The organism is Vagococcus fluvialis bH819, from assembly GCF_900163795.1.
In the GTDB taxonomy this organism is placed as follows: Bacteria; Bacillota; Bacilli; order Lactobacillales; family Vagococcaceae; genus Vagococcus; species Vagococcus fluvialis_A.
This window is the reverse complement of record NZ_FWFD01000020.1, coordinates 1-44,731: the sequence shown is the minus strand read 5'-3', so window position 1 is coordinate 44,731 and position 44,731 is coordinate 1. Positions and strand designations below refer to the sequence as shown.

The 44,731-nt window shown below is 33.3% G+C and carries 39 protein-coding genes and 1 other RNA gene; 31 read left to right on the top strand and 9 right to left on the bottom strand.

Annotated features, from left to right (window positions below):
• Positions 1-177 precede the first annotated feature (177 nt).
• Positions 178-2,370 carry a GH92 family glycosyl hydrolase gene (locus tag FM121_RS13860; protein WP_218778642.1) on the bottom strand — a complete coding sequence of 731 codons (2,193 nt, stop codon included), beginning with the start codon at positions 2,368-2,370 and terminating at the stop codon, positions 178-180.
• 218 nt (positions 2,371-2,588) lie between these two features.
• Between FM121_RS13860 and FM121_RS13855 the strand changes: the two genes are divergently transcribed.
• The 5 genes from FM121_RS13855 to FM121_RS13835 are packed head-to-tail and all read left to right on the top strand — an operon-like array spanning position 2,589 to position 6,634.
• Complete coding sequence (locus tag FM121_RS13855; protein ID WP_086952783.1) at positions 2,589-3,500, top strand: phosphate/phosphite/phosphonate ABC transporter substrate-binding protein; 912 nt, start codon at positions 2,589-2,591, stop codon at positions 3,498-3,500.
• Between the two features lie 3 nt (positions 3,501-3,503).
• On the top strand, positions 3,504-4,322 hold the full coding sequence (gene phnC / locus FM121_RS13850; RefSeq protein WP_086952782.1) for a phosphonate ABC transporter ATP-binding protein: 819 nt from the start codon (positions 3,504-3,506) through the stop codon (positions 4,320-4,322).
• On the top strand, positions 4,315-5,115 hold the full coding sequence (gene phnE, locus FM121_RS13845) for a phosphonate ABC transporter, permease protein PhnE (protein ID WP_086952781.1): 801 nt from the start codon (positions 4,315-4,317) through the stop codon (positions 5,113-5,115). Before phnC ends, phnE begins: the two co-directional genes overlap by 8 nt.
• A 9-nt stretch (positions 5,116-5,124) precedes the next feature.
• Positions 5,125-5,916, top strand: a complete 792-nt coding sequence (locus tag FM121_RS13840) for a PhnE/PtxC family ABC transporter permease (protein ID WP_086952780.1) — start codon at positions 5,125-5,127, stop codon at positions 5,914-5,916.
• Between the two features lie 10 nt (positions 5,917-5,926).
• Positions 5,927-6,634, top strand: a complete 708-nt coding sequence (locus FM121_RS13835) for a tyrosine-protein phosphatase (protein ID WP_086952779.1) — start codon at positions 5,927-5,929, stop codon at positions 6,632-6,634.
• A 45-nt stretch (positions 6,635-6,679) separates the two neighbouring features.
• Here the strand turns inward: FM121_RS13835 and FM121_RS13830 are convergent, their stop codons facing one another.
• Positions 6,680-8,053, bottom strand: a complete 1,374-nt coding sequence (locus FM121_RS13830) for an APC family permease (RefSeq protein ID WP_256958481.1) — start codon at positions 8,051-8,053, stop codon at positions 6,680-6,682.
• A gap of 379 nt (positions 8,054-8,432) precedes the next feature.
• Between FM121_RS13830 and lepB the strand changes: the two genes are divergently transcribed.
• The 5 genes from lepB (at position 8,433) to dinB (ending at position 18,672) form a co-directional block, all read left to right on the top strand.
• Positions 8,433-8,990, top strand: coding sequence for a signal peptidase I (lepB, locus tag FM121_RS13825; RefSeq protein ID WP_086952777.1), 558 nt, complete (start codon positions 8,433-8,435; stop codon positions 8,988-8,990).
• An 80-nt stretch (positions 8,991-9,070) separates the two neighbouring features.
• Complete coding sequence (locus FM121_RS13820; RefSeq protein ID WP_086952776.1) at positions 9,071-12,625, top strand: PD-(D/E)XK nuclease family protein; 3,555 nt, start codon at positions 9,071-9,073, stop codon at positions 12,623-12,625.
• Entirely contained in the window at positions 12,618-16,373 is a 3,756-nt protein-coding gene (gene addA / locus FM121_RS13815; protein ID WP_086952775.1) for a helicase-exonuclease AddAB subunit AddA, read from the top strand. The genes FM121_RS13820 and addA overlap by 8 nt, the downstream gene beginning before the upstream one ends.
• 70 nt (positions 16,374-16,443) lie before the next feature.
• A complete protein-coding gene (locus FM121_RS13810; RefSeq protein ID WP_086952774.1) occupies positions 16,444-17,316 on the top strand; it encodes a DUF975 family protein in 873 nt (290 codons plus the stop codon).
• 234 nt (positions 17,317-17,550) lie between these two features.
• Positions 17,551-18,672 carry a DNA polymerase IV gene (gene dinB, locus FM121_RS13805; protein ID WP_086952773.1) on the top strand — a complete coding sequence of 374 codons (1,122 nt, stop codon included), beginning with the start codon at positions 17,551-17,553 and terminating at the stop codon, positions 18,670-18,672.
• Between the two features lie 134 nt (positions 18,673-18,806).
• Here the strand turns inward: dinB and FM121_RS13800 are convergent, their stop codons facing one another.
• Entirely contained in the window at positions 18,807-20,009 is a 1,203-nt protein-coding gene (locus FM121_RS13800) for a toxic anion resistance protein (RefSeq protein WP_086952772.1), read from the bottom strand.
• 3 nt (positions 20,010-20,012) lie between these two features.
• On the bottom strand, positions 20,013-20,720 hold the full coding sequence (locus tag FM121_RS13795) for a 5-bromo-4-chloroindolyl phosphate hydrolysis family protein (protein ID WP_086952771.1): 708 nt from the start codon (positions 20,718-20,720) through the stop codon (positions 20,013-20,015).
• 209 nt (positions 20,721-20,929) lie between these two features.
• Here FM121_RS13795 and FM121_RS13790 point away from each other — a divergent pair, with 209 nt between their 5' ends.
• The 4 genes from FM121_RS13790 to FM121_RS13775 are packed head-to-tail and all read left to right on the top strand — an operon-like array spanning position 20,930 to position 22,952.
• Positions 20,930-21,478 carry an NUDIX hydrolase gene (locus tag FM121_RS13790; protein WP_086952770.1) on the top strand — a complete coding sequence of 183 codons (549 nt, stop codon included), beginning with the start codon at positions 20,930-20,932 and terminating at the stop codon, positions 21,476-21,478.
• A gap of 10 nt (positions 21,479-21,488) precedes the next feature.
• A complete protein-coding gene (locus FM121_RS13785) occupies positions 21,489-21,677 on the top strand; it encodes a hypothetical protein (RefSeq protein WP_086952769.1) in 189 nt (62 codons plus the stop codon).
• 21 nt (positions 21,678-21,698) lie between these two features.
• The gene (locus tag FM121_RS13780) at positions 21,699-22,391 is read left to right on the top strand and encodes a 5'-methylthioadenosine/adenosylhomocysteine nucleosidase (protein ID WP_086952768.1); all 693 of its coding nucleotides are present in this window, start codon (positions 21,699-21,701) and stop codon (positions 22,389-22,391) included.
• Positions 22,392-22,406: 15 nt separating this feature from the next.
• Entirely contained in the window at positions 22,407-22,952 is a 546-nt protein-coding gene (locus FM121_RS13775) for a cysteine hydrolase family protein (protein ID WP_086952767.1), read from the top strand.
• A 52-nt stretch (positions 22,953-23,004) separates the two neighbouring features.
• On the opposite strand, the gene FM121_RS13770 is transcribed toward FM121_RS13775, so the two are convergent.
• Positions 23,005-24,012 carry a YeiH family protein gene (locus FM121_RS13770; RefSeq protein WP_086952766.1) on the bottom strand — a complete coding sequence of 336 codons (1,008 nt, stop codon included), beginning with the start codon at positions 24,010-24,012 and terminating at the stop codon, positions 23,005-23,007.
• 116 nt (positions 24,013-24,128) lie between these two features.
• On the opposite strand from FM121_RS13770, the gene FM121_RS13765 reads away from it, so the two are divergent.
• Both FM121_RS13765 and FM121_RS13760 read left to right on the top strand, forming a co-directional pair.
• Positions 24,129-24,953, top strand: a complete 825-nt coding sequence (locus FM121_RS13765) for a LysR family transcriptional regulator (RefSeq protein ID WP_086952765.1) — start codon at positions 24,129-24,131, stop codon at positions 24,951-24,953.
• A gap of 63 nt (positions 24,954-25,016) precedes the next feature.
• Positions 25,017-25,955, top strand: coding sequence for an NAD(P)-dependent oxidoreductase (locus FM121_RS13760; RefSeq protein ID WP_086952764.1), 939 nt, complete (start codon positions 25,017-25,019; stop codon positions 25,953-25,955).
• Positions 25,956-26,055: 100 nt separating this feature from the next.
• Here the strand turns inward: FM121_RS13760 and FM121_RS13755 are convergent, their stop codons facing one another.
• Positions 26,056-27,081 (bottom strand): lactonase family protein, encoded by a 1,026-nt coding sequence (locus FM121_RS13755; RefSeq protein ID WP_086952763.1) that lies wholly within the window; start codon positions 27,079-27,081, stop codon positions 26,056-26,058.
• Positions 27,082-27,235: 154 nt separating this feature from the next.
• On the opposite strand from FM121_RS13755, the gene FM121_RS13750 reads away from it, so the two are divergent.
• A complete protein-coding gene (locus FM121_RS13750) occupies positions 27,236-27,595 on the top strand; it encodes a PTS glucitol/sorbitol transporter subunit IIA (protein ID WP_086952762.1) in 360 nt (119 codons plus the stop codon).
• 15 nt (positions 27,596-27,610) lie between these two features.
• The gene (locus FM121_RS13745) at positions 27,611-28,765 is read left to right on the top strand and encodes an AI-2E family transporter (protein ID WP_086952761.1); all 1,155 of its coding nucleotides are present in this window, start codon (positions 27,611-27,613) and stop codon (positions 28,763-28,765) included.
• Positions 28,766-28,824: 59 nt separating this feature from the next.
• Here the strand turns inward: FM121_RS13745 and FM121_RS13740 are convergent, their stop codons facing one another.
• A complete protein-coding gene (locus FM121_RS13740) occupies positions 28,825-29,436 on the bottom strand; it encodes an FMN-dependent NADH-azoreductase (RefSeq protein ID WP_086952760.1) in 612 nt (203 codons plus the stop codon).
• Positions 29,437-29,600: 164 nt separating this feature from the next.
• On the opposite strand from FM121_RS13740, the gene FM121_RS13735 reads away from it, so the two are divergent.
• The 9 genes from FM121_RS13735 to nth all read left to right on the top strand — a co-directional run bounded on the left by FM121_RS13735 (position 29,601) and on the right by nth (position 37,809).
• Positions 29,601-30,179 (top strand): thymidine kinase, encoded by a 579-nt coding sequence (locus FM121_RS13735; RefSeq protein WP_086952759.1) that lies wholly within the window; start codon positions 29,601-29,603, stop codon positions 30,177-30,179.
• A gap of 41 nt (positions 30,180-30,220) precedes the next feature.
• The gene (gene prfA, locus FM121_RS13730; RefSeq protein WP_086952758.1) at positions 30,221-31,291 is read left to right on the top strand and encodes a peptide chain release factor 1; all 1,071 of its coding nucleotides are present in this window, start codon (positions 30,221-30,223) and stop codon (positions 31,289-31,291) included.
• The gene (gene prmC / locus FM121_RS13725) at positions 31,284-32,129 is read left to right on the top strand and encodes a peptide chain release factor N(5)-glutamine methyltransferase (protein WP_306298138.1); all 846 of its coding nucleotides are present in this window, start codon (positions 31,284-31,286) and stop codon (positions 32,127-32,129) included. Before prfA ends, prmC begins: the two co-directional genes overlap by 8 nt.
• Positions 32,130-32,144: 15 nt before the next feature.
• Positions 32,145-33,176 carry an L-threonylcarbamoyladenylate synthase gene (locus FM121_RS13720; RefSeq protein ID WP_086952757.1) on the top strand — a complete coding sequence of 344 codons (1,032 nt, stop codon included), beginning with the start codon at positions 32,145-32,147 and terminating at the stop codon, positions 33,174-33,176.
• A 52-nt stretch (positions 33,177-33,228) separates the two neighbouring features.
• On the top strand, positions 33,229-34,467 hold the full coding sequence (gene glyA, locus FM121_RS13715; RefSeq protein WP_086952756.1) for a serine hydroxymethyltransferase: 1,239 nt from the start codon (positions 33,229-33,231) through the stop codon (positions 34,465-34,467).
• 79 nt (positions 34,468-34,546) lie between these two features.
• Positions 34,547-35,176 carry a uracil phosphoribosyltransferase gene (gene upp / locus FM121_RS13710; RefSeq protein WP_086952755.1) on the top strand — a complete coding sequence of 210 codons (630 nt, stop codon included), beginning with the start codon at positions 34,547-34,549 and terminating at the stop codon, positions 35,174-35,176.
• A gap of 59 nt (positions 35,177-35,235) precedes the next feature.
• Positions 35,236-36,411, top strand: a complete 1,176-nt coding sequence (locus FM121_RS13705) for a glycoside hydrolase family 3 N-terminal domain-containing protein (RefSeq protein ID WP_086952754.1) — start codon at positions 35,236-35,238, stop codon at positions 36,409-36,411.
• Positions 36,412-36,450: 39 nt separating this feature from the next.
• Positions 36,451-37,158, top strand: coding sequence for a DnaD domain-containing protein (locus FM121_RS13700; protein WP_086952753.1), 708 nt, complete (start codon positions 36,451-36,453; stop codon positions 37,156-37,158).
• A 12-nt stretch (positions 37,159-37,170) separates the two neighbouring features.
• Positions 37,171-37,809, top strand: a complete 639-nt coding sequence (nth, locus tag FM121_RS13695) for an endonuclease III (RefSeq protein WP_086952752.1) — start codon at positions 37,171-37,173, stop codon at positions 37,807-37,809.
• A 99-nt stretch (positions 37,810-37,908) separates the two neighbouring features.
• Here nth and FM121_RS13690 read toward each other — a convergent pair whose 3' ends face one another.
• Entirely contained in the window at positions 37,909-40,149 is a 2,241-nt protein-coding gene (locus tag FM121_RS13690) for a PBP1A family penicillin-binding protein (RefSeq protein WP_086952751.1), read from the bottom strand.
• The gene (recU, locus tag FM121_RS13685; protein ID WP_086952785.1) at positions 40,139-40,762 is read right to left on the bottom strand and encodes a Holliday junction resolvase RecU; all 624 of its coding nucleotides are present in this window, start codon (positions 40,760-40,762) and stop codon (positions 40,139-40,141) included. The genes FM121_RS13690 and recU overlap by 11 nt, the downstream gene beginning before the upstream one ends.
• Positions 40,763-41,026: 264 nt before the next feature.
• Between recU and gpsB the strand changes: the two genes are divergently transcribed.
• From gpsB to FM121_RS13665, 4 genes are all read left to right on the top strand, one after another.
• A complete protein-coding gene (gpsB, locus tag FM121_RS13680; protein ID WP_086952750.1) occupies positions 41,027-41,449 on the top strand; it encodes a cell division regulator GpsB in 423 nt (140 codons plus the stop codon).
• Between the two features lie 31 nt (positions 41,450-41,480).
• Positions 41,481-41,847: RNase P RNA component class B (gene rnpB, locus FM121_RS13675), an RNA gene on the top strand.
• Positions 41,848-41,934: 87 nt separating this feature from the next.
• A complete protein-coding gene (locus FM121_RS13670) occupies positions 41,935-43,089 on the top strand; it encodes a THUMP domain-containing class I SAM-dependent RNA methyltransferase (protein ID WP_086952749.1) in 1,155 nt (384 codons plus the stop codon).
• Position 43,090: 1 nt separating this feature from the next.
• Positions 43,091-44,590 (top strand): carboxypeptidase M32, encoded by a 1,500-nt coding sequence (locus FM121_RS13665; RefSeq protein ID WP_086952748.1) that lies wholly within the window; start codon positions 43,091-43,093, stop codon positions 44,588-44,590.
• Positions 44,591-44,731 lie beyond the last annotated feature (141 nt).

Here is a 44,731-nt window from a genome sequence, read left to right as displayed (position 1 = left end):
GATTGTTTAGTATTCACTCCAGTTGCTTGGAGCTAAACGCCTTTTTCATCACTCTGTTGTAGTCCGGGTTCAAAAGGCAGCTCCTACGGCAACTTCGCAAATACTAATCAATCCGAAAATCATGGATTGTTTAGTATTCACTCCAGTTGCTTGGAGCAAAACGCCTTTTGAATCACTCTATTTCGTCAATGAATAGGGCAAATCTTCTTCCCCATACTTCACAACAGGTGGGACTAGGCATAGGTCAAATTCAACTTCAGCGCCTTTCATTAAATCAGCGTGTTTGAAGAAGAGTGGGTTATGTTTTTCACCGTTCACACGGATTTCTTTTGAGTAATGATATTGTGGCACATTGTTATTTCCACGAATGGTTAAGTCTTTTCCATTGGCTAGATGAACGGTTACTTTATCAAATAAAGGGACACCGATTGAATACTCACCGCTACCAGGAGTGACAGGATACATGCCTAAGCTATTGAAAATAAACCAAGCACTCATACTGCCGTTATCTTCATCTCCAGGGTATCCTCTAAAGCCAAGTTCAAAGGCACGTGTCATTAATTCTTTCAAAATATGTTGCGTGGTACTTAATTGTCCCACGTAATTGAAAAGGTGAGGCAGATGGAAACTTGGTTGATTTGAGATGGCAATTTGACCAAAATCAATGGCTGCCATTTCGCTCATTTCATGAATTTCAAAACCATAACCGTCCACATCAAAAATCGGATAGCTATTACATAGTTCTGTCATTATTTCTGTGAATTTCTCTTTCCCACCGTGAGCTTTAATTAATCCTTGATAGTCATGGAAAGCGGCAAAACTATTTTGATAGGCGCTTCCTTCAGCATAATCACATCCCCATGCGTAAGGATTGAAAGGTGTTTTTGGTGTGCCATCTGCGTCTTTAGCACGTAAAACACCAAACTCTGTATCAACTAAATTACGATAATTTAATGATTGTTTTTCGTATTCTACTTTGGTAGGTGTGTCATTTAAGACATCTGCCACACGAGAAATACAGAAATCACTGTAAGCATAATCTTGTGTGTGATTCACACTCTCATGGTAGTGACTAGGTACATAACCATATTTAAGATAGTCTTTTGTTCCTTGACGACCATAATTATCCTTACCACTATTTGTTGTCGCTGCTTTAATCATCGCTTCTAAAAAGTTTGGCATTTTTTCACTGGCAATTCCTTTAACCGCAGCGTCTGCGATTACCGCATCAATTAATGTGCCCGGCATTAAACCACGTTCATCAGGTGATAACCATTTAGGCAGATAGCCACTGTTTTGATAAGCATTATAAAATCCTTCTAACATGTCTTCATATTCATCTGTTGCGATGAGTGAATATAATGGATAAATCGTGCGACACGTATCCCAGAAACCATTATTTGTGTAGTAAGGACCTGATTTCACTGTTTTACTCAAGGTATCATAGTGAACTTTCTCATTGTTTTCATCAATTTCGTGCCATGTTTGTGGGAACAAGAAACTGCGATACATCATTTGGTAGAATAAATCCACATTTTTTTGATTTTTATCTTCTACTTCAATTCGATTAAGGTAGTTTAGCCACTTGTCCGCTGCTTCATCTTTATGTTCTTTAAAGGTTTTATTAACTTCTCTAGATAAATTCAGCTCAGCTTGTTCTGGGCTGATGAAAGAAGTCGCTAGTATCATTTCAACTTCTTTAATTTTATTTTCAGTTTTAAAGGTTAGATATAAGGAAGGATCAGTTAAACTCACGTCATTTTCAGATAAAGTTTTCATCTCATCCTTTTCGCTAATTTGCCAAGATGTTACGTCTTCAGAAATAGATAGAGCGATGTACATCTTCAAATCTTTATCTTCGGAACCCGCAAAGTTAGAGATGTAACCGGTAATTAAATTGCCTTCTTTTTTAAAAGAACTAGGTCCAACTGAACGAATGAAAAATCCAGGTGTTTCGTTTTTGCGTTCGTAAGTAAATTTAAAATGCCCACCGTAAGTAAAGCCAGTCAACTCATTTAAAATACGGTGTCTTTCTGTATAGGCTTTCAAATAATGAGGCTGGAAAGTTGCTTCTTCTGGTCGGTAAGAACTTTGATTAAAGTAGCTTTCAGTTTTTGTCACATTCCCAGAAATAGGAGCAATGACTAAATGACTAAAATCTCCCATCCATGGACTAGGTTGATGTGTTAGGCGGAAACCTTGGAAAACACGGTCTTCAGGATGGAACCACCAACTCCCGTTATCTCCATTTGTTTGGACGCAAAAGTAATTACTAGCAAAAGGAACGCCAGTAAAGGGTAAGGTATTACCGTTTGAATAACTATGTTGGTTAGCTGTTCCGTGACGAGTATCAATTGTATGTAACATGATTTTTCTCCTTCATGATATATCTTTTTGTTTTATTTTTGATATGATATATCATATCATTTTATTAATATAATAGAAATATTTATTTTAATGTAAAATCTATGTGATTTAGTTAGTTAAAATAATGAATGTTTACATAAGTTTTACATGAAAAAATGACTGATTTTTACAATCAACAGATATAGTGTGAGTAGATTAAAACAAGGGAGTGTATCAACGTAATGAAAAAAATCATTTTTACGAGTGTCGCAATACTTTTAGGTGTTGGATTATTAGCAGGATGTCAAAAAGCAGATAAAAAGAGTGAAAGTGGCAATAAATGGCCAGAAAAATTAACAATTGTCACCATGCCAGATGAAAATAATCCCGAAGCTGGTGGTAAAAATGAGGCTTTTCAAAAGGATATGAGTAAATACTTAGGAATTCCAGTTGAAGTTATGGAAGGTGGCGATTATGCCGTTGGAATTGAAGCGATGAAAAATAAAAAATTAGATGTTCTACTTGTTTCGCCTATGAGCTACTTTCAAGCAAAGCAACGTGTTGAGATTGATCCTCTTGTGACAACGAGTAGTAATGGAGCTGAAGCTTATAAGACGGTTTTTGTGACACGAAAAGACAATGATAAGATTAATGAATTAAAAGATTTAAAAGGAACGAATTTTGCTTTTGTAGACCCAGCTTCATCATCAGGTTATATGTTTCCTAAATACACTTTAGTTAAGGATTTAAAATTAGAGCCAAGTAAAATTGAGGAACCTAATTATTTCTTTAAAACAGTTGCTTATTCAGGTAAGCATGATTCTAGTTTGATGGGGGTTGTGAAGGGTGATTATGAAGCAGCTGCTGTGGCAGGGCAAGTAATTAATATGATGAGTGGCGCGGGCTTAGTAGATAAAGATGAGTTAAAAATTATCGGTGAAACAGAAGAAATACCCAATCCAGCTTATGTCATGCGTTCAGATTTACCGGATGATTTGAAGAAAAAAATCAAAGAATTTTATATTCAATATGAAGATGAAAAATATTTTGAAACTTTTTATAAAGATAAATCAGTCCGTTTTGTTGAGGCAAAGGATTCAGATTATGAGACAGTCAAAGACATGATGAAGACATTAGGTATAAAAGGAGAGTAATTCATGAAAACTATCTTAGAATTGAAACATGTCAAAAAAGAATATAAAAACCAACATGTAGCATTAAAAGGAATTGATTTAAAAATAAAGGAAGGTGAGTTTGTTGTTATTATTGGTCCGTCAGGTGCTGGTAAATCAACATTGATTCGAACAATTAATCAATTAGTTGCGCCATCATCAGGTGAGGTTATCTTCCAAGGCGTGTCACTAACTCAAACAAATAAAAAAGAGCTGAGAGCATCACGAGCAAAAATTGGGATGATTTTTCAACATTATAATTTAATCAACCGAACGAATGTCTTGAAAAATGTTCTTCATGGTAGATTGGGACAAGTTTCACTATTAACAAGTACATTTGGTTTGTATAGTCAAGAAGACCGACAGCAAGCAGTCGAATTATTAAAAACAGTTGGACTGGAAGAGCATATGTATAAAAAAGCTCAGAATTTATCAGGTGGTCAAATGCAACGTGTCGGAATTTGTCGCGCCATTATGCAGAATCCTGACTTAATTTTAGCCGATGAACCCATAGCTTCACTAGATCCAAAATCATCAAAAAAAGTCATGAAACATTTGAAAAATATTACAGAACAAAAGGGCTTAACCTGTATCGTTAATCTTCATCAAGTGGATATTGCTAAAGAATATGCGACTCGAATCATTGGTGTTCGAGCTGGTGAAATTGTATTTGATGGTCTTCCTAGTCAATTAACAACAGATGCGATTGCTCATATCTATGATGTACAAGAAGAGGAAATCGAGCCAAGAGAAGATCGATTATCGATTCCTGTAATGTCGATGGAGGAAAGTGTTTATGGATAATTTTCAACTGGTAGGTCCTATTGAATTAACCAATAAAAAACAATTAAAAAAAAGAATGACTTTTGTATTGAGTGCATTTGTTATAGGTTATTCTTTTGTCTTTTTAGAAGTTAATCCAATAGATGTAATGGCAGCTTTTCCGAGTATATTCGCATTTTTAGCGACAGAGTTTTTACCACCAAATTTTGATAATATTGCTGGATACTTACCTTTAATTTTAGAAACTGTGTTATTCGCAGTTGTAGGAACCTATATTTCAGCTATCTTAGCTTTTATTTTTGGCTTATTAATGGCTGAAGAAATTAACCCCATTGTTCCTGTTAGAATCGTGACACGTGTGGTTGTTTCCTTTATTCGTAATATTCCCGTCTTAGTTTGGGCCTCATTGTTGGTTTATATTTTTGGCATTGGTAATATGGTTGGGTTACTGGCCCTAATTATAGCAACTTTTGGCTTTTTAACTCGGTCTTATGCAGAAGAAATGAATCATATTGCGGGAAGTAAGCTAGAGGCATTGGAAGCGACAGGTGCTTCTAAAATACAGATTATTATTCACGGTTTATTGCCAGAGTTTTACCCTTCTTGGATCAACTGGACCCTTTTTTCATTTGAAATTAATATTCGTGCTTCGGCGATTTTAGGGATGGTTGGCGCTGGGGGAATTGGGATCATGATTCAAACGAATATTAGATTGTTTAATTACCAAGAAGCCAGTGCCTTAATTTTAATATTGGTTGTGATGATATTGTTAATAGAGTTTGCAGTAAATCGTTTAAGACGTCATATTTTATAGGAGGAAACCATGAATCAATCTATCCGTTTAAGTCCAATTAAAAATCAAATGAAGCTTGTTGTTTCAATGATTTTTTTGACTGGATTATTTATTGTTAGTACCATGTCATTAAAATTAGATTTTGTATCATTTTTTGAGAGATGGGCCCAAGCAGGGGAAGTTATCAGAAATTTTTTGGTACTAGATATGGCAGCTTTACCAGAAATTATTGAGCAATTACTAGTATCAGTTGCAATCGCAATTGCTTCACTTTTAATTGGGGCGATTCTTTCCTTTATCTTTGCTATTTTGGGTGCTAGTAATATTGCTCCGTTTAAAAGTGTTTCATTCATCATAAAAAGTTGTGTGTCGGTCATTCGAGCGATTCCCTCACTTGTGTGGGTATTAATGATTGTTGCTAGTTTAGGCTTTGGGTCGATAGCTGGCGTGGTAGCCTTAGTGTTTTCAACGGTTGGTTATCTAACGAAATCTTTTATTAGTAGTATTGAAGAAGTGTCAGAAGAGATGATTGAGACAATGAAAGCCACAGGAGCTAGCTATCTACAAATTGTGTTTGAAAGTGTGTTACCTAATGTATTGAATTCTTTTACTTCTTGGATTGCAATTCGTTTAGAAGCTAATGTGGCTGAATCAATTTCATTAGGAATGCTGGGAGCTGGAGGGATTGGAACAGTTCTTTCACGGGCAATCAGTAGTTACAATTACGGTAAAATATCAATGACCATTATTAGTATTTTTTTAACTATGGTACTTTTCGAATTTAGTGTGAATTATTTAAAGAAAAAACAATTAATAGGATAGGGGCATATCAATGAATTTAAGTCATCGTTTGGTATTGGATACGACATTTAATACAAGAGAATTAGGTGGTATTCCACTGAATAATCAACAAGTAGTAAAATGGCAACAGCTACTTCGAAGTGATGATGTATCTTTTTTAAGTGAGGTAGATATCGCTTCAATAAAAAAGTACGGGATTAACACAGTGATTGATTTAAGGACCGAACAAGAAAGAAGAGAAACAGGTTATACATTAACTGAGGACAAAGAAATAGTTAAACATTATATTTCCTTAATGATCTCTGATAATGTGATGGATATTACTCAGGCGGAAACAGAAATGACTTTAGGTAGCTTTTACTGCAAGTTGTTAGATGAGAGCAAAGAGCAATTTAAAGAAATTTTTGAAGTCTTTGCTAGTGATGAAAGTAAAGGTGTTCTTTTTCATTGTGCGGCTGGTAAAGATCGAACAGGTGTAGTTGCAGCGTTAATGCTAAATTTATTGGGAGCAAATGAAGCGGATATTATTGCTAATTATGAAGTTACTTACTCATATCTTTCTGCTAACCCCAAATTTGAAGCACCTGACATGTACCGTCACTTAATTAATTCAGACCGTGAACATATGATCATTTTTTTAGATAAATTAAATAAAGAGTATGGTAACGCAGAAGAGTATTTAAAAAATTGTGGTGTATCAGTAGAAAAAATAAATAACCTCAAAGAAAAATATCGTTAATTAAAAAATAAGACCGTGACGTACTTATACGTCACAGTCTCATTTTTATTTATTTTTACAATATGAGTAACCAGAAAAACAAAATAGGAAACAAATAAAGAAAAAGATGGTCATTGAAGTTGGATTAGAAGAAAAGCCACCAAAGACAATAATCAAGCCACCAATCATAGCAAATATTGGGGCGATAAAACCTGTAAAGACATTTGTAATGACTTTTTGTTTAAAGAGTATTAAAACTTTAATGTACAACATCATGTAAAAGATATAACCAAAAACAATGGCTATTTCGCTAATATCTCCTGTTGTAATTAAATGAAATTTTTGAGTGATATAGTGAATGATAAACCAAAAAATCCCACAGAATAAACTGATCATAGCAGAGCGGTTTTTAAAAATACCACGTGTATTTTTTAAAATTTTATCTGAGTTAGGTATCATATTTTTACTCGCTAAAACATAAGGCATTCTCAAATGACTTAAAATGATCCCATTCACAACACCTAACATGGAAATTAAGATAAAAATTAATAGAATAACTTCACCGCTTTTACCAAGTATTAACTGTCCAATCGTTGTTACAGCACCATCTCCAACAGATAAAATATACTCAGGTCCTAGCACTTTATTCATGCCTAAAAAGTAAGCCAGATAGACGAATAAGACGATAATTGGTGCAATGGTTAAAGCTAAAGGCATTGTTTTCTTAGGATTTTTGACCTCTCCTGAAATACTTAAAGCAATCGTCCAACCGTCATAAGCAAAAGCTGTCGGAGCAAGAGCGGCAAGCCATCCCATTCCAACGTTAGTTAAGGGAACAGCCTCGACAGCTGCTGGAATATTAGGCTGTCCTTGATTGAAGAAGATAGCGAATATGCCAACACCGATAAGTGGAACTAGTTTAGCTAGAGATGAAATAACTTGAAATCGTCCACCAAGTTCTTTAGAGACGATATTAATAAAATAAAATGATAGCAAATAAAAGAAACCAATTCCCATTTGTAAATCTAAGTTACTCGGTAGACTAAATAAAAGACAAGTATAGATACCAGAAGCCCAAGCAACGACGACTGTTACAGTTGGATAATATAAGAAAGTTTGAAACCAACCAACCGCACTTCCTAAATTTTTCGAATAGAACTCTTCAAAGTAGCTTACGACACCACCTGTTCCATTTGTTCGTGATGCAAGATTCGATAATGTGATACTACCAAAAATGATACTAAATGCGCCAATAATAAAAACTAAAGCACCTAGAAAAATATTACCACCTGTAAATGTTAAAATATCATCCACTTTAAAAAAGATACCAGACCCAACGCATATCCCTACAATCATCGCAGTTGCAGTCCATAATCCATATGATTTATTTTCGTTGATAAAAAAACCTCCTAAAAAAATTCTATTAAAAAAATATACCATAAAATAAACCGATAATAAATGAAAATTAATAATTATTCGTCTAAATAAAAACGAGACAGACATCTGAGTCAGCAAATTAAAAATAGGAGTCAATATTCAACCTCATCAGCTAAAAGAATCACTTAGCAATCAAAATGTGACTAGTATAGAAATAATAGATTCACCGACACGAGAAGTTGTGATTATTTATTTAAAAGATCGATATTTAGCAGGTGCAATGTTAGCTTTTATAGATAAATTAAGTTATCTATTTTAGTAGTAGCAAGTTATCATTTATCATTAATTCGTCTAAAATAACAAATATCTGTCTTTAACTATTCACAAAAACTTCAATGTGTTAAAATACAATAGTGATGAATGAAATTAAGGAAGTGACTTAATGAGTAAAAAAGAAATAATCAGTAATATTGCTTGGTTTGGTGGATTAATTATTATTTTACTTAGTTTAAGAGCATTTGTATTTTCACCAACAAATGTCTCAGGAAATTCAATGAACCCAACGATGGTTGACCGAGAACGAGTGATCGCGATGAAACAATCCAAAGTGGAACGCTTTGATATTGTAACGTTTCCAGCTCCAGATAATCCGAGTAAAAATTATATTAAGCGAGTGATTGGCTTACCAGGAGATACGATTGAATTCAAAGATGACCAATTACTAATTAATGGTAAAAAATACGATGAACCTTATTTAGAAGAATACAAAAAAGCTCCAAATGATATAAAAACACCTTATGGCTTACCGTTAACTCAAGATTTTAATATGACGGATATTTTGGGCGAGAAAAAAGTGCCTGAAGGAAATTTTTTCGTAATGGGTGATAACCGTCAAAATTCTAAAGATAGTCGCATGATTGGTTTTATAGATGAAGATAATATTTTAGGAAATGTTAAATTTGTTTTTTGGCCACCAGCTAAATGGGGAACAATTAATTAAACATGGCAAGTGCCATGTTTTTTTTTATACTCAAAAATATGATAAACTAGAAAGACTAATTGATAAGAGAGGTACAAATTGTGAGTGTTCAGTTTATTATTGGTCCAGCAAGTGCAGACCACACAAAAGAATTAGTTAATCAAGCCAATGCCTGGTTAGAGTCAGCGACAGACCATGAAGTTTTTTATTTAGTACCTAACCACGTAAAGTTTGAAACAGAAATTAATGTTTTAACAGAGTTATCTCAATTACCTTACTACAAAGAATGGGGTAACATGGCAAGCATGCGCCTTCAAGTATTTAGTTTTTCACGGCTTGCATGGTACTTTATGCAAAATACTGAGGCTTACCAGAAACAAAAATTATCTCAATCAGGAAAATATATGATATTGAGACGAGTTCTAATCGAAATTGAAGAAGAACTTGTTTTATTTAAACAAGAAGTCAATAAACCAGGATTTGTGGATCAATTAATTGCTATTTTTGATGAATTACAAGAAGGTTTTGTGACAGCAGAAGATTTAGAAGAAACGTTAAGTCAATTAACGACCGATAACAAAGACGATGATCGTCAAATAAAATTAAGAGATATTCAGCTAATTTATCAAGTCTACACAGATAAATTAATAGCAGAAGATTTAAATGGCCATGATTTATTAGTATCTTTAGCAGAACATTTACAGCATAAAAAGTTAAAAAATATAATGTTCATTGTTTCTGGATTTTCTAATTTTACGGCAATTGAAAAACAATTAATTGAGCAGTTGATGTTGATTTCAGGAGAATTAAAAATTGCTTTGGTTTTAGATAAAGCTTACGTCAATAAAGAGCCGGATCCGTTTAACTTATTCTATAATACCGGTAGATTATATCAGGAATTATTTTTTATGGCACAAAGAAATCAAGTACCAGTCTTAATAGATAAAAAAATTCATTTAAATAATAGTGCTGATTTTTCTGTTTTGGATGCTTTTTGGCAAGAAAGTCAGAAGTTATCGCCAGTCAAAAAAAATGAATCTATCAGTCCAGAAACACTTAAAATCTGGCGGTGTGATGATCCGTTTACTGAAATGATGTCAGTGGCAAAAGAAATCAGACATCTTGTAGCAGATAAAGGGTATCGTTATCAAGATATTTCTGTGCTAACTCGCGATATTAATAGTTATCAAAAAATTATGGCACCTATTTTTAATGCCAATAACATTCCATACTATATTAATCAAGAAGAAGAAATGAAGCATCATCCATTGATTGAGTTTATTAGTGCCCTATTCAATATGAATCAACATTTTTATCAGTATCGTGATGTTTTACGTTTTTTACGTTCTGAATTATTTTCTCCAGAGAGTTTAGTGATAGAACAAGAACATGAGTGGGAAAAACATATGCTGAAATTGAGACAACAAATTGATTATACTGAAAATGTGGTTTTAGCTTATGGTTATAGTGGGACTGATTGGTTAAAGGAGCGAGATTGGCAGTATATTTTCTATCAGTACGATGAAGAAGAAGGTAAGTTAGATAATGATCAAGTGATTCAAGCGACATCTAATCATATTAGACACTTAATCAGAGAGCATATTCCTGTTTTCTTTGAGGAGCTAAAACAAGCTAAATTAGGGAAAGAGGCTAGTTTATTATTTTATCGCTTTTTAATTCAAGTAGGAGTGGAAAAACAACTCTATTTTATGCGTGACCAAGAGTTGAATAAAGGAAATTTAGTTAAGTCTAGAAATCATGAACAAGCTTGGCAAGCTTTGATAACGTTGTTAGATGAGTATACAGATTTAATGGGAGAAGAACCTTTTATTTTAGATGACTTTATTCAAATTATTAAAACTGGAATGGAAGGACTCTCTTTTAGTAAAGTACCAACAACCCTTGATCAATTAGTGGTGACATCAATGGATCTGGTTCGGGTGAAGAAGAGTAAGGTTGCTATTATCATTGGAGCAACTGATCAAGTATTACCAAGAAAAATTGAAAATAAAACCCTGCTAACAGATGAGGAGCGGGGATTATTAAAAGAAAGTTTACCTTTTGATAAATACCTAAAAAAAGATTTGACCTCAGATTCTGCTAAAGAACCTTTTGTTTTTTATCTATCACTTCTTTCAGCGAATGACCAAGTGATATTAACTTATCCCAAAAGTAGTGATAGCAGTAAAGAGATAAAAATTTCTCCTTATTTGTCTATGTTAAAAAATCAATTTCAGATAACAGAAGAACTGAAACATGGGGCAACTTTCTTTGATGGCAGACAAGTATTAGCTGATTTTTCTACTGATGATATTTTATTAACTCAGTGGATTTCGTATAAGCGATTTTTAATCGATGAAAGACAACCAACACCGTGGTTATTTAATCAATTAGAAAAGCGATTATTAAAAGAACTACCATTAAAAACTGAACGTTTGTTATCTAGTTTAGCTCATCAGAATATACCAGAAACATTGAATGAAGTGTCAGTTGACGAGCTGTATGGTGACACGGTTTACGCTTCGGTTTCTAAAATTGAAAATTTCTATAAATGCCAATATAAATATTTTTTAATGTATGGCTTAGGCTTAAAAGAACGCAGTCAATTTGAATTATCTCCAGCTGCAACGGGTGACTTTTTCCATGAAAGCTTAGACCAATTTTTTAAAGAGTTGATTAAACGACAATTAACGTTAAGTCAGATGACTCAAAAAGAAGTTCAGGAACTAACCCAAGCTATTTTGACGAATGTGTTAGGTGAGGATAAATTTACAATATTGAATTCAACTAATCGAATGAATTATATCAAGTATCAGTTAGAGAAAACCATTCAACGTGTGGGTTGGTCTTTAAAACGACAAAGTGATCGAAGTAACATGGATGTGATTCAGACGGAAGTTTTATTTGGTCAGGCACTGCAAGACATCAGTTTAAATAGTTTAGACTTTGAGATTAGTCATCAGAAAAAATTAAAAGTGCGTGGTAAAATCGACCGAATTGATCAAATGAAAGTTGAAGAGGATATTTATTTATCAGTGATAGATTATAAATCAAGTAAACACAATTTTGATTTTGTAGATGCTTATTACGGTTTAGCACTTCAAATGGTAACTTATTTAAATGTAGCTTTAGAAAACGCAGTGAACTTAGTAGGTGAAAAAGCTAAGGCAGCAGGGGCTTTTTATTTACATGTGCAAAATCCAGTTTTAACTGGTTCTGAAAAATTAACTGAAGAGACAATGGATGAAGAAATGTTAAAAGCATTCAAGTATGATGGTATATTGGTTAATGAAGAAAAGATTCTAGAAAATCTAGATAAAACTATTGATTTAGGTGTTAAGTCGGCTGTTTATCCTTATGAGCAGTTAAAAAAAGGAACGATGAAATCTTCACAGTTTGTGTCGGAAGATGAACTTGATTGGCTAGTTGATAATAATCAGAAGAAATTTAAAGAAGCTGGAGAAGATATTTTTAAAGGATCAACAAAATTGAATCCAGCATATAAGGGGCAAACTCGGGTTGCCTGTGAATACTGTCCATTTAGAAGTGTTTGTCAGTTTGATGTGATGTTAAAAGAAAATAATTATCACCGAATAGAGCCGTTAACTAAAGAAGAGATGATGAAAAAAGAGAAGGAAGGAGAACACAATGACTAATTTAAATCTTCCTTTAAAACCTGAAAATAGCCATTTTACAGATAAGCAGTGGCAAGCTGTTTACGATGGTGGTAGTAATTTATTAATTTCAGCCTCTGCAGGTTCTGGAAAAACGACTGTTTTAGTTGAGCGAGTCATTCAGAAAATTAAGAGTGGCATTAACGTAGATGAATTGTTGATTGTGACTTATACGGAAGCAGCAGCTAAAGAAATGAAACAAAGAATTCAGGTAGCGGTGCAATCAGCTGTCACAGAAGAAAAAGAGAACGACAAGAAACAACATTTGATTAAGCAGTTGAGTTTACTTCCAACGGCTTCAATTAGTACGCTTCACGCTTTTTGTTTGACTGTCATTAGAAAGTACTATTATTTAATCCATATTGATCCAGTTTTCAGATTATTAACAGATGAAACGGAAATTGAGTTATTAAAAGAAGATGTCTGGAATGACGTTCGAGAAAGTTTATATGGAGAAAAACAAGAAAGTTTTTATTTGTTGACTGAGAACTTTTCCAACGACCGTAATGATAATGGATTGACTAAACTGATATTCTCCTTAGCTAATTTTGCTAAATCTAATACAGAGCCTATGGAATGGCTAAAAAAATTACCAGCAACTTATGATATATCTGATAATTTAGCTGAAAGTCAGTTGTACCAATCATTTATGAAGCCAGATATGGTAAAACAGTTAGCTCAGATACAAGAGAATAATGAAAAATTAACTAATAGTATAAAAGGTGAACCAGATTTTGAGAAGACTGTTGGTGTCTTGGAACAAGATGCACAGTTGATTGGTAACTTATTACAATTACTTGAAACTGATAATTTAGATGGTTGCTATCAATCTATTTCTCAAGCTAAATTTGCCGTTATTAAAGGGCCAAATAAAAAAACAAGTACCGAAGATGTGATGATGTTTTACGAAGAAATAAAAGCTGAACGAGATCTTATCAAAAAACAAGTCGCTACACTTAAAAAAAATTACTTTAGCCTGTCACCTGAAAAACAAGTAGCCTTAATGAAAGAGACTAAACCTTTAGTAGAAGAGATGGTCAGTGTCTGTGAAATGTATTTACATGCATTTGCAAAAGAAAAAGAGAAAAAGAATTTAGTTGATTTTAATGACTTGGAACATTTTACGTTAAGTATTTTGAGACAGCTAGAAGAAAATCAGTGGCAACCAACAGAAGCGTCTTTCTATTACCGAAATAAATTTCATGAAGTTTTAGTGGATGAGTATCAAGATGTGAACCGACTTCAAGAAGGCATTCTTTACTGGTTAAGAAAAACAGAAGGAGAGAATGGCAATCTGTTCATGGTTGGTGATGTGAAGCAGTCGATTTATGCTTTTCGATTAGCTGATCCAACTCTTTTCATTGAGAAATATGAACAATATGCAACGGAGGAAGATGGTCGACGCATTATTTTGGCAGAAAATTTTCGTTCACGAGGGAATGTCTTAGATTTTACCAATCTCGTCTTTACACAATTGATGGATCGGGAATTAGGTCAGATTGAGTATGATCAAAGTGCTGAATTGATTACTGGATTCACAGGGTATCCAGAAAGTAAACAGCATGATACAGAAATCCTTATATTTGAAAGTGAAACAGAAGAAAGTGATATCGAATCCCTTGATCTGACGTTTACAATTGATGATAAAACAGAAGGTGAATTACTTTTAGTGGGTCAAAAAATTCAAGAAATGATCTCATCCAAATTTCCAATCTATGATAAGAAGAAAAAAGAGTCTCGTCCTATTAAGTATCAAGATATTGTGTTACTTAGCCCGACAAAGAAAAATAATTTGGTCATTCTAGATATTTTTAAAGAATTAGATATACCGTTATTTGTGAATGACACGCAAAATTATTTCCAAGCGACTGAAATTAGAATTATGGTATCTCTTCTACAAATTATTGATAATCCTTATCAAGATATACCATTAGCTGCTGTCTTACGCTCACCCATTGTTGGTGTGAAGGAAAATGATTTAGTGAAAATTAGACAATATGATGTGCATGGTTACTACTATGATGCGCTAACTAGATTCTTAAAAGAAGAGTCAGCCAATACACCACTTTATCAAAAAATTTATGAATTTAATCAAAATCTTACTAGTTGGCGAGAGTTGGCTCGTCGTGAAAAATTAGTGACGCTGATTTGGCAAATCTATCAAGATACAGGATTACTAGATTACGTAGGAGGTATGCTTTCTGGCAAGCAGCGCCAAGCCAATTTACATGCTTTGTATGATAGGGCAACAGCGTATGAGGAAATGAATTTTAAAGGTTTATTCCAATTTGTTCGCTTTATCGAAAAAATGCAAGCCAAGAACAAAGATTTAGCTGAACCTAATGATTTAAATGATGAAGAAGATGCGGTTCGAGTGATGACGATTCATGCGAGTAAAGGTTTAGAATTTCCAGTTGTTTTTGTTTTAGATATGAGTAAACAGTTTAATATGACTGATATAAATAATCAGTCGTATATATTTGATGAAGCACTCGGTTCGGGAATTAAGTATTTCGATAGTATTAACCGAGTTAAATATGAAACAATGCCCTATGTTGTTATTAGGGAACAAAAACGGAAAAAAATGTTAGCAGAAGAAATGCGTAAATTATATGTTGCTTTAACTCGAGCTGAAGAAAAATTGTTTTTAGTAGGTTCGTATAAAAATAAAGAAGACGCTTTGAAAAAATGGCAACAAAATATAACCTCTGATCACCGAGTACTATCAACAAGTGGACGTTTAGGACAAAGAAGTTTAATGGGTTGGGTTGGGATGAGTTTAATTAGACATCCGGAAACTATTAAAGCTTATCCTGAAATCACAGTTGAGGTATTAAAAGGCTTAGGAAAGTCTTTAGCTAATTTTTCGATAGAATTTTTTACAAAAGAAATGATTCTTTCCTACCGAAAACAAGAAGTGACTGAAGAAATAAAAGCAATTATGTTGAATGATCAACCAAATCCTCAGTTATTGAAACAGGTTGTGGATCGATTGAATTATCAGTATACTGATTTATCTGCGACAGTCACCACGAGTTATCAATCAGTTTCAGAAATCAAGCGTGTTTTCGAAGATCCTGATAACCGTGAATTACAAGTATTAGATTTATCTAAACCATTGAGTTTGACGGGAAATAAAATAGTTGGAGATGAGTTAGCAAAACCAAATTTTTTAAGTGAAATGGTAGAAGTTACTCCAGCAGAAGTGGGAACAGCCACTCATTTAGTGATGCAACTTATGGATTTATCAGTTGTTCCAACTAAAGAGTCGATTGTAGATATGATTCAATCACTTGTTGAAAAAACAGTTCTAAAATCAGAAATCGCTAAAAAAATTGAGCCAGAGATTATTTTAGATTTCTTTAGTAGCTCTTTTGGCAGTCGTTTGTTGCAAGAGCACCAATTAATAAAAAGAGAGCAACCTTTTTCACTTTTACTTAGTGCTGAGGATATCTTTGGAAACTTTGAAGGGAAAAGAAGTGACCGATTATTAATCCATGGAATCATTGATGGTTACTTAGAAACGGAAAAAGAATTGATTTTGTATGATTTTAAAACAGATCATATTTCTGAAAAGCCAACAAATGAAGAAATACAAAAAATTAAACAAAGGTATACTGGACAATTGAATGTGTATAAAAAGGCACTAGAGCAAGTTAAAGGAAGACAAGTAACCTCAGTTAAATTAATTTTGCTAAAAGGTCGATTAGAAATTGATTTAGTGGAATAATAAATAAATAGTAGTGATATTGTTAAAAAAATGGTAAAATTTTTTTAAGAGAAAGAGAGGAGGAAAAAGTATGTATAAAACATCGGGACAGTTGAAAGCAGAAGCAAAAGATAGTTTAAGAGGGCGTTGGACAGATGCAGTAAAGTTAAATTTAGTTCCTTCTTTACTTCAAATTGCGTCAGCTATCTTTTTTACATTGATGGTTGCAGGGATTGTACTATTTGTTTCAATATTTGCATCATCTAATGATGTATCCATTGGGAATTCAAATCGAGAATCGGCAATTTTTGAAGGTCAACTAGGCGAAGATCTAGAGGGTGCTTGGGATAAAGAGTATGATGATTATAAGGATGACTATTCTTATTATCCAGCTAGTGTGACTGCAAATGTCGCCTCATCTTATGGGATAACACCAATTATTACCTTTGTCTTATCATTTTTAACGATTGGTATTTCATTTACATTTTTAGATGTGATTAGAAAACGAGAGCAGCAGCCTATGGAGATGAAAGATGCTTTCAGACTATTTAATGGAGTTGATTTTGTACCAGTCCTTTTAATTAATATCTTAACGACAGTTTTCAAATACCTATGGACATTCTGTTTTGTGATACCTGTTTTCATTAAACATTACTCATATTCACAATCAAATTTCATCTACAAAGATTTATCTAGTCATAAAGATACAAGAACGATGGGTGCTACTAGTTTCATTACTGAAAGCCGTCAATTAATGGATGGTCACAAAGGTCGTTTATTCTGGCTAGATGTTAGTTTCCTTGGTTGGAGGTTCTTAAGTTTATTCACTTTTAATATTGCTAATATTTGGTTAAATCCTTATATTAATACAACGAAAGCTGCGTTTTACAATGATTTAGCTAAAGATCGTTACTTAGTGCAGGAAGTTGAAGAAGTGGAAGATGATGAGTGGACTAGTTTTTAAGAATGAGATTATTCTCATTCTTTTTTTACTGAAATCAAATAGAATCATCAATTTTATTTAACTAAGATGTAGTAGTATACTTTCATACCAATTATCCCGAATTGGTTTTTCATACTTAACTCCTATTGAGAGAGAGTAAAATAACAACCTTCATTTCCACTAGAGCGACGGCTTTAGTGGTTTTTTTTATTGTCTTCATATATAATGGGAACATACGTTTAGGAGGTGTGCGGCATGTCTAATCAATTGAGATTTCCATTAAAGAAAGATACATCTAGAAAAATAATTCATATTGATATGGATGCTTTTTTTGCTTCTGTGGAGGAGAGAGATCATCCAGAACTGGTTGGGCATCCACTCGTGATAGCTAGACATCCAAAAGAAACAGGTGGAAAAGGAGTCGTAACAACAGCGAACTATGAAGCAAGAAAATTTGGCATTCACTCAGCAATGAGTGCCCAAAAAGCTTATGAGTTGTGCCCTAAAGCTAACTTTGTTCAAGGTAATCGGAATCATTATGCAGAAATTTCAAAAGAAATCCACAAAATTTTTCATGAATATACCGATATGATTGAACCGTTATCACTTGATGAAGCTTACCTCGATGTGACAACAAATAAAAAAAATATCAAAAGTGCTATAAAAATTGCAAGAATGATTCAATTAGATATTTGGCAGAAACTTCATTTAACTTGTTCAGCAGGGGTGAGCTATAATAAATTTTTGGCTAAAATAGCCTCTGACTTCGATAAACCTAAAGGATTGACTTTAATTTTACCGGATGATGCAGAAGAGTTTGTACGGAAATTACCGATTGAAGATTTTCATGGTGTAGGAAAGAAGACAGTCCCTAAAATGCATGAATTAGGTATTTATACAGGTGACGATTTATATAAAATGGATGAGATGGAACTGATACGGCTGTTTGGAAAAATGGGTTATTCTCTGTATCGTAAGGTAAGAGGAATCCACGATGCGCCAGTTGAGCCACACCGAGACCGAAAATCAGTTGGACGTGAAAATACGTATGGTAAGTCTTTAGCTACAGAGGAGGCTGTTATTATGCAATTAAGAAGTCTTTCTTTCGATGTAGAAAAAGCTTTGAAGCGTGTTCAGCTCCATGGTAAGACAATTGTATTAAAAATTAGAGATAGTGAATTTGAAACATATACTCGTCGAGTAACTTTACCAGACTATTTAGATGACCAAGAAACGTTATTTTTCCATAGTAAACAGATATGGGATAGTTTTGATTTATTGGATAAAGGGATTCGATTATTAGGGATTACGGTTACTAATTTAGAGTCAAAAGAATATGAGTTAATAAAGCTACCATTGTGGGAAAAAAAAATATAAAAAACGCACAAAAATAAGAAAAAATTTTTGTGCGTTTTTTATTTTAATGAAATTGAAAAGATTAAATTTTTTGATAGATAAGTTAAAAAAACTATTCTTGCGTTAATTAGAAGCTAAGCCCTTTTTTTACAACCTTAATTTTGATTCGACATTTCTAGTAATTTGGTTTTTAAGTCTTCTTCCATCACGCTTAATTCGATTTCGGCATTTCGGCGTTTTTCTTTACCTTCTTTTTGAATTCGAAGTGTTTCTTGGATGGTTTCTACTAAATCATTTTGTGTTTTTTGTAATGTTTCAATATCAACAATGCCACGCTCATTTTCTTCAGCGGTTTCAATAGCTGATATTTTAAGCATTTCTGAATTTTTTGTTAACAGATCATTGGTTGTTTGAGAGACTTGTCTTTGAGCTGTAACAGCATCTTTTTGTCTTAATAAAGTCAAGGCGATAGCAACCTGATTTTTCCATAAAGGAATTGCTGTGTTGATGGATGCTTGTATTTTTTCTGCGAGTGCTTGATTTGTATTTTGAATCAAGCGAATTTGTGGTGCTTGCTGAATGGTAATTTGACGAGCTAGTTTTAGATCGTATGTTCTTTTTTCAAGTCGATCAACAAATTGATTTAAATCATTAACGATTTGAGCATCCATTTGATCTCCCGTACTTTCAGCTTTTTTCATCGCTTCTGGAATAGTCACGAGATTTAAATCATCAATTTTTACTTCACCAGCGGCAATGTAAATATTTAAAGCATCAAAATAGTCTTTATTTTTATTGTAAAGTTGTTCAAGCATTAAATTATCTTGTAGTAAGCCATTTTTTTCTTTATCTAATTTCACAGCAATTTTATCAATTTGAGCACCAATTTTTTGGTACTTAGCAGTGATTTCATAAACTGATTGTTTCACTTTTCCAAACATTTTTTTAAAAATATTACCATCACGCGCTTCTAATTCACTAGGACTTGCTTCGTTTAGGCGATACATTAATTCAGTTAGAGAATCACCCATAGGACCAATATCTTGAGCTTGAACGTGATTTAACATTGTATGTGAGAATTCACCCAATTTTTGTTGGGCAGCCACACCATAACTTAAAACAGCTTGGCTATCAGTTGCATCAATTTGAGCGGCAAGTTCTCTAGCTTGTTTTTGACGCTCTGCTGGTAATTTATCAATAACTTTTGTTGCAGCAGAAATATTTGTTTGTAATTTTTCTTCGATAGGTGCTAATTTTGAAGCATCAGGTGCTTCAAAGGGATTACTTAATAAATCGTCTAGCGTATTAGATACAGGTGAAACATCTTTTAGGTCAGTTGGCTTTAGTTCGTCAGTCATTTATTATAACTCCTCTTCTTGTTTATATGAATCAAACGTTTTTTCACGGTCAATATTTTGTTTAGCAATTGAAATTTCAACATCTAAATCTTCTAAATCATCATTAACAAAATCTGAATAATCTTTAACAATTAATTGTGAGACTTCCTCAATGGCAGTTGCACTTTGAGTTAAAGCATCAAAAGTATCTTTATTTTTTAATTCGTGGTTATTTATTTCTACATATTTATTTGTTAATTCAACCAAATTAGGTAAATGGTTATAAAGGAACCGGTCAGATAAATGTAGTTTTCTTGGTTCTTTAACGATTTCTTTAAACATTGCTTTACAGGCTTTTAACGTATCATATCTTAAATTGATCGCCTTTAATTTTGCTACTTGGTTCATGTTGTCCTCAAGCGTTTTGATTTGTTTCTTTGTATCGGCCATTGTATCTCTAAAAAAGATGATTTCCTTGTTAGTCATGCCAAGACTTGCGTAGTGATCTTCTTTCTCACGGGATAAATTAGGCATACTATCGTCAAAATTATTTTTATTTTTTGAAAATAGTCTTCTAAAAAGATTGAAAATTGCCCAAATTAAAGCAGCTAAAAGTGCTATTGAAATGAGGGAACTGATGGTGCCAGTCCCATCACTAGCCATTAAACCTATTGGGATTAAAACGATGATAAGTAGAATAGATTTCCATAATGATTTGCTTTTTGTCTTCATACGCATTCACTCCTAAATGTTTTATCAAACATATTTGATCTTAAAAACATTCTATCATAGAGTGATGAAATAGATATCAGTCTATAGATTGATTTATTTTTTTTTAATAATTAGCTAAAATGAAGTAACTTTAATCAGGAAGTTTGTTGAAAATAAGTCCCTTTAAAGGTATGATATGCTTAATATTAAAGATATTCAAGGAGAAAATAATGAAAGATAAATTTGAAGAAAAAACAATTAATCGAGAAGTTTTATATGAAGGCAAGATAATCGACCTAGTTCTTGATGACGTATTATTACCAAACGGTGAAACATCAAAAAGAGAACTAGTATTTCATAATGGGGCAGTAGCAATAATAGCTATTACACCAGAGAATAAGATGATATTAGTGAAACAATACCGCAAAGCAGTTGAGAAAAGTATCTTGGAAATTCCTGCTGGTAAAATAGAAAAAAATGAAACAATCCCTATGGAGACAGCTAAAAGAGAGTTAGAAGAAGAAACAGGCTATCAAGCATCTGAAATGAAACAAGTCGCTAAATTTATTTCATCTCCTGGTTTTTCTAATGAATGGTTATATTTATATGAGGCTAAAGACTTAGTTAAGGTAGATAATCCATTACCCCAAGACGATGATGAATTTTTAGAATTAATGGAGTTAACATTAGATGAAGCAAAAGAAAAAATAATCACTGGTGAAATTTGTGATGCTAAAACATTATATGCTATCCTATATTGGGAAATGCAAAGTAAATAAGGAGTTTAATATGTTTAGAAAAAATAAAGAGTCTAATGTAGATGACTTGCCAAAGAAAAAAGTGGAAGAGCAAATCTTGACCAGAAGTCGAGTAAGGGCAATTAATAAAAATAAAAAGCGTAATACGTGGTTGAATAAGGCGATTGTGATTGTTGCTATTCTATTAGCTATCACTATATATGCTGTATTAAAACTTTAATAATCTAAAGGAGTGTCTTTTTTGAAAATAGGAATTATTGGTGCAATGGAACAAGAAGTTAAGATTTTAGCAAATGAATTAACAGAGATAACAACATGGGAAGAAGCGGGAGCAAGCTTTTATTCTGGAAAGTTAGGAAAATATGAAGTTGTTTTAACAAGATCGGGCATTGGAAAAACATTAGCAGCGGTTACAACCACACTTTTAATTAGTCATTACGATGTAGATGTTGTGATCAATACAGGTTCAGCAGGTGGTATCGGTGAAGGGTTATCAATTGGAGATTTGGTAATTTCTGACAAGGTCGCTTATTCAGATGTTGATGTAACAGCTTTCGGTTATGAATACGGACAAATGGCTCAAATGCCTTTATATTATGAAGCAGATAAGACGTTAGTTCAACTTGCAATGGAAGCGTCAAGTAGTGCGATGTTAAATACGCGTGTGGGCTTGATTGTTTCAGGAGATACGTTTGTAAGTAGTGAAAAACAAATTCATGAAATTAAAGAACACTTTCCTAATTGTTTAGCTAATGAAATGGAAGGCGCTGCTATAGCTCACGTTGCCTACCAGTATAAAAAACCTTTTGTTGTGATTAGAGCGATGAGTGACGTGGGTGACGAAAATGCTAGTGTGAATTTTGATGAATTTATTATTGAAGCCGGAGAAAAATCAGCAAAAATGGTATTAGCTTTAATTGCTGAAATAGATTAGTAGGAGGATTAGTTGATGGAAGCTTTATTATCAATTGATTATACGAATGATTTTGTAGCAGATGATGGACGATTAACAACTGGGAAAGTCGGACAACAAATTGAATCTAAGTTAGTTGCCATAACGCAAGAATTTATTGAAAAGGGAGACTTTGTAGTTTTTGCTATTGATGGTCATGATCCTACAGATACCTACCATCCAGAGAATAATTTATTTCCAACGCATAATGTGATAGGAACAAGAGGTAGACAATTGTATGGTTCTTTAGCAAAAATTTATGAGCAAAATGTGCATCAAAAAAATATTTATTGGTTAGACAAAAGACATTACTCTGCTTTTAGTGGAACTGATTTAGATATTCGTTTACGTGAACGCAAGATTACTAAACTACATTTAACAGGTGTTTGTACTGATATTTGTGTTTTACATACAGCTGTTGATGCTTATAATCTAGGCTATGATATTGTTATTCACGAATCTTGTGTCCAAAGTTTTGATGAAGAAGGCCATCGCTGGGCTCTAAGACATTTTAAAAATACACTAGGTGCTGAAATTAGATAAAAAAGCGTTTGACATAAGTTTTTTTGCTTATGTCAAACGCTTTTTTTTATTGTTAAATATGGAATAATTGAATTAAGATAACAGCTAATATAATTTGAATCACACCAACGAGCAAAGCATAAATTAAGAATCGAATACCTTCTTTGAAAAATTTAGCAAAATCTAGTCTTAACCCAATGGCAGCTAAGGCAGTAATCTCAAACCAACCACTTACTTGATGAGCAACAGCACTAATGCTTTCTGGTAACGTCACAATACTATTGATCGTACAAAAAAGTAAGAAGCCAATAATATACCAAGGTAAAGGTAATTTTTTTTCTTTCTTCGTTTCAATTTGCTCAGAAGTTGAAGCAAGGACTCGATCTTTTTCTGTGAATTTAGAAAAGGCAAAAACCACAACAACCAAAAAAATAATCCGCATAATCTTGAATAGTGTTGCGTACTCAACAACTTCCGGGCTAACCATACTAGCACTAGCAACAACTTGGCCGACAGATTGAAGTGTTCCACCGATTAAAGCACTTTTTGTTAAAACATCGGAATAAATGTTTGTTGCAATGAAGGGAAGGAGTAGCATTAAGACTGTTCCAAGTAAATTAACTAGAGTAATTATTTGTCCCTTTTCCTCATCTGTTGCATCGATTTCAGGGGCAATTGCTCCGATAGCAGAAGAGCCACAGACTGCATTTCCACCTGCCATAAGTAAACTCATTTTTTTTGAAAAAGCCATTTTTTTTCCAAGCCAGTAAACAGCCAAAATGGTGCCAGTCATTTGTAAGATGATAAAACCGATCCCATTAAATCCCATATGAGCGATTGTTTGAAAGGTTACTGTTGTTCCAAGAAGAACAATAGATAGTTCTAGTAGCAAACTTTCAGCAAGTTTTGTTCCTTTACCTAGAAAAGGCTGCTTGAAAAAGGTATTTCCTAGTAATATTCCCAGTAAAATAGCAATAGTTGCTGCACCAATGGTTGGTAGCCAAATGGCAATTATCTTACTAATACCAGCTACGATAAAAGATAAAGCTAATCCAGGTATTATTTTTTTTGTTTTTTCCATAATGATTCGTCACACTCTCTTTTTAATTAATAAAAAAAGTATAACGTTTCTTTTTACATTTGAGAAATATATAGTTAGAATATTAATTATAACAAAAAATAATAGTAGGTGATGAAATGTTTAAATTATTGATTACTTTCAGAAAAGCGTATGAAACAAGAAATTTTTCAAAAGCAGCCGAAATTTTATTTATCTCGCAACCAGCTGTTTCTAATCAAATAAAACAATTAGAAGAAGAATTAGGGTGTACACTTTTCAGAAGAAAAGGAAAACAAGAGATGGCACCTACTGAGTCAGCAGACATTCTTTATCAACGTTTACTTAATTTAACCGATGATTGGCAGGAAACTGTTAAATTAGTGAATACAAATCAGCAAGAAAAAAAGCTTTGTAAAATCAGTGCTTCTAATACATTTTCAATTTATTATTTACCAGAGCTAATTAAACAATTGATGACTCTTTTCCCAGAAATTATTTTCGAATTAGACATGAAAAATTCTGAAGAAGTCTTAGAAAGTTTAGAAAAACATCAAATAGATTTTGGATTCATTGAAAAACCAATTGTAACTGATGGCGTTTCTCGGACAAAAATTGAAAAAGATGAATTAGTCATAGCAGGGAATTTAAGCAGTGATTTATGGTTAAGTCGAGAAGCAACTTCTGGTGTTTTTCATTATATGGAGAATTATTTGTTAGTGGAAAATATAAAACCTGAATACTTTTATGTAAAGAATAATGAAATGATAATTAAATTACTAGAAGAGGGAATTGGAAAAAGTTTAATTTCAAAACGTGCAGTGACTAAAAAATTAGCGTTTGAAACGTTAGGAACAGGTTATTTTCGTTATTTTTATTTTCTAAAACAAAATGATTTGATAGACGAGGAACTAGAGCAAGTAGCAAAAGCTATTGAACTGTTTTATGAGAATAAAAGTAAGTAAGTAAGCGTATTATCGAGATATTGTGTACAATGGTAGATGAGTAAAAATTAGGAGGCGTTTTAAGTGGAAAAAGCAGTTATACTAGTTTCAGTTCCATTGACAGATAAAGAATTAGAAAACATGAAGTCAAAGACATCAAAATATGAAGTTATTAAATTAGAAGATTTTAAGGGCTCGATAGATAGGGTTGAAGTGATGTACGGCTGGGATGAAACAATCGGCAAGAAGATTCTAATGTCTCCAACCAGCTGTTTAAAATGGATTCAAGCACAATCATCAGGCGTTGATCATTTGGATTTAGAAACGATAAAAAAACGTCAGATAATATTAACAAATGCAAGTGGGGTTCATATAAATCAATTAAGTGAATCTATTTTAGGGATGATATTTGCTCATACAAGAAACTTAAAAGAGGCTGCTGTTAATCAAGAAAAATCATTATGGAAAAAGCCAAAAACAGGCACAGATTTATTTGGTAAAACAATTATGATTGTTGGGACAGGTCATATTGGAGAGCGCTTGGCTGAAATTTTAAAAGTATTCCATACGAAGATTATTGGTGTGAATCGGAGTGGTCGAAAAGTTCCAGGTTTTGATGATATTTTGACACAAGAAAATATCAAACAAAGATTAAAAGAGGCTGATATTGTCATTGGTTTATTACCAGGAACAGATGAAACTCAGTATTTTTTCTCTAGTACGCTCTTTGAAGAGATGAAAGAGGGTGTTATTTTTATTAATGTTGGTCGTGGAAGTACAGTTAAGACGGCAGATTTAATTGATTATTGTCAAAATGGTAAAATAGCCTTCGCTGGTTTAGATGTATTTGAAATCGAGCCACTTCCAGAAAACAGTCCTCTTTGGAAATTAGACAATGTGTTGATAACTCCTCACTCATCGGGAATTTCAGATCAATATTATAAACGTCTTTATCCAATCTTTATGGAAAATTTATGTTCTTATATTGAAAAGAAAAAAGTAATTAAGAATGAAATAAATTAAATAAAAAAATCAGACTCTTTTATAAATGGTGGTATAAAAATGAGTTCTGAAAATAAAAAAGCACAAAAATTATTTTTTTAATTTTTGTGCTTTTTAATATTTAGATAAATTTGATACATACAACTTCTGGTGCAAAAATATCTTTTTGGAGTAATGATAACTCTCCAGTTACTTCATTTCTTTCGAATAATGTTAAATTATCTGTATTTTGATTAGCTAAGACGATAAAATTTTGATCTGGTGTGATATCAAAATCTCTTGGGAAATCGCCCTCAACTGAAATTAATTGAATTAATTCGATTGTTAAACCATCTTCTGAAATTTTATAAACAGCTAGTGAATTATGACCACGATTTGATGCGTATAAAAAGTGACCATCTTGAGAAATACGGATAGCAGCACCGCCATTAAAATCAGAAAACCCTTCTGGTAATGTTGAAATAACTTGTTTTTCTGTAAAAGAACCAGTATTTTCATCATATGACAGAACAATAACTTCACTAGATAATTCACCAAATAAATAAGCTACTTGATTATTTGGATGGAAAACTAAATGGCGTGGGCCTGTTCCGGGTTTCGCTTTGAATTTAGAAACTTCAGTTAATTTACCTTCAGATGAAACATCATATGTGTAAACAGTATCATTTCCTAAATCACAAGCGACTAAGCGAGCATCTGGTGTTAAATCAGAATAGTGAGCATGAGGGCCGTTTTGATTTTCGTGAGGGCCATCTCCTTCGTGCTGAATATGGTCAGCTAAAGTTAAAGCACCATCTTCATTAATTGTATATGAAGTTAAGAGACCTTTATGATAATTAGCGCCATAGACTAGTTGTCTTGCTTCATCGACTACGACATAACAAGGTGGTGCGCCCTCTTCAGTGACACGATTTAAAAATGTATAAGAACCACTAGATTCCTTCTTGTAGGCTGCAACGCCACCTAAATTCCCCTCTTTTGATACGGCGTAAATTGTTTCGTTATCTGACACATCTAAGAATGTTGGATTATCTTCTTTGATGATTGGAGTTAAATTAACCAATTCTTTTTTAGCTGTATCTAGTTCTATTGTGTAAATCCCTTGACTCTTTTTTTTAGTATATGATCCTAGAATCATTTTTTGCATTTCTATGAACACCCTTTCCTTATTATCAAGAAAATTATAACATAATAAAATAAATTAAGAAAAAAAGCGTACTCGATAATCAGATAAAAAGTTTTCAAAGGGGAAGGTATGCTATACTTATTTTGTATTGAAATTTATAAAAGAGGTGTAGAAAATGATGCAATCGATCGTAAAGTCAATTGGAGCAGAAGCAATTAATAAGGAAGAGCCTTTATTAATTTTATTTGATACAAGTGCAACAGAGGCATTAAAAAAACATGCGATTATTCAAGAGTTTGAAGAACAAGAAATAAAAGAGGTTAAAGTGGGAGATATGATTCGCTTTGACGAGCAGGAATATAGAGTTATTCAAGTTGGTCCTGTGGCGAATCAACATTTGAAGGCAATGGGACATGTCTCAATTGTTTTTAAAAATAGTGAAGAAGAAGATCAATTAGCTAATGCTTTATATGTAGAACCTTTTGTATTACCAGTGGTAAAACAGGGAACTATTATTACATACGGCGTAGAGTAAGAGGAGTAGGATCTTATGAAAACAGAAAATGAGAAAAGAGGAACGTGGTTTTCAAGGTGGTTTTTAAATAATCAATTTGTTACGGTACTTTTAATTATCTTACTTTGTTTGTTGATCATTTTAACATTTACCAAAGTATCACCTTTATTTGAGCCTATTACTCAATTTATAGGCATTGTCAGCCTACCAATTATTATTACAGGCTTACTGTATTACATACTGAATCCTGTTGTAAACATGATGGAAAGAAAAGGTATCAATAGAAATTTAGGAATTTCATTGCTTTTCATTTTGATACTTGGCTTGATTGCTTGGGGAATTATCATCCTCATTCCCAAATTAGAGCATCAAACAACTAGTTTTTTAAATGAATGGCCAACTTATTGGCAAACAATTGAAGTAAAAACAACTGAATTTTTCAATGCTTCTATTTTTGATAAATTTAGTGATCAAATAGAAAATGCTATAAATGAATTCTTTGCTTCAATCAACACAATTGCTAAAACAGTTTCTAAAAATGCTTTTGTAGGAATTGGAAATGTTGTTGGTGCGGTAGCTAATATTTTAGTTACTGTGTTGACTGTGCCTTTTATCCTCTTTTATTTATTAAAAGATGGAAAAAAATTATCACCTTATGTGACTCAGTTTTTACCAACTAAAGTTAGAAAACCAACGATTAATATTTTAAAAGACATTAACAAACAATTATCTTCTTATGTTAGAGGTCAAGTTACTGTAGCTTTTGCAGTAGCAGTCATGTTTATTATTGGTTTTTCAGTAATCGGGCTTAAATACAGCGTGGCACTAGGCATTTTAGCAGGTTTTTTAAATCTGATACCATACGTTGGTTCGGCTTTAGCGACAATACCTGCGATTATCCTAGCTTTAGTAGATGGACCAAAAATGTTGGTTGCGGTGATTGTTGTCTTTATTCTAGAGCAAACAATCGAAGGGAAATTTGTTTCTCCTCTTGTTTTAGGAAGTCAATTAGAAATTCACCCAGTAACAATTATTTTTGTTTTACTTTCTGCTGGAAAAATTTACGGTGTGATGGGTGTGATTTTAGGAATCCCAGCTTATGCTGCCTTGAAGGTTATTATTACCCATGCCTTTACATGGTATAAAGAAGTTTCTGGATTATATGAAGAGGAAGCACAAAAGGAACTGTGATTATTTATATCACAGTTCCTTTATTTACTAGTAAATACTCTTGTTATAAGTAGTTTTAATTAAAATGTTTTAGCCAATGTGATGGCTTCGTTTTTAGCTTTAGCGATAATCTCTTCAGCTTTTTCCGGTTGATGATCCACGCCCTCAATAAAAATATGTTGAATATCCGTGACACCCATAAAACCAAAAATTGTTTTTATATATTGTGTGGCAGGATCACTTCCATGGAAAGAACCGCCATTTGATTGAATATGTAATAATTTTTTATCGGATGCAAGTCCAACTGGTCCAGTTTCTGAATATTTGAATGTTTTGCCTTTAACAACAACGGTGTCAATCCAAGCTTTTAAACGTGTGGGAATGTTTAAATTCCATAAAGCGTTAGCAATGATAATTTTATCAGCATTAACAAATTGTTCTGTTAATTCATTAAAACGAGTTAATTTGGCTACTTGCTCAGTGCTTAATTCCTGATTACTATTAGCTTTTCCCAAAGCTTCGAATAATGCTTTATCAATCTCAGGAATATCTTCCTCAAATATATCAACAACAGTTACTTGACTGTTTGGTTGGTGTTCCTTATATGATGTAATGAATGACTCCAAAGTTGCTACTGAGCGTGACTCTTTAGCTGTTAATGGATGTGCTTTGATAACTAAAAGATTAGACATAATTTACCTCCAACTTATTTTTTGTTAGTCCGTAAATACTATAACGACAAAACTAAAAAAAGTAAAGGAACTTTAAGATAATTTTGTTTTTTTGTAGTTAAGATAATGCTTTTTTTTGAAAATTACAGTATACTATCATAGGATAAAGAAGGGAAGTAGAAGAAGTGGCGCAACTTTTTTTTAAGCATGGTGCAATGAATAGTGGAAAGACAATTGAAATTTTGAAAGTTGCCCATAACTATGAAGAGCAGAATAAACCAGTTATTTTAATGACAAGTGGTTTAGATACGAGAGATGAAGTTGGGGTTATCTCAAGTCGAATTGGCTTAAAAAGAGAAGCCATCCCGATTTTTCATGAGACTGATATTTATGATAAAATAGCCTCATTACCTTTTAAACCATACTGTATACTAGTAGATGAATCACAATTTTTAGAAAAGCATCATGTAATAGCTTTTGCAAAAGTTGTAGATGAACTTGATATACCAGTGATGGCATTTGGCTTAAAAAATGATTTTAAAAATGAGCTATTTGAAGGCTCAAAGTATCTCTTACTTTATGCAGATAAAATTGAAGAATTAAAAACAATTTGCTGGTTTTGTCATAAAAAAGCAACAATGAATTTACGACTGAATGATAACCAACCAGTTTATACCGGTGAGCAAATTCAAATTGGTGGAAATGAAAGTTATTTTCCAGTCTGTAGAAAGCATTATTTAAACCCACCGATTATAGATCGTTAAAAAATCTTATTTGAATAAAGCAATTAGAAAGGAAGAATTAAATGTTCGATCAATTACAATCTCTTGAAGATCGTTATGAAGAATTAGGGGAATTATTAAGTGACCCTGAAGTTGTTAGTGATACAAAGCGTTTTATGGAATTATCTAAGGAAGAGGCTAATACAAGAGAAACAGTAGCAGTATATCGTCGTTATAAAGAAGTCATTCAAGGAATCAAGGATTCAGAGGAACTGCTAGGTGAAAAATTGGATGATGAGTTACAAGAATTGGCAAAAGAAGAACTATCTGAATATAAAGCAGAAAAAGATGAAATCGAAGAAAGAATAAAAATTTTACTATTACCAAAAGATCCCAACGATGATAAAAATATTATCATGGAAATTCGTGGAGCAGCTGGTGGAGATGAAGCGGCTTTATTTGCTGGTGATTTATTTGAGATGTACCAAAGTTATGCGGCTGCACAAGGATGGAAATTTGAGGTAATGGATGCTAATATCACTGATATCGGTGGATATAAAGAAGTTACTATCATGATTTCAGGTACAAGTGTCTTTTCTAAACTAAAATATGAAAGTGGCGCTCACCGTGTTCAACGTATTCCATCGACTGAATCTCAAGGTCGTGTTCATACATCAACAGCCACAGTTGTTGTTCTACCAGAAGCTGAAGAGGTAGAATTAGAATTAGCAGATAAAGATATTCGTGTAGATATTTATCATGCATCTGGAGCGGGTGGACAACATGTTAATAAAACAGCCTCTGCTGTCCGTTTAACACATACACCTACAGGAATTGCGGTTGCGATGCAAGATGAGCGTTCTCAGCTTAAAAATAGAGAAAAAGCAATGAAAGTATTACGTGCTAGGGTCTTTGATCAAATGATTAGCGAAAGCCAAAGTGAATATGATGCGACTAGAAAATCAGCAGTCGGTACTGGAGATCGTTCAGAGCGTATCAGAACATACAATTTCCCACAAAACCGTGTAACCGATCACCGAATTGGTTTAACGATTCAAAAATTAGATCAAATTTTAGCTGGTAAAGTAGATGAAATTATTGATGCATTAATTATTTATGATCAAACAGAACAGTTGGAAAAATTAAATGGTTAATGTGTCAAAAACATATTTCGAAGTCCTTAATTGGGCTTCTTCTTTTTTAGAAAAAAAAAATGAAGAAGTCTATGTGGCTGAGTATCTTTTATTAGAGCGAAAAAAATGGACAAAAACTGAGTTACTATTGAACTTTAAAAAAGTGATGCCTATTGAGGAAATCATCAGTTATAAAAATGATATAAATCAGATTATTAAACATGTTCCAGTTCAATATTTGATTGGCTCATGTGAGTTTTACGGTCGACGATTTAAAGTGAGTGAAGATACTTTAATTCCAAGACCAGAAACTGAAGAGCTAGTCGAGATGATTTGTCAAGAGAATGAAGATAGCTCAAAATTAGTGGTAGATATAGGGACAGGAACAGGAATTATTGGGATTTCTTTGAAATTAGAAAAACCTAGTTGGGAAGTCGTCGCACTAGATATTTCAAAGGGTGCGCTAAATGTTGCTGAAGAGAATGCTGCATTACTAGACGCCTCAATTAATTTTGTGGAAAGTGATGTGTTAAGTCATTTCAAACATAATTCATCAATTGATATTCTAGTTTCTAATCCGCCGTACATCAGTTATGATGAATGGGAAGTAATGGATCAATCAGTTCGTGAATTTGAACCAAAAACAGCATTATTTGCTGAAAATAATGGTTTAGCTATTTATCAAAAAATAGCAGTTGAAGCTAAAGAACATTTAGCTGAGAATGGAAAAATTTACTTAGAAATAGGCTACCTACAAGGAAAACAAGTAGCTGATATTTTTCAAGAACAATTTCCACAAAAAAAAGTGGAAATTATTCAAGATATGAATCGACAAGATAGAATGATAAAAGTGATATAAAAGGAAGTGCTAACGATGGAGACTAAAATAATCCATCCAAAAGAAATTAATGAAGCAGTTGAAGCAATCAAAGCAGGAGAGCTTGTTTCTTTTCCAACAGAGACTGTGTATGGTTTAGGAGCGGATGCAACAAATGAACAAGCAGTAAAAAATGTGTACCAAGCTAAAGGAAGACCAAGTGATAATCCACTGATTATTCATGTGTCTGAAATTGAACAAATTTTAACTTTTGTAGAGAATTTTTCAAAAACAGCTCAAAAATTAATGGACACATTTTGGCCAGGTCCGTTGACCTTAATTTTTCCGTTAAAAAATGAAAAAGTGCTCCCTAGTGTTGTGACAGGTGGGCTTCAGACAGCTGCGTTCAGAATGCCGAATAATCAATTAACCTTATCGTTAATAGAAAAATCGGATAAAGTACTGGTTGGTCCAAGTGCTAATACATCAGGATTACCAAGTCCAACAACAGCAGAACATGTTTATCATGACTTAGCAGGTAAAATTTTTGGTGTTTTGGATGGTGGATCTTGTCAAGTCGGAGTGGAATCAACTGTTTTAGATTTATCCCAACCTAACTTGCAACCAACTATTCTTAGACCAGGAGCGATCACAAAAAAACAGCTAGAAGAAGTCATTGGCCCAGTTCTAATGGATGAACATATCTTAAGCGAGAAAGAAGCACCTAAAGCTCCAGGAATGAAATACAAGCACTATTCACCAAAAACCCCAGTTGTTATGATTGATTATCTAGAAAGTAATTGGCAAGAGGCGATTGATTATTATCGAATAAACGAGAAAAAAGTTGGTCTGCTAGTTAATGAAAAACAACTGTCTAAAGTTACTAATTATGATGATGTTTATTTGTTATCAAAAAATAGAAATGTGACAGAAGCAATGCAGCATTTATTTGCTGGTTTAAGGAGTTTGGATGAGAAGACTCCATCTTTAGATATTATATTAGCTGAAACGTATTCAGAAAAAGACGAAGGTTTAGCTTATATGAATCGACTAAAGAAAGCTTCTAATCAAAAAAAATATCAAAAATAAGTTATTTTATGATACAATATGTGTAAATAATGAATGTGAGGTGCTTTTATTAATGGATTATAAAAAATCAGATGCAGTTTTGTGGGATGCTATAGAAAATGAAAAAAATCGTCAAGAGAACACTATTGAGCTAATTGCCTCAGAAAATTTTGTATCAGAAGCAGTCATGGCAGCACAAGGAAGTGTTTTAACAAACAAATACGCTGAAGGATATCCAGGTAGACGTTATTATGGAGGATGCGAATTTGTCGATGTTGTAGAAAATTTAGCTATTGATCGTGTCTGTGATTTGTTTGATGCTAATTTTGCCAATGTACAACCTCATTCAGGATCACAAGCCAATACAGCAGCGTATCTTTCTTTAGTTGAGCCAGGTGACACGATTATGGGAATGGATTTAACAGCTGGCGGTCATTTAACTCATGGCTCAGCAGTTAACTTTAGTGGGAAAACATACAATTTTGTTTCCTATGGTGTAGATCCAGTCACTGAAGTTATTGATTATGAAGTCGTCAAAATTTTAGCTAGAAAGCATCAACCTAAACTAATTGTTGCAGGTGCAAGTGCTTATTCTAGAGAAATAGATTTTAAACGTTTTAGAGAAATCGCTGATAGTGTGGGTGCTAAATTAATGGTAGATATGGCTCATATAGCAGGACTTGTTGCTACTGGCTTGCATCAAAATCCAATGCCTTATGCTGATGTTGTTACCTCAACAACGCATAAAACACTAAGAGGGCCTCGCGGTGGCGTTATTTTAACCAATGATGCTGACTTAGCTAAAAAAATTAATAGTAATATTTTTCCAGGTATTCAAGGTGGACCTTTAGAACACGTTATTGCGGGTAAAGCTGTGGCCTTTAGAGAAGCGTTATTACCTGAGTTTAAAGAATATAGTGAGCAAGTCGTAAGTAATGCTAAATCAATGGCTCGCGTGATTAATCAAACACCTGGTCCGAGATTAATTAGTGGAGATACAGACAATCATTTATTATTAATTGATGTGACTGGATTTGGTTTAACTGGTAAACAAGCAGAAGCTATTCTAGATAGCGTACATATTACGGTTAATAAAAATACAATTCCTTTTGAAAGTCGTAGTCCGTTTGAAACAAGTGGTATTCGAATTGGAACACCTGCGATTACTTCTCGTGGATTCAAAGAAGAAGATGCTCAAAAAATTGCTGAATTAATAATTGATGCGCTTTCAAATTACGAAACTGAAGCCGAACTGTCTAAAATTCGTGAAGCAGTTTCAGAACTAATAGAAAAACATCCACTTTATAAATAAAATTTTAGGTAATTGACTAGTCAATTGCCTATTTTTTCGATACAATAGATAAGAATAAATTTTAAAGGAGAATCGCGATATGGGAAAATTTCAAGTTATTGATCATCCGCTAATTCAACACAAATTAACAATTATAAGAGAGAAAAATTGTGGAACAAAAGTTTTTCGTGAAGTAGTCGATGAGATTGCTATGTTAATGGCTTATGAGGTATCTCGTGACATGCCTTTAGAAGATATTGAAATTGAAACGCCAATTGGTAAATCAATTCAAAAAACATTATCAGGAAAAAAAGTAGCTATTATTCCTATCTTAAGAGCAGGGATTGGCATGGTAGATGGTATGCTAGAATTAATTCCAGCTGCTAAAGTTGGTCATGTAGGTTTATACCGTGACGAAGAAACACTAGAACCAGTTGAGTATTTTGTTAAATTGCCAGCTGATATTGCAGAACGTCAATTATTCGTAGTTGACCCAATGCTTGCAACAGGAGGATCTGCTATTATGGCAATCGATCTTCTAAAAAAACGTGGGGCAACCAATATTAAATTTGTTTGTCTTGTTGCAGCTCCAGAAGGTATCAAAGCCCTTCAAGAAGCACATCCAGATGTTGATATATACACAGCAGGATTAGATGAAAAATTAGATGAAGCTGGTTATATCGTTCCTGGTTTAGGAGATGCCGGCGACCGTTTATTTGGTACTAAGTAGAAAACAAAAAATAAGGAGGCTGACATTTAGTTAGCTTCTTTTTATTTTAGGAGTTAGTAATGAAAAAAGAGTATAAAATTATTTTGATATTCATTCTTTTGATAAGTGGTATCAGCTATTTATTAGTCAAAGAATATCAAAAAACAGATATTAAAGAAACAAATAAAAAACAAACAAGTACAAGTGAAGTAAAACAAACAGAACAACCTAAAAGGAAGTCAAGCAATGAAGAAATTACTGACTACGTCAATCAACTTTCTGCGGAAGAAAAAGTGGGTCAATTATTTTTAATTAGAATTCCAGAAGAAAATGTATTATCAGATATAGAAAAGTACAATCCAGGTGGCGTTGTTATATTCGGTCGTGATGTTGAAAAAGAAACAAAGATTAGTTTCACAGATAAAATAAATGGTTTTCAGAAGAAGAGCAGGATTCCTCTTCTTGTTGCAAGTGACGAAGAAGGGGGAACAGTAACTCGTATCAGTCCAAATAGAGATATCATCGCTACACCCTTTAAGTCTCCGCAAGAAATCTATAAGGAAGATGGTCTTGAGGGCCTTAAGAAAGACACGAAGGAACGTTCTGAAAAATTAAAGGAGCTTGGTATTAATGTGAACTTAGGACCGGTAGCGGATGTCTCAACAGAAAAAGAAAGCTTTATTTATGATCGGAGTTTGGGTTTACCGACAGATGAAACAAGTTTAGCAATAGCTGCGATGGTTAGTGTAATGAATGAAGAGAAAATCGGTAATTCATTAAAACATTTTCCAGGTTATGGAGATAATAAAGATTCCCATACTGAAATTGTTTATGATGATCGAAAAGCAGCGGAGTTACGAAAAAATGATTGGTTACCTTTTGAAGTTGGGATAAGGGCTGGAGCAGATAGTATCTTAGTTTCTCACAATGTGTTGAAAGATGTAGACGATAAAAAGCCATCTTCTTTATCAAAACCGGTACATGATATACTAAGAAACGATTTAAAATTTTCAGGAGTTATTATGACAGATGATATGGATATGGCAGGCTTAACAGATTTTACGACACAAAAGGAAGGTGCCTTAGATGCCATATTATCAGGGAATGATTTAGTCATGACCTCTCATTATCAAGAGCAAATACCTTTTATTTTAGAAGAAATGGCCAAAAATGAAGAACTAAAAAAACGGATAGATGAATCAGTAACTAGAGTAATTAAATGGAAGTATGAGCTTGGTTTACTTTCTTTTCCATAATACTTTGATATACTAAATAAGAAAGTGAGTGAGTGTTTCATGCTAAGTATTAAAGATTTTTTGAAAGCTGATATGACAACTATATCAAATTTATTATTAACCAATTATAAAAAAATTGGACTATCAGACCAAGAATTTTTATTCTATATTCAATTACTTAAATGCAGTCAAGAAGGTAACTATTTTCCTGATTTAAACTTGGTTTCTGAAGTCATGACAACGCCTGTTGAAGACTTGTATCGCTTACTTCAAGGATTGAATGATAAAGGAGCTATCTCCATAGAAACATTGATGAATCAGCAAGGACAAACGGAAGATCGATATGATTTAACGTTAATTTATGACAAATTAGCTAACTATTTAGAGCAACAACAAGAAAAGGAAGTTCAAATTAAAAGTGAGAATAAGGTGACAACTCTTTTTCAAACATTTGAGATTGAATTTGGCCGACCTTTATCACCTATTGAATATGAAACAATTCAAAGTTGGCTGAATCAGGACAAATATGAAGTTGAATTAATTGAACTTGCTTTGAGAGAAGCAGTACTAAATCAAGCCTATAGTTTGAAGTATATTGACCGAATTTTATTATCGTGGGAACGTAAAAATTTAAAATCAAAACAACAAGTTCAACAGGATCAAAAGAAAAGGTTATCTCAAATAGATGCCCAAAATGAATCTAATAATAAGGAAGAGGAATTACCTTTTGTGCCTCTACATAACTGGTTAAATCCTAATCAATCGTAAGTAGGTGAGTAGATGTTATCTGGAAAAAAAACAGTTGAAGCACTAAACCGAATGGAAATGATGTTTCCAAATGCGCAAGGGGAATTAGATCATGAGTCTTCTTTTCAATATTTAATTGCTGTGATATTAAGTGCCCAAGCGACAGATGTATCAGTTAATAAAGCGACACCTAATTTATTTTCAATGTATCCCACAGCAGAAACTTTAGCAGCAGCTCCCCTTGAAGATGTAATGGAACGGATTAAAACAATTGGTTTATATAAAAATAAAGCTAAAAATATAATAAAAACATCTCAATTGCTTGTAAAAGAATATAATGGACAAGTCCCTAAAACCATTGAAGAGATGATTAAACTTCCAGGAGTAGGAAAAAAAACGGCAAATGTTGTGGCTGGAGATATGTTTGGAGTCCCCGCAATTGCTGTGGATACCCATGTTGAACGTGTGGCTAAGCGGTTACGAATTTGTAAACAATCTGCTTCGGTAGTTGAAGTGGAAGATGCTTTAATGAAAAAAATACCGAAAGACAGATGGATTCAGGCACATCATACTATCATTTTATTTGGTAGGTATCATTGCGTAGCAAGGAAACCAAAATGTGAAGGTTGTCCGTTATTAGATCTCTGTCCTGAAGGTCAAAAAAATATATAGTAAGAAGAGGGTGGTCAAAAGTCGTTTTGCTCTGAGCAGATTTTTAATCCTCTGACTATAAAAAAAGCGATTCAGAAATAATTTTCTGAATCGCTTTTTTTAATTTGCTTTTTTAGGAGGCGGATTTTCTCCGCCGTTATTATTATTATTTTCGTTTTCTTCATCCTTCTTAGGAGGGATAGAAGATGATTCTGTTGGAGGAGCGACTGATTCCTTTGGCGGAACAGAAGACTCTGGAGGAGCGACTGATTCCTTAGGTGGAGCAACAGAAGACTCTGGAGGAGCAACTTTCTCAGATTCTTTTTCATTAATTGGCGCATAACTTTCAGAAGAATACGAACTGTATGATGTATTGTAAGTTTTTTTGCCTTGAGAACCAACATGACTGTTTAAGTAGACTTCGTTGCCAACTCTGGTTACATCTTCTGGTTGTTTCCAATCCGATACTTCAAGATTTTGGTATAAGAAAGTCATATACTCACGATAAATATCCATAGCAAGTTGTTCATAGGCAATTGGAATTGGTTCGAGATAATCGTTATAACCAGTCCAAACAGCAAATGAATATTTAGGTGTATAGCCAGCAAATGTAACATCTGGAGAACCAACACCGTAACCTTTTACTTTAGGAAGGTCTTCATCTGAATAGTTAGATTTACCTGTTTTTCCAGCTTGAATAAGTTGTGGTACCTGAGCATCTACACCAGTACCTCTAATAATAACATCTTTTAACATATCGGTGATAATATAGGCAGTTGATTCTTTCATCGCACGATTACCATTTGGTTCAAATTTTTCTTCTGTCCCATCTTCATAAACAATTTTACTAACATATGAAGGTTCGTAGTAAACACCACCATTAGCAAAAGCAGCGTAGGCTGAGGCTAATTGCTGCGAAGAACCTTGCATTGTAATGGCAGATGATTCATAAACGTCATTACCAAAACCTAATTTTTTGATGAAATCTTTTGATTGATCAGTACCGACTTCATCCAGAGCTTTCAATGCAGGAACGTTACGTGAGTCAACAAGAGACTCTCTCATGGTTAAGGATCCACGATATGATCGATCATAGTTATAAACGGATTCACCATTACTTTTGTATTTATAAGGTTCATCGACATAAATTTCGCCAGAACCGTAATTTAGATTCTCAACAGAGGGACCGTAAGCAACCAAAGGCTTTGTTGTAGAACCAATGTCACGTTTGTTTTCTACAGCACCATTTCTAGCACGGAGACCTTTGTCTGGTACTTTTCGACTACCAATTTGAGCATTGACATTTCCTGTTTTCACATCAACAAGTGTTGCTGTGGCTTGAAATTTATCATCTGGGAAATTAATAGTTGAATTTTCATTATTAATTAAATTATATAGATAAGTTTGAGCTTCCATATCCATATTTGTATAGACTTTAAGTCCATCAGTATAAACATTCTTTTTCGATTTTTTCTCAACTTCTTTAATAACTTCGGTAATGTAATTATCCGTTACGATATCTAAAGTAGAATCTTCTTTTAACGGAATTAAACCAGTATCAATTGGTTCAGCAATAGCCGCTTTATAATCTGTTTCAGATATTTTTTTATCTTTATACATTTCATTTAAAACGACATCACGTCTTTTTTTAGCATTATCTTTTTGTGTATAAGGATCATAATCATTAGGCGCTTGTGGAATACCAGCAAGTAATGCATATTGGGCTAATGACAAATCACCAAACTCTTTACCATAGTAAGTTTTTGAAGCAGTTTTCATTCCATAAACACCATTAGCCATATAAACGCGATTAATGTAGTAGGTTAAAATTTCATCTTTTGATTTTTTTTTCTCTAATTCAACAGAAAGCCAAGCCTCTTGTGCCTTTCTCTTAATCGTTTGATCTTCTTTTTTATGAGAAAAGTAAGAAAGCTTGATTAGTTGTTGCGTTAATGTACTACCACCTTGACGATTATTTCCTTTGATATTTGAAACAGCTGCTCCCATAATACGTATTGGGTCCACTCCAATATGTTTTTCAAACCGTTTATCCTCAATAGAAATAACTGCTTGTTTCATTGTTGGTGGAATTTCATTTGGTTTGATAACCTCTCGATTTTTTTCACCAAGAGTGACGATAGGACTTTCTTTAATATCATAAACAATTGAAGAACGAGTATCTTCAAGTTTTTTGAAATTTAATTCAGGCGCATCTTTTACGTAGTAGAAAAAAGTAGCGCTACCAATAACCAAAGGAATACAAATTAAAGTAAGTAAAATAATGCATGTGATAAGAACTATTTTACCTTTGCTTTTTTTTCTTTTTTCGGGTCTCATTCTGCCCGTGGGTCTATTCTCCATTAAAATAATCTCCTTCGATAAAATGTTGATCTAAAATGTTAAGATATGGAATTCTAGGAACAAATCCTGGGTGAATCTCAAATCCTTTTTTTTCAATATCAGAAAGCGGAATTGATTTTCTACCTTCAATAGTTTGTTTGTCCCAAAAATTAATAATAACACTAGCAGAAACTAAAAAGTAACGTTTATTGGTTGAAAAGTAAATTAAAACAAAAGTAATCCCATCTTGTTTTAAACAATTTTTCATATGAATGATTTGATGTTCATGAAAATTACTTAATGGAAAAGATGTTTTGTTTTTTGTTTGTTTAGCTTCAAAGTCAATATACTTACCTTTATAAACGCCATTGTAGTCAGTTGTTGAGGCTTCTTTAAAGTAGGCTTCTTTAATAACTGCAGCACTTCTTTTAGGGTAATCAACAGAAACAATTTGAATGGGTGTAGGCTTTTTGTGAATAACAGCTATTCCCTTATCTAAGTAGTATTGATTAGTTTGATTAATTTCAGCTTCAAAAGACATTCCACGATTAGCAAAGGTAACAGATTTCTTTTGCTTTTTATTACTATTTTGAAATGTTCGATTAAGGCTTCCTTTAGGATAATTTATAGTCAGATATATCACACTCCTAGTCAGTATTATATCAAAAAATTTATTACATTGAAAAGAAAATAAGTTAAAACTTGCTTTTTACTTAAAATAAATCACTTATTTTAAAATTTTTTAATAAAATAGTTGTTTTATAAGGAAAAAATCTTTATAGTGTATATGAATGGAACAACTTTCAATTTGATTTATTAAAAATAATTAGATACAATTGAAATATTATGTTGTGTTTTTTATCAGTGTTAGTGAGTAATTAAAAACGAGGTGTGTTAATTGGCTAAATTAGTGTATTCAGCTAGAGATATTTTACAAAAAGAGTTTAAAACTAAAGTCAGAGGTTATGATCCAATTGAAGTTGATGAGTTTTTAGATAATGTTATCAAAGATTATGAAGCTTATAATCAAGAATTGTTGGCTTTAAAAGAAGAAAACCATCGCTTAGTTAACAAAGTGGATCAATTGACTCAAAATCAAGCAACTTTATCAAGAATGAAACAAGATGCACCAAAAACAACAGCAGTGACTAATTTTGATATTCTAAAACGTTTATCTAATTTGGAAAAACACGTTTTTGGGAGTAAATTAGAAGAAACACCAGTATCTGATATTTCTGATAATGCTAAAAGTATGCTAAACAATGCAGCACAACGAGTATTAGATGAAAAAGAAGATCTAGATGCAACAAGACGTTTCTAAGAATAAAAAATGAAATAAATAGTAATCTGTAGTTTTCGGATAATCGCAGCTGTCAAAAGTTGAGGAAAGTCCATGCTCGCACAAACTGAGATGTTTGTAGTGTTCGTGCTTAATGAAAAAATAAGTTAAGGTATTCTTGAATAAAGAATAACGGCAGAAAAAACAGCTAAGGTGTCAAGCTATGCTGGAGTATTCTTGAAAGTGCCACAGTGACGAAGTAATTTTAGAAATGAAATTAGTGGAACGGGTAAACCCCTCGAGCGAGCAACCCAAACTTATGGTAGGGGCACCTTTTTCAGGGAATTGAACCTAGAAAAGGGACAGAGTAATCTGTAGACAGATGGTTATCGTTAATAATTGTTCCTGACGATTATTAATACAGAACATGGCTTATAGAAAACTACAGCATTCAGGGTTGCCTTCCTTAATTTATTTTTTGGAAGGCTTTTTTTATAGATAAATTTTAAAAAAAAGGAAGATTATAAATGAAGCAATATAAATTAGTTGCAACTGCTGCTAGTGGGATTGAAGCGCTAGTAGGTAAAGAATTAAGGGATTTAGGTATTGAGTGTCAAGTTGAAAATGGTAAAGCTATTTTTAATGGTGACATTGCAACCATTGCAACAGCCAACTTATGGTTAAGAACAGCAGATCGTGTAAAAATAATTGTAGCTGAATTTGAAGCAACGACCTTTGAAGAATTGTTCGAAAAAACAAAAGCAATTGCTTGGGAAGATATTTTACCAATGGATGCTGAATTTCCAGTTGCTGGAAAATCGATTAAATCAACGCTTTTTAGTGTTTCAGATTGCCAATCAATTACTAAAAAAGCGATTGTTAATCGTTTGAGTGATTATTATTCAAGATATGGTCGTCTACCTGAAACAGGTGTGAAGTTCCCAATTGAGGTAGCTTTACTTAAAGATAAAGTGACTATTACATTAGATACAACTGGTCCAAGTTTGTTTAAACGTGGCTACCGTCTCGAAAAAGGTGGTGCGCCACTTAAAGAAAATATGGCAGCGGCTATTATTCAATTAACTAATTGGCGTAAAGATCGTCCGTTTTATGATCCAGTATGCGGTTCAGGAACATTTTGTATTGAAGCAGCCTTAATTGGCCGTAACATGGCACCTGGGTTTAATCGTGATTTCATGTTTGAATCTTGGCCATGGGTAGATAAATCTGTCGTAGATAGAGTTCGCGCTGAGGCTGAAAGTAAAGTGGATTACGAAACTGAACTGGATATTATGGGAACAGATATTGATCCTAAAATGATTGCTATTGCAAAACGAAATGCAGAAGAAGTTGGATTAGGTGATGATATTACCTTTAAACAAATGAATTTAAGTGATTTTACGACAGATAAAGAGTATGGCGTTATTGTTGCCAATCCGCCATACGGTGAACGTTTGGGTGAAGAAGAAACTGTTCAGGCGCTGTATAAATTAATGGGCAAAACATATCGTTCAATGCCAACTTGGAGTAAATATTTCTTAACCAGTGATTTAACTTTTGAAAAACATTATGGCCCAAGATCGACTAAGAAAAGAAAACTATATAACGGTGCGTTACGTACGGACCTATTTCAATATTGGGGCACACGACCTCCAAGAAAACCAAGAGAAGAGAGGGAATAAAATGAGTAAAGAGCAAGAATTTTTAGCTTATTTAAAAGAAATTTCATTGCTTCAAGAAGCTGTGGGATTATCTGAATGGGATAGTCAAACTGGTATGCCTGAAAAAGGGGCATCTTATCGTTCTGAGATGACTAGTTATTTATCAGGAATGGCTTTTGAGAAATCAACGAACCAAACCATGAAAGATTACTTAACTTATTTTGAAGCCAATCAAGACGAGTTGTCAGATTTTGGTAAACAAGTTTACGCTAAAACCAAAGAGAATTTTGATTTAAACAATAATATTCCTGTGGATCGTTTCCAAGTTTTCTCAAAACTAACATCAAATGCGCATAGTATTTGGGTAAATGCTAGAGAAGCTAAAGATTACGCTATCTACAAAGAAACTTTAGAAGAAATTATTAAAATGACGAAAGAATTTATTCCGCTATGGAAAAAATCTGAAGCGACAAACTATGACGTTCTTTTAAATCAATACGAACCAGGCATGACAACCGCAATTTTAGATGATGTCTTTAAACAAGTGAAAGACGGTATTATGGCAATCAGAGCTGAGATTGAAGAAAAAGGGACAGCACCACATACTGATTTTGTCAGCTACAATGTGCCAATCGAAAATCAAAAAGAGTTCATCACAACAGTTATTGAAAGAATCGGTTATGATTTTTCTAAAGGACGTTTAGATGATACAGTTCATCCTTTCATGTTGAACTTAAACCGTAATGACGCTCGTATTACAACAAGATGGCGTGAAAATGATTTTACTATGGCAACGTTTGGAACAATTCATGAAGCAGGTCACGGCATGTACGAACAACATGTTGACGCTAAGTATGATTACACCCCACTTGCTGGTGGAACATCTATGGGGATTCATGAGTCACAATCATTATTCAATGAAATTATTGTCGGTGGAAGTAAAGCGTTCTGGAGTAAACAATACCCACTTTTACAATCATTAACAGGTGATACATTTAAAGGGATTGATAACGATACGTTCTACAAAGGGCTTAAAGAAACAAAACCAAGCCTTGTTCGGATTGAATCAGATTCATTAACTTACCCACTGCATATTATTATTCGTTATGAAATCGAAAAAATGATTTTTAACGATGAAATTGATGTGGCGGACCTTCCAAAAATTTGGAATGATAAATACGAAGAATATTTAGGAATCCGCCCTGAAAATGATTTAGAGGGTATCCTACAAGATGTACACTGGGCAGGAGGTAGCTTTGGTTACTTCCCATCATATGCTCTAGGTTATATGTATGCAGCTCAATTACATCATGCGATGAACAAAGTAATGGATGTAGAAGAAATTTTAGCTTCAGACGATTATTCATCAATTCGTGAATGGTTAACTGAAAACATTCACCAATATGGCAGTTCAAGAAAACCAAATCAATTAATTATGGACGCAACAGGAGAAAACTTAAACCCTCAATATTTAATTGATTATATGAGAGAGTTATATTTTGATGTGTATCAAGTGAAATAAGTTTTTTGGCGCACATCTAAAGTTAGGCCTAACAGCTAGCTTTAGATGTGCTTTTTTAATTTCCTCCAGTTGCTTGGAACAATGTGATTTTTTCATCACGCTGATGTAGTCCGGAATAAAAAATCTACTCCTATGACAACT

Excerpts from the sequence above, each read along its gene's own strand:
- FM121_RS13720 (WP_086952757.1), top strand. The coding sequence starts at position 32,145 with ATGGAGACTAAAATAATCCATCCAAAAGAAATTAATGAAGCAGTTGAA.
- FM121_RS13840 (WP_086952780.1), top strand. The coding sequence starts at position 5,125 with ATGAATCAATCTATCCGTTTAAGTCCAATTAAAAATCAAATGAAGCTT.
- phnC (WP_086952782.1), top strand. The coding sequence starts at position 3,504 with ATGAAAACTATCTTAGAATTGAAACATGTCAAAAAAGAATATAAAAAC.
- FM121_RS13790 (WP_086952770.1), top strand. The coding sequence starts at position 20,930 with ATGAAAGATAAATTTGAAGAAAAAACAATTAATCGAGAAGTTTTATAT.
- FM121_RS13700 (WP_086952753.1), top strand. The coding sequence starts at position 36,451 with ATGCTAAGTATTAAAGATTTTTTGAAAGCTGATATGACAACTATATCA.
- FM121_RS13755 (WP_086952763.1), bottom strand. The coding sequence starts at position 27,081 with ATGCAAAAAATGATTCTAGGATCATATACTAAAAAAAAGAGTCAAGGG.
- lepB (WP_086952777.1), top strand. The coding sequence starts at position 8,433 with ATGAGTAAAAAAGAAATAATCAGTAATATTGCTTGGTTTGGTGGATTA.
- FM121_RS13795 (WP_086952771.1), bottom strand. The coding sequence starts at position 20,720 with ATGAAGACAAAAAGCAAATCATTATGGAAATCTATTCTACTTATCATC.
- FM121_RS13810 (WP_086952774.1), top strand. The coding sequence starts at position 16,444 with ATGTATAAAACATCGGGACAGTTGAAAGCAGAAGCAAAAGATAGTTTA.
- prfA (WP_086952758.1), top strand. The coding sequence starts at position 30,221 with ATGTTCGATCAATTACAATCTCTTGAAGATCGTTATGAAGAATTAGGG.
- FM121_RS13670 (WP_086952749.1), top strand. The coding sequence starts at position 41,935 with ATGAAGCAATATAAATTAGTTGCAACTGCTGCTAGTGGGATTGAAGCG.
- FM121_RS13775 (WP_086952767.1), top strand. The coding sequence starts at position 22,407 with ATGGAAGCTTTATTATCAATTGATTATACGAATGATTTTGTAGCAGAT.
- phnE (WP_086952781.1), top strand. The coding sequence starts at position 4,315 with ATGGATAATTTTCAACTGGTAGGTCCTATTGAATTAACCAATAAAAAA.
- FM121_RS13665 (WP_086952748.1), top strand. The coding sequence starts at position 43,091 with ATGAGTAAAGAGCAAGAATTTTTAGCTTATTTAAAAGAAATTTCATTG.
- dinB (WP_086952773.1), top strand. The coding sequence starts at position 17,551 with ATGTCTAATCAATTGAGATTTCCATTAAAGAAAGATACATCTAGAAAA.
- prmC (WP_306298138.1), top strand. The coding sequence starts at position 31,284 with ATGGTTAATGTGTCAAAAACATATTTCGAAGTCCTTAATTGGGCTTCT.
- FM121_RS13855 (WP_086952783.1), top strand. The coding sequence starts at position 2,589 with ATGAAAAAAATCATTTTTACGAGTGTCGCAATACTTTTAGGTGTTGGA.
- FM121_RS13705 (WP_086952754.1), top strand. The coding sequence starts at position 35,236 with ATGAAAAAAGAGTATAAAATTATTTTGATATTCATTCTTTTGATAAGT.
- addA (WP_086952775.1), top strand. The coding sequence starts at position 12,618 with ATGACTAATTTAAATCTTCCTTTAAAACCTGAAAATAGCCATTTTACA.
- FM121_RS13690 (WP_086952751.1), bottom strand. The coding sequence starts at position 40,149 with ATGGAGAATAGACCCACGGGCAGAATGAGACCCGAAAAAAGAAAAAAA.
- upp (WP_086952755.1), top strand. The coding sequence starts at position 34,547 with ATGGGAAAATTTCAAGTTATTGATCATCCGCTAATTCAACACAAATTA.
- FM121_RS13835 (WP_086952779.1), top strand. The coding sequence starts at position 5,927 with ATGAATTTAAGTCATCGTTTGGTATTGGATACGACATTTAATACAAGA.
- FM121_RS13765 (WP_086952765.1), top strand. The coding sequence starts at position 24,129 with ATGTTTAAATTATTGATTACTTTCAGAAAAGCGTATGAAACAAGAAAT.
- FM121_RS13800 (WP_086952772.1), bottom strand. The coding sequence starts at position 20,009 with ATGACTGACGAACTAAAGCCAACTGACCTAAAAGATGTTTCACCTGTA.
- FM121_RS13745 (WP_086952761.1), top strand. The coding sequence starts at position 27,611 with ATGAAAACAGAAAATGAGAAAAGAGGAACGTGGTTTTCAAGGTGGTTT.
- FM121_RS13750 (WP_086952762.1), top strand. The coding sequence starts at position 27,236 with ATGATGCAATCGATCGTAAAGTCAATTGGAGCAGAAGCAATTAATAAG.
- nth (WP_086952752.1), top strand. The coding sequence starts at position 37,171 with ATGTTATCTGGAAAAAAAACAGTTGAAGCACTAAACCGAATGGAAATG.
- FM121_RS13785 (WP_086952769.1), top strand. The coding sequence starts at position 21,489 with ATGTTTAGAAAAAATAAAGAGTCTAATGTAGATGACTTGCCAAAGAAA.
- FM121_RS13740 (WP_086952760.1), bottom strand. The coding sequence starts at position 29,436 with ATGTCTAATCTTTTAGTTATCAAAGCACATCCATTAACAGCTAAAGAG.
- glyA (WP_086952756.1), top strand. The coding sequence starts at position 33,229 with ATGGATTATAAAAAATCAGATGCAGTTTTGTGGGATGCTATAGAAAAT.
- FM121_RS13830 (WP_256958481.1), bottom strand. The coding sequence starts at position 8,053 with ATGGTATATTTTTTTAATAGAATTTTTTTAGGAGGTTTTTTTATCAAC.
- FM121_RS13770 (WP_086952766.1), bottom strand. The coding sequence starts at position 24,012 with ATGGAAAAAACAAAAAAAATAATACCTGGATTAGCTTTATCTTTTATC.